This is a genomic window from Bacillus sp. FJAT-22090, assembly GCF_007676755.1.
Classification (GTDB): domain Bacteria; phylum Bacillota; class Bacilli; order Bacillales_A; family Planococcaceae; genus Psychrobacillus.
Genome location: NZ_VEBK01000002.1, coordinates 57,672 through 115,342, shown reverse-complemented (window position 1 = coordinate 115,342; position 57,671 = coordinate 57,672). Strand labels below are relative to the sequence as shown.

The window sequence follows — 57,671 nt, the reverse complement described above, 5'->3', positions numbered from 1 at the left end:
AGAGATTTTCATCATACGAACTAAACGTAATAAGCGCATTAAACGAGCAACTTTGAAAAATGCATCGAAAGGAATAAGTGCAATTAGGTCAAAAATATTCTCTTTTATAAACTTCCATTTATCAGCAGCAAAAGAAAGTCTAACTAAGTATTCAATGAAAAAATAAACTATAAAACTATAATCTATCCACTTAATTTGTTTAGCTTCTAAAATTTCACTTCCTGTATATCCTGCGATAATTATAGTTAAATACAATAAAATTAATAGAAAGACAAAAACCTCATAAATAATACTGAACGCTTTGTTCTTCATCAGATCACTCTCCACGTAAACTAAGGCACTTGGTTTCTTAAATTCTGTTATACCCTATAGACAAAAAAAGAAAACAGACATAAACTGTTTCCCTTAGCTGTAAATGATTAGATTCATTGGAAATGTTTTCGTGTAAAATTTCGATAAAATTATTGTCCTCAGTGGATGCTTTGTCAGTGAAAAGATCCATTTGCCCATTTTGAATCAATTGAATCAGTTTTTGAATATCAGCCTTTGTGGCAGGTTGTTTTTCAGATTTTAATGTATACCCCAATTGTCCACTAGATTCTAATGTTGCGTATTGGACATCATTAATTGTAGTAATTCCGACTTGTCGAAGGCGGGCTTCCAATTTATCCACAGATAAACGTAATTTCTTTAAGGATTTTTCATTTACAATCCCGTTTTCAATGACTATAACTGCTTTACCTGAAATAGCAGACTCCGCTTTATCGAATTTCAATTGAATATATTCGGTAATCAGTAGAGCTAGGATTAATATGGTGGAAACACCAAATGTCACCCATAGACCACGTCCGGTTACCGGCTCTATAAGCAAAGTTCCTATTGCAATCATAATGACGGTTTCAGGAATAGTCATTTGAGAAATTGACTTTCTTCCACTAATTCTTAATAATAATGTCCCAAAGAAAAAAATTAAAAGTGTATGCCAAACTAGTTGTAAATCCATCATCATTCTCCTATTCATCTACCATGCACCAAATAACTTGATTTAGTTTACCCGATAGATACAGTTGTATTCATTTTTTCTTTAATTATAGTAGCGCTGTCGTTGCCAAATATAAAAATGAAAAACCGATTTTTCCAATTAGAAGGAAAAATCGGTTTATATTATTATTAAAGAGTAAATATGTTGGTAGTTCACTTCAAAAACTTATATTCATGTCATGTTCTATCCCAAAAGCGTTGCTGAGCGATTGCAGCGACAAAATCATTACTAAAGTTAGAATTATTTGTAGCAAAAACAACACCTGCTAAGTTATTTTTATCGGTCCCTTTTATAAAAGACTGTCCTGTTGAGGCAACACCAATTGGTTTATAATGTTTATATGCGTTACTTACGAAATACTTCATATCTTGTTTAAACTTTGCTTGATTTTCGCTACTTCCTCCAACGACATAAACGCAATCTATAAAATAAGGGCTTGAAGTAAGGAAAGTCTTATTGGCATTGACTGTTGTTCCGTCTGCTCCAGTGACTGTTCCCAGCCTTTCACTGATAATCTCAATAATAACTCCATTTTGCTGTAAGAAATTAAGTACACTTGTTACTTCTTGCCCGTCAAATCCATTACCAATCAAGACACCTACTTTTTGCGTAACTGCATAGCTAGGTGTACTATATTGACTAAGAGAAGGATAACTAGTAGATACAGGTACATGTGAACCACTAGGACGTGCAACTCCAATATTATCAGCAACAATATAAGCCAAGTCTTGATCTACATTGACCAACAAGTCGACATTTTGCTGGCGGACTGATTCACTTTTTACTTTACCGAGCTGATAGCTGAATGCTTCTATCGTGTGTTGTTTTTCAATAGGCGTCAAACTATTCCAAAAAATTCTAGTTTGTGAAAAGAAATCATTAAAGGATTTGCTTAGGGCTCTTACTACGTACCCTTCCACTTTTTTTGGATAATGCTCATACCCTCCTTCTTCAGGAGGTGTTTCGTAAGGAGTATTATTCGCTAATGAATTTAAATGATAGTTCACCTCATCTACATCAATTCGAAATCTCATAGGACCACGTCGCTGATTATTATGAAATGGGCAAATTGGTTTGTTGATCGGTAATTCTTGAAAATTCGTTCCAATTCGATGCACTTGTGCCATATGATAGGCAACTAATCTTCCTTGTAACACGGGATCATTAGAAAAATCAATTCCCGGTACGACATTTGCAGGGTTAAATGCAACCTGTTCTGATTCGGTATGGTAATTATCAATATTTCTATTTAATGTCATCTTCCCTACTAATTGAACAGGGATTAGTTCTTCTGGCCAAAACTTAGCAGGATCAAGAATATCAAAGTCGTATTTAAATTCATCCTCAAGCGGAATTAACTGCACACCTAGCTCATATTCTGGATAAAACCCCGTGTCAATTGCTTCTCTTAAATCTTTCCTGTGAAAGTCCGGATCCAGCCCGCCAATTTTCAGTGCTTCATCCTGCAGGAAGGAATGGACACCTAGAACAGGTTTCCAAACAAAACGCACAAAGGTTGCTACACCTTCTTCATTGACAAATAAATACGTATTTATAGACCATGATTCCATCATTCGATAACTTCTTATAATTCCACGGTCAGACATGATCCATGTCACCATATGAATCGATTCCTGATTGTTTGCTACATAGTCCCAAAAACGGTCATGTGCACCGGTAGCAGTTGGTATATCATCATCCGACTTCGCTTGATACGCATGCATTACATCCGGAAACTTCATTGGATCTTGATTTATTAATACAGGCATTGCGATTGTTGTCAGGTCATAATTTCCTTGCTCTGTATAAAACTTTACGCCCTGACATCGTAAATCCCTAGCCGTATCATAGGAACCCCTTGGCCCTTGCACGGTTGAAAAACGGATAGTTAGCGGCGTCTTTTTCCCAGGTTCCTCTAAAAAGCAGGCTCTAGTCACATGTTTCATCGACTGATAACATTCAAACTCCCCGTAGGCACTATAACCTCTTGCATGGACAGTTCTTTCGGGGGCTTCTTCCTGTACAAAGTGTGTCATCTTTTCAAAGTAGTGCCAATCTTGATGTAATGTTGGTCCACGTACACCGGCTTTTAATATTTCCCGATCATTTGATATTGTTCTTCCTTGATTCGTCGTTAGTGGTTTTCCTTTATTTTGTACACGGAATCGGTTTAACTGTTCATTTTTACTATTTCCACCTTTTGGTGATGATTTATCATCCACAATTATCACCTACCCAATCCTTTATTCTCTACACTTTTTAAGCATATGCTTATTGCCCTAAATTATGCATTGCGTATGGGCTGCTCCTTTTATAGAAAAAAGTTTCTTACATATAACGAAATATAAAAGGCAATACTTTGAATATGAATTGGAAGTGGAGGAAAAATAATTTGACTACAAAAGATCAGACGTTATCGATTTTCGCACTTGGTGGTGTAAACGAAATCGGAAAAAATATGTATGTATTACAGTCTGCAGATGATATTGTGGTAATTGACTGCGGCTCAAAATTTCCAGATGAAACACTATTAGGAATAGACTTGATCATCCAAGATATCTCTTATTTACAAGAAAACAAGGAAAAGCTTCGAGCAATGATTGTAACGCATGGACATGAAGATCATATTGGAGGTATCCCTTACTTCCTAAAACAATTAGATATACCTATTTATGCTACAAATTTAACGTTGGGGCTTATTGAGATTAAGCTAAAAGAGCATGGTCTTCTTAGACAAACGCAGCTAGTGATGATAAATGCAGATTCAAAACTGAGCTTTGGTACAATCGAGACTACATTTTTTAAAACGAGTCACAGTATCCCCGACTGTTTAGGGATAGCATTCCATACACCACTGGGTACAGTCGTACATACGGGTGACTTTAAGTTTGATTGGACACCTGTTGATGAACAAGCACCAGACATTCATAAAATGGCAGAGCTCGGTGAAAAAGGGGTGTTACTGCTCTTATCTGAAAGTACAAATGCAGAAAGGCCAGGTTCCACCCCTTCCGAACTAAAAGTAGCAGATCATATTGAAGAATCATTTAGACGTGCTACCCGTAAAGTTTTCATCACAACATTTGCCTCCAATGTCCATCGAGTTCAACAAATTATAAATGCTGCGATTAAAACAAATCGAAAGATTGCCTTACTAGGACGTAGTATGATCAATGTCGTCGCTGTAGCAATAGAAAGAGGTTATTTAGAAGCTCCAGAAGGATTATTCATAGAAGCTAGTGAAGTAAGTTTAATGGAACCTGAGAACGTCGTTATTCTTTGTACAGGAAGCCAAGGAGAACCAATGGCTGCACTAGCACGTTTAGCAAGCTCTAATTTTCGAGGAGTAGACGTTCTTCCAGACGATACGGTTATTTTTGCTGCGAGCCCTATACCTGGGAACGAGCGAGGTGTTTCTCGCATCATCGATAATTTATTTCTTCTTGGCGCAAAGGTAATCTATGGTTCTGGTAATGTAACAGGCCTTCATGTATCGGGACATGCCTGCCAGGAAGAGTTAAAGCTTATGCTTACTTTGATGAAGCCTAAATACTTTGTACCAATCCATGGGGAGTATCGAATGCTTCACCAGCACCGGTTATTAGCACAATCGGTTGGAGTGAAAGAAGAGAATATTTTTATAGTAAATAATGGAGATGTCGTAGATATAATGGATAGCACAGCTATTCAAACACGCAGCGTGGAAGCAGGTAACGTTTTCGTAGATGGATTTGGAATTGGGGACGTTGGAGAAATTATTTTACGTGATCGGAAATTACTGTCGGAAGATGGAATGTTAGTCATTGTCACAACCCTTAGTAAATCACAAGGCAAAATCATTTCTGGTCCAGATACTATTTCACGCGGATTTGTGTATGGACCAGAATCTGGCGAGCTTATAAGTGAGGTAAATCAAACCGTACGTGCAACCATTAGTAAAATGAAAGACAAGAATAGGAATCAGCGTGTATTAAAACAAAATATAAAAAAGTCGGTTGAACAACTTTTATATTCTCGTACAAAACGCAAACCGATGATCCTACCTATAATGATAGAAGTCTAACATCCGCTGGAGGACGATTATGGATGACTTTGAGACAGCTTTAATGGATGCAGGATACAAAAAATATTATGGGAAAGAAGTAGATGTCTTTTTTCACCCTCTAAAATGTACACATGCAGCCAATTGCATAAAATATTTACCTTCATCCTTTAATGTAAATAGAAAACCGTGGATATTTCCTGATGCAGCACTTAAAGAAGATGTTAAAAGAGTCATTACTACCTGTCCTAGTGGTGCATTGTTATTTAGCGAGAAAAAACGCCCCATTACTATAAGGTAAAATGCGACTGCTCCGGTGGCAGTCGCATTTTTAATCGATAGCTCCCCGACTCCTTTCTCGTTTTTAAGTTCCCAATAATTGCGCTAATCTTGCTGAAAATTCATGACATAAGTATAGATATTTCTTTTAAAGCCTATTCTATAAAATGAATCTCCTGTCTAGGAAGATTTTATTCCATTAGTTGAATTGATCCATGATTTAAAGCCATTCAACATAGGAAAACTAAGCAACAAATGAGAGGAGCCTACTATTCAAGATGAAATTTAAACTACCTTTCAATAAAAAACAAACTCCAGTAAAAATAGAAACAACTAAAGAACATGTAGGCATGATTTCTCCTTTAAAAAGTAATTTTATTCAGTCAATAAAAAATGCCACACATGATCCATCTGATTTAATCGTTAAATCTATTCCGCCAAACATTACCCTTATCTATATAGATAATTTAGTAAATGGGCAGACTTTGAATGATCATATCATATCTAATTTACAGGACAAATTAATAGAATCACCAGAAACCATTATGAGCTTTCTTACCGTACCCCAGGTAAGTAGCTCTAATCAATTAGATGAAATAATAGAATCAATCGTAATTGGGTGTGTCCTTATCCATTTGGATGGGTTTTCACAAATCATTTTAGCAAATATCGCCACCCGAGAGTCGAGAAGTTTGTCGGCTCCGGAAAATGAATCACAAGTAATTGGAGCACAGGTCGGTTTTAATGAAAGTCTTTCAACAAATATTTCGTTAGTCCGTCGTTATATAGTGAGTCCTGATCTTTGTAATGAGGAAATTAAAGTTGGAAAGCGTACAAATACCTCTATCTCGCTTCTATATATGAACGGCATTGCCTCAGATCAAATGGTTAATACGCTACGTCAAAGAGTCAAAGATCTAGATATAGATGCATTAATTGATAGTGCAGTACTAGCAGAAATGATTGACGATAACTCGATGTCCGTTTTCCCGCAAATGCTACTAACTGAAAGACCTGACAGGTTTTGCGATAGTCTTTTGAACGGGAAATTGGGTCTCCTAGTAGATGGCAGTTCAATGGCAATTGTTTGCCCTCAATCGTTTACGCAATTTTTTCAAAGTCGAGAAGATCAAAACCTGCGATGGCAAATTGCTACGTTTGTAAGATTATTACGATTTGCTGCATTCTTTATTTCCATCTATTTAACACCGTTTTATGTAGGAGCATTAACCTTTCATTACGAAGTAATTCCTCAGGCCTTCTTGGTGCCTTTAAGTGAGTCTAGGGCTCTAGTACCTTTTCCACCCGTATTTGAAGCATTACTTCTTGAATTTATCATTGAGTTGCTTAGAGAGGCTGGGGCACGATTACCAACAAAGATTGGACAAACCATTGGTATCGTAGGTGGTATCGTAATAGGTACTGCTGCTGTTCAAGCTGGAATTACAAGTAATATATTACTTATCATTATTGCCTTAAGTGCCTTGGCCTCCTTTACTTCACCAAGTTATATGATGGGAAATGTGATACGACTTATTCGGTTCCCAATTATTATATTAGCTGGATATTGGGGCTTTTATGGAATTATGCTCGCCTTTTGTTTTATACTCATTCATCTCTTACGTCAATCTAGCTTGGGTGCTCCTTATATGGCCCCTTTTTATCCCCCTAGGTTGAAAAATATGCGAGATAGCATTATTAGAATGCCTTTACCACTTACAGCAAAAAGACCTATCATTACAAGACCTGCTGATGAAGATAAGCATCAACCAGAACCTATAAATCCTGAAAAAAGTTGAACTGAAGGTGAAATGAATGAACAATCCTATACGACTTAGCCCTAAAGAGATGATTAATGCTTATTTGCTATTTTTTGTAATTCACAGTGCTCAAGTTGGAGTAGGAATACAGGGTTTTCAACGTATTGTGTATCAAGATGCAAGACATGACGCCTGGATCTCAGTTCTCCTAGCGGGTCTTGCTTCTCATGTCGTCGCTTTTTGTATGATTAAAACACTAGAAATATACGGTTCTAATGATCTGTATGGAATCCATCAAGATATTTACGGAAAATGGTTAGGAAATTTTTTAAACGCCATTTATGTAGTCTATTGTTTCGTTGGATTCTTCTCTGTTTTAAGAAATTACATTGAAGTTATTCAAGCATGGATTTTTCCAGGTCTAAGCACATGGTTTCTTTCGGCTACATTACTAATTATTATTATGTATGCGTTTACAGGGGGACTTCGCGTTATTGTAGGTGTTTCCTTTTTTAGCGTCATCCTCGCTTTATGGATTTTTCCTATGCTCGTATTTCCAATGAAGTTTACGACTGCAGAAAGTCTATTCCCTATTTTAGATACAAATTTTGTCTCCATTTTAAAAGGAGCCCAATCTATGACTTTTACCATTATTGGCTTCGAAATTCTAAATGTGATTTATCCATTCATAAAAGACAAAAAAAATGTAAAAAGGCATGTTCATCTAGGATTATTAGCATCAACAATAATCTATTTATCTGTGATGATGGTTTCGATTACTTATTACAGCGAGGGAAAACTACTTAGAACAATCTGGGCGACCTTAACATTATTCAGTTTTATTAGTTTTCCTTTTATGGAGCGATTTGAGTTTGTTGCTGTTTGTTTTTGGATGTTGATTATATTACCAAATCTTTGTCTTTATTTATGGTCTGCTTACCGTGGGGTAAAACGATTAGTTAAAATAAGCGAAATGAAATTCGTTTGGATTTTCTCTGTTCTGATGCTCATTGCCACACTACTAGTTCAAACTCGTACCCAGATAAATACGATTAACACTCAATTTGGACAGGTAGCTTTTTATATCGTATTCGTGTATCCAATTTTCCTATTTATCATCACCTCGCTAAAAAAGAAACTCACATCACAGAAGGAGAAAAAAAATGAGAAAGTTTAGTTCCTATTTCATTCTTCTTTTTTTATTTGGTTTGTTAGCTGGTTGTACGGAAACTAATATTCTCGACAGGATCGGGTTAACTACCTTGGTTGGCTACGATAAAGGGACAGAGGAAAAAGTATCGACTACCGCGGTTATTCGCGAAGTAAACCCTGAATTTCAAAGCAATGTGGAAGTCATTACCACAGAGAACGAAACTAGTAAAGGTAATCGAATGAAAACAAATCGAAAGTTATCAAAAAAAGTAACGGTAGGTCAAATGAGGGTCATTTTGTTTGGCGACGAGTTGGCTAAAGATAATCTCCAATCTTACATTGATATGCAGTTAGAAAATGCTGATGTTAGTAATAGCCTCTTTATGGGCGTGGTAGAAGGAGAAACAACTCCCTTACTTACATACGACTACAAGAATATTGATGATATAGGCCAACATATCTATAAGTTAATAGAACAAAACGTGAAACAAGAATATATGATTTCCCCTACCCTTCATGAAATTGCACATGATTATTATTCAGTTGGAAAAGATTTTGCAATGCCAATTTTAAAAAGGGATGAAGAACTTGTCGCATTAAGTGGAATCGCCCTATTTAAAGAAGGCAAAATGGTAGGTACTCTTCCTGTTCAAGATAGCTTTTACGTAAAGGTTGTTAGAGATAGTTTCAAGGCAGGAATATTCGAAGCTATCCTAAAGGAAGAGGATTTCTCCTCTGAATTAGTTGAAAACGCCCCTAGCAAGATCCCTATAGCATTAGATGCTATACATTCAAAAAGGGAATTGAAATTAGTCAATGCTTCCACACCAGAATTTGATTTGAGTCTAAAATTGAAAGGCAGATTATTAGAAATTAATCCGGATGTTAATTTAGGTGATCCCAAAATAGTTGCCAAGCTTGAAAAAGCGATTAGTAAAAACCTCTCTAGGGAAATATCCAGGGTGATTGCTCATACCCAAGAAGTCGATTCAGATATATTTGGGTTTGGAATGAAATATAGAAGCTCAGTTAGAAACTCAAATCTAACAAAAGAAAAATGGCATACAAAGTATAACAATATGAAAGTAAACGTTAAGGTAGATTTTGTTATATTAAGAAATGGAGTTTTTGAGTAGGGACGAGTGTAAGGCAACTAGTAATTCCCTATCCAGTTCAATTAACATTATTTAATGGTTGACCTGTCATAACAGATAAGAAATTATGAAAGAACCTCCCATAATTGATATCAAATGCAATTCGGTGGGTCTTTTCGCCGTTTTGTTTCTCATATTGACGAGTTTCTGCAATACTTTGACCTCTTGCAGGCCCATCTAGTTCATCAACAACTGTAACTGGATATTTTTCATAGCTGAACATCTCAGGAAGAATCGTTGCCATGAGGGTTAGCGCATCATGCACAGGACTTCCCTCTAAAGATGGGTCTCTTTCTTTATAAAAACGTGTATAGTATTCCATTAATGGCTTGAGGATTTTTGTTTTCCCAAATTGATCTATATAGTCAACCATTCCAGGTGTTACAATTGCTTTTTGGGTAGCATTTAAAGGGATAATCGTGACATTATTTGCATACGTCAAGACAATATTTACGGCAAAAGGATCCCCATGAAAGTTAGCTTCAGCTACCGTTGTGACATTTCCAGGTATCCAAAAGGCCCCACCCATAATATAAAATTCTTTCACACTCTTCATTAACTCCTTGTAAAGGATAAACATTGTGGCAAGAGATGTTAGTCGACCGATATTAACAATTACTAGCTCATCCTTATATTGTTCAATTATATTCACGATTTCTAAAAAGTTTTCTATTTTTATTTCATGATTATCATCTGGTATGATTGGTCCAAGTCCGTGCTCTCCATGAATCTCGGGATAAAAAGTAGGCTGTTCACCGGTTAATGGCACCTCTGCCCCTCGTATTACAGGGATTACCTTAGGGAAATTAAACAATCTGATTAAATAATGGATATTTGACACGGCATCTTCCCTTGATACATTCCCGTAATCTGCAACTATACCAACAATTTCTACTTCCTCATTTAAGCTTGCGTATATTAATGCAACGGTATCATCAATCCCGATGTCCCCGAATAAAAGCACTTTTTTTACCAAGGAAATCCCCCTTTTCATTTCCAATCAATATCCTTATATTATGGTTGCAAGGCTCGATACGACACTTCGGTAAATAATCCACTATGTTTTGATGAGTGACTAATGTAAACTAAAAAGGAAGTTATTTTTACAAATCAGCTATCAGCAAAGGGGAAAAACATGTTAACAAGCAAAGAATTGGAAGATATTGAAAGGCTTCAAAAGGAATGTGAAGCATATGACCATATTCAATTGAAATTGAATTGGGAAATGTTAAGAAATCGAGGAGCGTCTAGGCTTGATCTACTCCATTATGAACAAGAAGAGCTTGTCGCTTTTTTAGGTTTGTATCCTTTTGGATCCACAGTCGAAGTATGTGGAATGGTGAAACCCCAAGAACGACGAAAAAAACATTTCACTAGATTATTTCAGGAAGGTATGGCTCTTGCAAAAGAAAAATCATTTAGCAAAATCTTATTAAATACTCCATCAAGTTCTATAGCTGCCAAAGCTTTTTTGGGTGAACAAGGGGCTATTTACGGATTCACCGAACATCAAATGCAGTGGCAAGAACAAATGTTGAAAGAAGTAGAAGGCTTTAAATTGCGTCCTGCTACAACAACGGATTCAGATATGCGTGTCCGCTTATCTATGGAAGCATTCGGTTTATCAGAGGAAGATGCAAAAGCTACCGAAAGTAGAATAAACGGGGATGCCAACAACGCTATGTTTATGATAGAGGTAAATGATGAAACAGTAGGAAACATTCGGATAAAGAGCGAAAATGGCGAGGCTTGGATTTATGGATTTGCAATCCTACCTGAGTACCAAGGTAAGGGCATTGGTCGAAAAGTATTGCAAAAGGTAGTCAAGAAACAATCTGGAATGGGATATTCTGTTCATTTAGAAGTAGAAACTAAAAATGCTCATGCACTTGGCCTGTACGAATCGATCGGTTTTAAAGTAGTTCATGCCCAAGATTACTATACATACAACTTCCATTGAGCATCTATGCAAATATAACCTTGATAAATTTTTCTAATCGAATAATTTATCAAGGTTATTCATCTCTTATTTTTAGATTTTTTGGGAGTTCCAATCCCCTCTTAGCATTCCGTAAACGATATGATCAACATAATGGTCGTATAGCCATTCTGCCTGACGTACACACCCTTCTTCTGTGAAACCAAGCCTTTCAGGTATTGCCCTACTTTTTTTATTATCAACTGCTGCACGTATTTCCACTCTATTTAAATTCAAATCATTCAGTGCATAATTGACAAAGGCTTGGACAGATTTTGTCATTAACCCTGCTCCAACATAGTCATTCCCGAGCCAATAACCAATACTCGTGGATTTATTATTCCAATCAATTTTATGGAAACCAATGACCCCTGCAATTTTGTCCCCATACCAGATACCTGCTTGAAATCCATTGTTTTCACTATATTGTTTCATCGTTGATTGGATAAAACTTTTTGTATCATTCACTTCCCTCGTATAATCGATGAATGGTAACCATTCCCTAAGTGTATCTTTTGACTTCACTGTTAAATCGAACAAATGTTCACTGTCCCGTAAATCGAGCATTTTTAACTTTAACTTATCGTCAATATTATATGTAAACATGAAATCTACCTCTTTCTTCTATGTTTTAGTTATTATAACAAATCTTCTGATAGATGACATCTAATAGTTAGTTTACATAATAATATTATTGTAAAGTTCATTGAATATCTCTTACATTTGATTTTTCTCTTTTTGATTCTTATGTAATGTGTGATTAGTTCCCCATTCATGCATCGCATTCAGAATTGGTTCTAGGCTCCTTCCATATTCCGTAATAGAGTATTCGACTTTGGGTGGGACCTGAGGGTATACTACACGCTTAATTATATCTTCTTCCTCCAAGTCTCTTAACTGATTGGTTAACATCTTTTGTGTGATTCCAGGAATACTTCTTTTTAGCTCATTAAATCTCTGTGTACCATGCTTTAATAAGTGTAATAATATGACTGGTTTCCACTTACCAACTAATATACCTAAAGCATCTTCCACACGACATAATTCGGGTTCTATTTCCATAATCATCTCTCCTTAGTATCCTTTTGTATATTATACCACTTAAAAGTGCGTACTTATTAATAGGAGAATTATAGGTATAATAGTATAGGGACATGAAACGGAACAACTTTATATATAGAAAGGCTGATTAATGTGGAGAAATATAGAATCGACGAAAGCAAAGGACTAGAATTTGGTCTTTATACATTGGGAGATCATATCCCAAATCCCAGTACAGGAAAGTCTATAACAGCAAAACAACGGATTCACGAAATTATAGAGTTGTCTAAACTGGCTGAACAAGCAGGGATTGATGTTTTTAGTGTGGGAGAAAGTCATCAAGAATACTTTGCCACTCAGGCACATTCAGTTGTTTTATCAGCCATTGCCCAAGCGACAGAAAAGATAAAAATCTCCAGTTCATCTACCATTATTAGTACGTCGGACCCTGTTCGAGTGTTTGAAGACTTTGCAACAATCGATTTGATTTCAGACGGTCGTGCTGAAATCGTTGCTGGTCGTGCGTCTCGTATAGGACTTTTCGACTTATTGGGCTATAAAGTTCGTGATTATGAAGCGTTATTTGAAGAAAAATTTGAATTGTTACTAAAACTTAACGAAGATGAAGTTATCAACTGGAGCGGAGAATTTCGGGAGCCATTAAGAAATGCTAAGATTTTGCCAAGACCTAAGAATGGGCAACTCCCAATTTGGCGTGCTGTAGGTGGTACTCCTGCTAGCGCCATAAAAGCAGGTTTTGCAGGAGTTCCTATGATGCTCGCTGCTTTAGGTGGACCTGCAAGTATCTTTAAAAATACAATCGATGCATACAGGGAAGCTGCTCAGAGTGCTGGTTACGATCCAGCAACATTACCAGTTGGAACGACAGGCTTTTTCTATGTAGCTGAAACAACGCAAGAAGCAATGAGAGAAATGTACCCCTATATTAATGAAGGAATGAAATTAACAAACGGACAAGGCTTCCCAAAACAAGCATTCGCCCAAGCAATAGATAAACGTAGCGTTTTAAATGTCGGAAGCCCTCAAGAAGTTATTGAAAAAATATTGTATCAGCATGAGTTATTTGGTCATCATCGTTATTTAGCACAAATGGATTTCGGGGGGATGCCCTTTGATAAATTAGCGAAGAACATCGAGTTAATCGGCTCAGAAATCCTACCAGCAATTAGAAAATACACGAAGAAAAGATAGGAGGATTAAACGTGAAAATTGTCGGCATATCTGGGTCCATCATTGGTTCAAAAACAAGAACGGCAATGGATTATCTATCCAAAGAGATTTCGGAAAAACATCCAGAAGCAACTTATACGCTTATCGACTTAGCCGAATATAATGTTCAGTTTAGTGATGGGCGCAATTACTTAGAATACGAAGGTGATACTGGATTTGTAACAAAACAGATTATGGAAGCTGATGCTATCGTGATTGGAACACCCATTTTTCAAGCATCTGTTCCAGGCACCCTAAAAAACATTTTCGATTTACTGCCAGTTCATGCTTTGCGCGACAAAGTGGTTAGTATCTTAGTCACTGCAGGATCACCTAAGCATTTTTTGGTAGCAGAGCAACATCTAAAACCAATTTTGGCATATATGAAGGGTCAAATTGTTCAGACGATTGTCTTTATTGAAGAAAAGGATTTTAATCGTAAGGAAATTATTAATGATGATATATTTTTCAGAATAGAACGCTTAGTAGAAGATACTGTTCTACTAACGGAAACTTTTACAAAGCTGCGAGAGCTAAAGGAAGCTAAATATGATTTCTAATAAGGAAAACGCAAGCGCCTTTTAAGACCAAGAACTGTATCTATCGTTTTCTTTTAGATAGACTTATGCTATATGATAACCGATTGTATTTAAAGAGATGTTATTCATGTCTGAAGTCATGAATAACATCTCTTTTTTCCGTAGTTCTCAGTTGTTTGTCCGTCATCAACTACAACTTTAGGCAGGGCTTTGGCGTCTATCATTAAACAATGAGAATAGAATAGTGAGTATTTAGTTTACATAATAATAATATATTAACCTATTTGATTGAATGGATTGTTTTCTATTACACGTGCAATTTCTTTATCTTCCACATGCGTATAAATTTGAGTAGTAGAAACACTAGTGTGCCCTAATATATGCTGAAGACTTCTAATATCTGCCCCACTTTTATACATGATGGTTGCCGATGTATGTCTTAGCTTATGGGGGGTTAGTTTTTCTTTGTTTAAGCCTGAGTCATGGTTAATTTGTTTAATAATTTTTGCAACTGTTTGCCGTGTTAGCCTCGTCCCTTTTTGTGATAAGAATAGCGCATCATTTGTCGTTGCACCTTGTATGTATGGTCGTTCCTTTTGCATATATTGTTGGAGTGAGTGCACACAAGCATTGTTTAAAAAAACGGTACGCTCTTTGTCCCCTTTTCCTATTACATGTAATACATTATCTTGGATGGATGTAAGGTTTAAACTACATAGCTCTGAAACCCGTAGACCTAAGTTTAAAAAGAACATAATCATACTATAGTTCCGATAGTAGTGATTACTTTTTTTAATTCCAGCTATAAATATTTCTGCTTCCTTTTGATCCATATAAATTGGCTTTTTCTTCCCGATTTTTGGTGTTTCTAATTCTTCTGCTGGATTATAGTTCAACATTCTCCTTTTCACCTTTAAATACTTAAAGAAGGATTTGAGAGTTGCCGCTTTCCTTGCTCGAGAAGATGCACTATTATTACGCTGTGTTTCGCAGTACTCTAAAAACAAATACATATCTTCCAAAGAAATCTCTTTAATAAAGTCAATCGTTACCTCTTTAATGATAATATCGTTGATTTTAGCAACATCCACATTCTCTTCTACTGCTTTTAAAAATCTAAAAAATAAAGTTATATCGTATTCATATTCTTTTCGTGTCCGTAATGATTTTCCTTTTATCGTTGTTAAATAGACGAGAAAATCTCTTACTATTTTCGGTATTTCTCTTTGCATCGCAACCACCTCTTCTTTTCCTATTTTATCATAAAATAAGGTTCCCAAATATGTATTTGGGAACCTTATTAAAAAAAATGCTATTTACAACTAAATAGTTAGAAATTCATCTCTGAATATGGATAAAAATAGGATGCTTCAAATTAGCATTGAGAGCCTTCTAACTTTCAAGTTATGTGTAATTGTACATTAAAGTCTCTAAAATTGATTTTAAGTTTTATAGCATGATGGATAGAATATTGGCTCTTTGATACTAGTAGGTTAAGAAGAGATAAAAAGATTGGAAAAAGTCAAAACGAAAGCCGAATTCCACAGCCATCGGAATTCGGCATTTCACATTGACTTTCATCAATTGTTTATATCTAATGATCCAATAGCTATATTAATCTACAAAAATCTCATCTCATAGATTTTTTGTAAGGTATTAAGGTGGATTGATTTATCTTCGGGCGACTTAGCGAATTTATACCACTCCACAAGCCTGTATCCAAACATAACAAGGATTAGTTCATAGATACAATAATCAGAGATATGGGACACATCCGCATATTCTGAAAAACCCCTGTAATATGCCGGAATGCATTTTTGGTAGTATTCAATCATATGACAGACGTCCGCTTCATCCGTTATTAAACTAGCGATATCCTCACCCATGTACCCCCATCCGGAGGTATCCCAATCGATAAGTATTATTTTACTGTCCGAATAGAATATGTTTGCCACCCAAAAATCTCTATGGCAAAGGACTATTGGTAGCTTCTCAATCCGGCTGAATATTTCGTCCTCATCGTTATCTAAGTCAATGAGCATTTTACATAGGTGCTTTGGAATTTCGCAGTCATCGGAACGTATATAATCATACAAAACATTCCATGACCGATAATGCAGATAGTTGTTTTTCGTAAACTCTACCTTGCTTAAATTGGACAAATTTTTCAATACACTTGGTCGTTCAGTATACAATTTCCCTTGAAATCGTCCCAATTCCTCGGCTATACGTTCATACATTTCCGTGGTTAAGTTTAAGCCTGACACGCCATCGATATATTCCATCCACAGTTGAATCTCATCATCATTTATTTCGGCGTGATAACACTTCGGACTTCGGAACGAATGGAAGAAAACCTGTTTGAAATCGGATGCATAGAGATCGTATTCTCTACGCCATGAATCTGAATCACTATAACGCCCAAATTTTTTCTGTATTTTCCAAACCACCTTATACGGCAGTTTTTCACCATCAGAAGATTCAGCCGTGCCTGATACAAGACGAACAACCCCTAATGTCCCGCCCTGCATATCTTTTAGTTGATAATCTAAGCGAACTATCGTCTTATCTAGCATTTTACTCAAAACTAGCTCCAGTATTTCAGGCTTTACATACTTTTCATCGTTATTGTTCATTGCCTGTATCCTCCCTTTTTACCCTTATGTCGCATGGCAATCGACTTTTGCTTCGACCTTTTGTCCATGAGATACTTTGATTTATCATCCACAAACTTGTTTTCCCTCTTCTGTGCAAGGTAATGCTCCCAACGTTCCAGTGCCAATGATCCCTCAGCAAGACTAGCATGAACTGCACAGCCAGGTTCCGATTGATGGCGACAGTCATTGAACCGACACTGTGTGAATAATTCCTCCACATCTTTAAATCCCGTACTAATCCCGTCGTCCGCACCAAACAACCCTAGTTCACGCATACCTGGCGTATCAATAACCATCGCACCAGAAGGAAGCATAAAGAGCTGGCGATGCGTTGTTGTGTGACGGCCCCGGCTGTCGGTCTCGCGGATAGCCTTGACAGTCATCACTTCCTGATTCATCAAGGCGTTTAGCAGTGAGGATTTTCCCACACCAGACATGCCGAGGAATACCACGGTTTTCCCTGGCTGCAAATATTCACTCAACCCGTCTAAACCTCTCCCAGTGTGACTGGAAACTGCGTGTACCGGCACATCTGGAGCTGCTTTTTGAACCTCAGCTAACTGCGCGCTGAAATTCTGAATCAAGTCAGCTTTTGTTAAGATTACGACAGGCTTTCCGCGGCTCTGCCGTATCTGTGTCAGGTAGCGAATGATGCGTCTGACATTGAAATCCCAATTTAGAGATGACACGATAAATACGTAATCGAAATTTGTTGCTACTACTTGCTCCAGTACGGTTTTGACATACCCTACCGCGTGTCCCGAATAATCAGCGCGGGAAAACTTCGTACATCGAGGTAGCAATTTGGCAATGTGCGAAGCACCGTTTTCGTTGTATTGTAGAAATACAAAATCGCCAACGCACGGAAAGTCCTCCCGAGTGACCACAGAGTGATAAAAAGCGCCCTTCAATACAGCAGTCACTTCTCCTTGTTCGGTGATGACCGTATATTGCTCTCGCTGTAGTTCAGTAACCCTTCCAGGTATGAAACCCTTCGGCGGCGTTTCGGCTTCGATATAGCCGTATTGTTTCAAATCAATCATTGGACCAATCCTTTCCAAAAAATTCAAGTGTTTTTTGGGCATAAAAATACCGCGAACAAGCAGCCTCTTAAGAAGCTGCTGTTCCGCGGTGATAAGCCAAAAGTTGACTTATAATCAACAAGGGATACGATTTCTATCGTATCCCGCTAACAGCAGTATTCACGAAAGGTTACTGTTTACGGCACAGCAAAAAAAACACGGGTGGTCTTCCCGGTTGCTCCCATTCCAAACTATAATAAAAGATTGGAATCTACTATGCCTAAAATTCGGTTAAGTTAAAACCACCAATACCATATAAGCAGTCATTAAAAACATCCCCTTTCGCAGGAAAAAGTTGAAATATAATTTCACATCTATAGTGTGACATAACCACTCGTGAGAATCAACAGAAAATTTTGATTATAATCGCATTTAATCTTTTTCTTACCACTCCAACTCACTCTCCGCAACTGTCGCATATAACATAAGAAAAGCCACTTTCGATGGACACACTAATTTAAAGAAAAAAGACCAATAAACAACTTGCGCTGAAGAGCGGATATACAATACCTAAATCAACATTGTGGAGGTTTTTTTCTATGGAAACAAGAGTCAGTTAACTAGTAGAAGTGTAAATTAAGACCTTTGAAATGCGGTTGGCTAAGGTGCCAATAAAAGAAGTAATGGAAGCATTGGATATTCAAAACTATACGCAACTGAAGAAATGGATGCTCTCGAAACGGAGAAATCCACCGTCACCATCAATGGATGGTAAACTATTTAACTTTGGCAAGGGTACAAGATGCCGTATATGTATAATCATCTTCCCGAACAGCAACTTTATAAATAACGACATCGTTTTGAGCAATTCGTAAATTGGCTTATTACAAATGATAAGTAATAACAGAAACAACCAATCCCTAAATTGAACAGCATACATCTCAAATTAGTTGTCAAATCATAGTTTCAAACGTATAATTAAGTCAAAGTTGAAATATAATAAAAGACCGAACGATGTTGGTGCATCGAACGGTCACTACGTAATAGCTATTTCCCTCAAGGGGAATGGCTGATCGGTTCGGAATAACCCATCGAGCGCTAACTCAAGGATGGGTTATTTTTGTTTTTGGTTAAATGAAAGCATCAATACAATCAATGTTGCAAAAGCAATCGCAAACATTAATGATTCGAAAACTGACATTGGCATCACTCCCCTCACTAGAAGAGTAAGCCTTCCACCCTTGAGCTACCTATACTATTACCTACTAATTATACCACACATACGTTCTGTTTTAAAACATATTACTAATCCAACATTTCTGCAAACCATTGAGCACATTGGTATGCAGTCTCCCAATCCGTGTCATTATCCTCTATCCCCCAACAAGCTGATAAAGTCGACATTGCGACTGCTGCTTTCAAAAGTCTTCCTTTTTCCAATTGCATTTCATTACACAATGATGTTACTCTTTTCTCCAACAGCTGTTTTGGATTTGGTTTATGAAATAATTGATTGATTAAAAACGAAATAATATCAAAATAAGGATCGCCAATAACCCCTTTCGGGTCAATCGCAAGCCAACCTCGAGTAGCAGAGAATAAAATATTTTGGTGATGTAAATCACCATGCAACAGCTCACTTCTTTTTGAAGAATTCGTTACATCAATAAAACAAGTTTGTGCGAGACGAATAAAAGCATCTGAAATAAGACCTTCTTTTGACGATTCCCCTGCTAGATAACGATCTAGCGACTTCATCCAATATTCGATAGATGGATGATCCTCATTTTCTTCCATCGGTCTCCTAAGAGTAGTCCAAACCTTCGCAAAGTGTTTAACCGCCATTTCTTCTTCTATTTCTGAAAGCATCTTTCCTGGCTGTAAATGTTCGAGTAGCATTGCTCCGTTTTCTGCATCTGCTCTAATGATCTGAGCACATCCTTTACCATCATACGCTTTAAGTGTTCTTATTTCATTGTTAAAATCATAATTTGGAATGCCTATTTTCAGAATGACAGGCTTGCCTACTGCATCTTTTACTTTTAAGACGTAATTATATGAGAGGTTACCTACAGCTCCCACTAAAGTTAAATTCCATTTCTCTAATAAAAATGGAACTATTGCATTCAAATCTTCCAACCACTTTTTCCCTGTATCACTAAATGCACCGATTATTTTACGTTCAAACAAATCTGGGTATTCCATCAAATCACCACCTTAGCTATCTATATATGCTTTGCTTCCTTTCATTTTACATGAATTAATACACACGGGAGAAAAGAAAAGTATTTAGTTACGCAAAAATAAATGGTAAACTGTTCAAATGCATAGACACAAAACGTATGTAATAAGAGTAGAGGTGTAAATTTTAGTGTTAGAAAAGATAAAGAAAGAATGGTTTACAAATGTACGAGCGGATATTCTTGCTGGAGCTGTCGTTGCACTAGCTTTAATACCAGAAGCAATTGCTTTTTCGATTATTGCTGGGGTCGATCCAATGGTTGGCTTATATGCTTCCTTTATTATTGCGGTAACAATATCTTTCGTTGGCGGAAGACCAGGTATGATTTCCGCGGCAACAGGAGCAATGGCATTACTAATGGGGCCTTTGGTGAAAAATTATGGGTTAGATTATTTGTTTGCGGCCACTGTCCTGACGGGTATTATTCAACTATTATTTGGTATCTTTAAAATAGCAAAATTGATGAAGTTTATACCGAGAGCAGTCATGATTGGGTTTGTAAATGCACTTGCAATCCTAGTTTTTATGGCGCAGGTACCACATATTCTAGGTGAATCAGCAATGACTTATATTTTTGTAGGAGTCTCACTTATAATTGTTTATGTGCTACCTCGATTTGTGAAGTCAATTCCTGCTCCTCTTATTGCAATCGTTGTATTGACTGCAATTACTATTTACGCTGGAATAGATTTGAAGGTAGTTGGCGATTTAGGTGCTATTACAAGATCATTTCCTGAATTTTTCATCCCACATATACCGTTTAACTGGGAAACTTTTGTAATTATTTTTCCTTACTCTATCGCATTGGCAATCGTAGGCTTATTAGAGTCATTATTAACCTCCTCTATTGTCGATGACATGACAGGTACTGAAAGTAATAAAAATAGAGAAGCCAAAGGACAAGGAATTGCGAACATTATTACAGGATTCTTTGGAGGAATGGCTGGTTGTGCGATGATTGGGCAATCGGTTATAAACGTCAAATCCGGTGGACGTGGCAGACTATCAACATTCGTTGCAGGTGTTTTATTAATGTTTCTTATCATTGTATTAGGTGATTTAGTCGTAAAAATCCCTATGCCCGTTCTTGTAGGTATTATGATTATGGTATGTATCGGTACGTTTGATTGGAGTTCCTTTACATATTTAAAGAAAGCCCCTAGAACAGATGCTACTGTAATGTTGGTTACAGTTATTATTGTAGTCGCAACACATGACCTTTCAAAGGGTGTTATTGCAGGGGTAATTTTAAGTGCTGTTTTCTTTGTAACTAAAATTGCTAAAATCCGCGTGACTGAAAGAACAACTACAGATGTGATTTTCTTTGATATTGAAGGACAACTCTTTTTCGCTTCTGTAGAAGAATTTATAGACTCATTTGATTTTCAAGTTAAAGAAAAAAATATTATTATCGATTTTACGAACTCCCATGTTTGGGATGATTCCGCCGTGGGTGCTATTGACAAAGTAGTTATGAAATACCGAGAAAATGATAATAGGATAACTATCCAAGGATTAGACGCAACTAGTAAGAAACTGGTTGAGAAGTTAACGATAATTGAAAAGTCAAATCTTCTATCCAATTAACCTTTTTGTGGAGGTGTATGAATTTGTACGAAAAGATTTTATTAGCAGCTGACGGGTCTACCAACTCGTTGAGAGCAGCTACGGAGGCAGTTAAGATTGCAGCTTTTAGTCCAACTTGCAATGTGGAAATAGTATTTGTTGCGGATTTTTCTAAGTCGAAGAATGATATATTGCATGCGCAAGGAAAAGAAGAATTGGAGTTATCTCGCCGAAAAAAAGTATTACCTATAGAAAAGCAGTTTCAACAGCAATGCATCCAGTATTCGGTAACAATCTTACGAGGTGATCCTGGACCAATTATTATCGAATATGCCAATAGCAATTCCTTTGATCTTGTGATTATTGGATCTAGAGGACTAAATACTTTGCAAGAGATGGTATTAGGCAGTGTGAGTCATAAAGTGGTTAAACGTGTGAATTGTCCTGTTTTAATCGTTAAATAACAAAATCTGCTATCCAATTCTTCTTGGATAGCAGCTTTATTATTAACTTCGGGCAAAGTTACCATCGACTTCAACCGTTTCAAAAATATTTATAAAAGCTTTATCATCGTGTTTTCGCACAATTTGTTTGATTTGAATAGTTTCATAACGGGTTACAACCATCATTAATATTTGCTTTTTCTCTAGCGTGTAGCCGCCGTACCCATCTGTTATCGTAACTCCCCTATAAATGGAGGCTAGTAAATCATTGCGTATTAAGTCACCTTTAGTCGTTACTATTTGCATCGTCAATTTTTCATGATTTGTATAAATTGTATCCACCATTTTCCCGGTTAAATAGATTGATAATAGTGTGTATAAAGCAATTTCCCAATTAAAAACCGCACCAGATACTAAAACGATGACTCCATTCATTCCTGTTAGCAGTAAGCCCACACTAACATTACTCATTCTAGAAACTATAATTGCGATAATATCCAAGCCTCCTGAAGTCCCAGAATACTTTAATATCAATCCCACTCCGAGACCACCAATGATTCCCCCGAATATAGACGAAAGCAAGATATTATCCGTAATCGGATTCGCTGGTATAAAATATAAAAAGACTGAGAGCGATATTACACAAATAAGCGTATTTAACGTAATCCTTTTTCCTAATTTAAAATAGCCCAGAACAAGCAGTGGCAAATTCAAGATAAAGTTTAATATTCCAGTATCAAATGGAGTGATTAGCCCAAGCAAAATGGCGATCCCACTAATTCCACTACTTAATATCCCATGTGGTACTAAAAAACAGTTAAAACCAAATGCAATAATAAGTGAACCTATAACAATAATTATATTTTTCATAAAAAATTCCCTTCTAGCTATTTAAAAAAACTCGCCCCGAAGTAGGACGAGTTATACCTGTACCGTATACATACAAGTTTCTTCTCTTCACAGATTATTTATACTAGGAACAATTTATCAGAATTGACGTGCCAAGTCAATTTAAATAAAAAAACCGATTGAATTACTCCTCAATCGGTTTTCGAGTTTTATTTTGTTTTCACAGTCACTTTACCATTATCGGTTTTAAGGAAAATTAAGTTATCTCCTTTACCGAAAATCGACTGGCTATTTTCCGTTCCGAAAACATCAATTTTACCGTTATCTACCTTCACTTTAATCGTGGCATTTGTAGGCTCTTTGTCAGTTTGGACCTCGATTGCTCCATTGTCTGTTTCTAAACTGATTGAGCGATTTAAATTGGGAGAAGCAAAAATAATTCTGCCATTATCTGTTTCCACATTTATCGTACCATCTACATCTTCCATACGGATTTGTCCGTTATCCGAATTAGCTTGAACATTTTTTGCAGCTATATTCTTTAAGTCAATCATTCCATTATCAGTCTCTAAATCGATCTCCTGGACTTTAATGTTTTGTATCTTAATTTGCCCATTGTCTAGCTCTGTTTTAATTATATTATATTCTTTTTCTGGTACATATACGATCAGCTTCATATTGTGAGAGTTAAAACCAAAACTGATAAAGCTCCATCTTTTTTCTTTTAACTCGACGTAAAGGGTGTCCCCTTTTATGTTTGCTTGGAAATTGTACTTGAACTTTTTCTTCATCTTGCCTGAAAACTCAACTTTCGTCTTTGCCTCTTTTGTCGGTAGTATATCTACAGAAGCATTATCTGTTATCACTTCAATATTTGAATAATTTTTATCATTAAGAACAATTTCATCTGATTTATCGACCATTTTGTCTTTAATGTTGAAGAAAACACTAATAGCTGCTCCGGCAAGTAACACAAACAAACAAATTATCGCGATTTTCTTGGGACCCATTTTTTCAACCTCCATTTGATATATAACTTCTTAAATCTTATTATATAGCACATATAACATATTCAAATGGTCTGGAGCAGTGATTCCATCTAAGCCTCAAGTCGTATAATACCATTTCATATTATATATCTACCTTTGTACAAGCTGTCTTTCAAGTAAATTTGTTTTCTCATTCAATATCTCTGTATAGCTTGCTAATTCTTCTTTACTGCTCGACGTTATGTAAAATGGTTCTCCAAATATGACGGTAGCCTTTTTCATTTTTCTTAGCTCTTTTAATGTTCTTGGACCGATGTATAAGGCAGGAACAATTGGTGCTTTCGATAAATTCCCAATTGTTACAGCACCCCTTTTTAACGGAGCTTCTTCAGATGTTCTAGTACCACTTGGGAATATTCCCACTACTTCTCCCCTTCTTAAAAGCTTTACGGGCTGTTTTATACTACTCGGTGATGGATTATCTCGATCAACCGGAAAGGCATTAATTTTTTTTAGGAACCATCCAATCATTTTGTTTTCAAAAAGCTCTTTCTTTGCCATGAAATGAATCGGTTTTGGGACACACATTCCTAAGATGACGATTTCTAACCATCCTCTGTGCGTACAAGTCACGATATATCCCTCCCTTTCAGGCAGTAAATGCTCATTTCTCTTCTCTATTTTTCCAAATGAACGCACTACTAATTTCGCAACAAATAACGTAAAATTATACATCTGTATCACCTTCTAACAGTAAGTTTTAGAACCTAGTACTAATTATATTGTTTTAAACTCGAAAATACCAGACCTTAAATGGCCTGGTATGAATTCTATAATAACATTTCTGTCCCTTATTAGATAAATCGATTTTTAGCAGCCCCTAGCCCAAAGATAAAGAGCATTACTGATGCACCAACCAATAATAGAAAAGGAATAGTCCAGCTACTAGTTACATCGTGTAGATACCCGAAAAGCGTTGGGCCAATAGCCGCTAGCAAATATCCGAATGATTGAGCCATTCCCGATAATTCTGCTGCTTGCTGTGGAGTCTTTGTCCGTAAGCCAAAAAACATCATAGACAATCCAAAAGCAAAACCACCCCCGACTCCAATAATAATGATCCACAAGACTAGTAAATTAGGATTTCCATAAAGTAATCCAAGCGTTCCGCTCAAAAGTAAAGTAGACATTACGCAAACTAAAGTACGTTGACTTTGCATTCGTCCTGCGATTATTGGAACAATAAAAGTAAATGGTAGCAGTGATAGCTGCATGGTGGAGAGTAATAAGCCTGATTGATCCGAACTTATTCCTTGTTCTTTTAGAATTTCGGGTAGCCATGCAATAAGGACATAAAACACCATTGATTGCAACCCCATAAACATAGTTACCTGCCACGCCAAAGGAGAACGCCATAAGCTCATTTTCTGATCGTCTGTTTTATTTGTAATAGTAAGCGTTCCTATTTGGCGGTGTTTCATTTGCGGCAACCAAAGCAAGATAGAAACGAAACTCAGAATTCCCCAAACACCTAATGCCCCTTGCCATCCAAATCCTAAATGTATTGCAATTGGAACACTGATGCCAGAAGCCATGGCTCCAAATAAGTTCATCGATATAGAATATACACCCGTCATCAATCCAATGCGTTTGGGAAATTCCCGCTTAATAAGACTAGGTATTAATACATTACAAACGGAAATTGCAAGTCCTAAGACGACAGTACCGATATATAAATTAGAAATACCTGAGAAAGACCTTAAAATAATTCCAAGAGTAAGAAAAATGATAGAAATCAGTATGATTAATTCAAATCCAAACTTCCGCACTAACTTAGGTACAAAAGGGGAAAAAATTGCAAAAGCAAGTAATGGTAACGTCGTAATCATTCCAGCTAATGTATTGGATAAGTTCATATCATCCCGAATATAACCTACTAGAGGACCTACTGAAGTTAGAGGTGCGCGTAAATTAGCAGCTATAAAAATAATGCCAATAATAATCAACCAAGACGGCGATTGGTTTCGAATGGTTGATTTAATTTTATTATGTTCGTCTTTATAAAAATGACTTTTTGACTTCATGTCGCTTCCTCCTTCTATAACACTCTACGATTAGTAGTATTGCCAATTTATCGTGTGATCTATTGTACTGCATTTTATAACCACAAAATACTTACACTATAATATAATATATCTTTGAATTTGTATACTATAATATACTAAAAAGAATAATCCCTTATCAATCGTAAGATTGATAAGGGATTATTCTTTAATGAGGAAACGAGGTACTAAACTCCGTATTTCAATAAAATATGGAGTACAGCAACATCATTCGTGTTATTTATGTAAGCATGTGTACCATCTGCACGAAAACTAATAGAATCATATTGATTTAACAAATATGTTTCTTCATTCACCTTAATAGTAACTGCTCCTGTCATTACGGTAACAATTTCTGTTGTATTATGATGATGTTCTTCCGGTTGGTATGTACAATTTGGTTGCAAATAGGCTCTGCACATTTCAGTATCATTACTTGCATGTTGAAAAATTGGTTCAACAGACCACGTCTTTTGATCTCCAGTAATCCTTAGCCCTTCTCCAGCTCGTGACAGACTCACATTACTTTCCTCCGAAAATAAAGCTAGAAGTGGTATAGACAATCCTTTCGATATTTTCCATAGCATACCAAGCGTCGGGTTTGTTTCTCCACGCTCTATATTGCCGAGTGTTAGCTTGCTTACACCAGTTATGCCTGCTAAATCTTCCAGGCTTAGCTGCTTTTCTTTACGAACTTTTTTTAACGCAGTCCCAACTTGTAAAACAACTTGTTTTGAATCATCCATTGCCATTTCTCGTCAAGCCTCCTTCAGTATTTTGCAATTAATAAAAATTAGATGTTTTAGTTTATAATATCACACAGTCTGTATAAGACAGATCACTAGTTAATGATTAATCCGGGACTATTCATACCATTTGGGAACAAGCAACTTAAAATTCTCGAACTGTTCCAACGTAAATCGAGAATACCGTTGAAATTTTTCCCGTTGGTTGACGGCAACCTCATTACCCCAAACTTCAGCAGAGACAATATGAATCGCTGCATATAACCGATGCAATTGCCAAAAAGAAAGAGGTATTGGCATATTATTATGATAACCATCTAAGACCCCTTTGGAATAGGCTCGACTAATTGGCACGTTAAAATACTCCATTTTATAAAATTCATTAATCGGATCTGCATATGTAATTTTTTGCATATCAATCAAACCAGAAAAACAATCTTCCTCTATCAATATATTTCCAGGATGAAAATCATAATGCTGAACGCAGCTAGGTCGATTTTTTAATAAATGTAAATTATTTTGGATAAATGAAAGGATGCTATCATAGTTGGGGTTTACTTCAACTATTTTTCTAAAACGGGGTATTTGTCTTTCCACTCGCTCACGCCAAGTTTCTTCCCAACTATACGATAATCGGCAGGTGCTTGGACGCTATGCATATGCTTGAGAGTTTTCCCTACTTCAGTCCCAATTTTATATTGTACTACTTTACTTTTTGTTGGTAGGACCGTTTCCCCATTCTCTCCATTTATATAGTCTAAAATCATATAGGCCTTCTCATCGACCACTCCTACATCATGCACAAAAGGTATATGGTTGTCCAAGGCATGAACCTTATTAATTAAATTCGCTTGTTTTTTTAGTTTTTGCAAATCTCTATGTGGGGAAATACGTAGTAAATAGATATTGTCGACCCGCCATTTCTCATCGTTTGAATATCCCTCATTAATTCGTTTTAACGTTGAACTGTTAGATAAAAAGTTGATTTTTGAAATGTCCATATACATGCCCCATTCGTATGTATTTCTTAACTATAGAAGTCTTCCCTCCCTATTGCCTTAGTATAAATATCCTGATTACTGAATATACTTCATGTAGACGAAGGGATTATAGATGCGCTATTTTATTATTCTACTACCGATTCTATGTCTATGTGGTTGCAGTCAGCGTGACTTGGATGCTCAAAAAGGGGAAACGGATAAAACCAAATAATAAAGTATTTGAGATGGCCACTTACATACCAGGATGATTTCAGTCTAACAGGTGCACCTAATGATAGATGGTACTTACTGAATTCTGGTTACCATGATCATGGAAGGCTTCACCATTATTTAACCGAGCAAGTAAGTAGTTCTTCTGGAACTCTAAAACTACAAGTGGATAAAAATCCATATAAAAGCTCCCCTTATCGTTCAAAAACAGTCATACTCAAGGGAAAGAATTAATTGCCTATTATACTTATATATAATTCTATAGACGTATCTACTATCCCTCTTATTATAGAGATAAATAGATACGTCTATTTGTTGATACACCCTTCTTATTTACTAGATCTAACATTCACCAGTACATTTAAAGCGAACATAATGACACTAAAAACTACTAGCACGCCGCCAATCGCGGTGAAGATTGCCGCCGATTCTACCCCATTCAAAATAAGTATGGCTAGGGAAACCATCATCACCGGAAGTCCGATATTTCCGCTCCAAAAATGTAACTTCGCGTACATATTGCTACTGGAACTTGGAAATAAGTGATATACAACCCCTGCTAGTGCAAACGAAGCCCATCCTAACAGATTGATGTGTACATGGACTCCTGTTAGTACATAATCATGCGCCATCGACATGTACAGTCCTAAAAGAACACCGATGACAAAATAGATAGCCGCAATCTTGATAAATCGGACACCCATATCAACCATTCCCCTCTCCTATAATCGAATAATAAGTACTTATATATTCTATTTTTAGGAAAGGGGTAATATTCTAATTATTGTAACTGTTAAATCGTTCTCTTTTACTGCCAGATTTCATCGAGTTTATCGGCATAGAAATGGATTGCTTTTTGATAGTTCAATATTTCTTTATCAGTAGTTGTATTTGTTAAACATGTTAATAATAATTCCATGGCATCCTGATGTTCCTTTAAATTATAAAGTGTCATGGAAAGGAATACTTGTATTGCTCTATTATTTGGGAACAGATTCATTCCGTGGAGCAATACTCTTTTGGATTGTTCATAGTCCCCTAATGTTCGATATGTACTTCCCAAACCTAATAATGCTCCTTGTAGCTCCTCGTCAAGGAGACCTAGTGCAAGTGCTTTTTCATAATAAGGGACAGCTTTCGATTCTTCTCCTAATACGTCAAAACTCCAAGCACATTGATAGTTAAGAAAAGCTTCGTTTGGGTGTACATCTATCATTTTTAATAGTAATGTATTAGACTCTAATAGCTTGCCTTCAGTACGTAAAAGTATCGCTTGATCTAATTGGTTATTCATTTAATTTCTCCTCTCTTATTTTTTGTAAAAGACCACTTTATTAAAAGGTAATCCATCCTTTTGCATAGAATGATACGAAAAGGAGTGGGGTGGCCTTATAGAACTTATGACTAGTATCTTTGCATTTATTTATCTATCTATTCCTACTTCTCCTCTTCTTTTTTCCATATGTAATGTATTAACTCATGCATTACCACAAAACCAGCAGCATTATAAAGCTTAATCGCTTTCTCATTGTCTATATTTACACTAATTGTAATTTCTTTTATCGATTTGTAACGAGAGAGATGAGCTAAAGCAGCTCTGAGTAATTTTGTCCCAATGCCTTGTTTTCGATGGTCATCCGATACGGCAATATATTCAATCGCCCCTTCTTTATGTGCGGGGTCTGCTTCAACATACACATACCCTTTGATCACGCTTTCAGTATCAACTGTTATAAATAATTGATTATCTTCACCTAATCGCTTAAGTATTTCAGTAGCACTAAAATATGTATTTGGAAATGCGTTTTCATGAAGTCTTGTAAAGGAATCTTGATATGAAGGATTATAGGCTCTAACTTGACGTAAATCGATTTCAACTAAATCTTTACATAATGCTTTTAAAATTAGGTGATTTCCTTTACGAGCAGCCTTTTTGGCTAGTGCAAATTGCTGGGCATGTATGTTTTTTTTATTTATAAAAAATGAGAACTCATTGAACTCGAAAGTAGACAAGGAATTTATTTTTTTCCATAGCGCATCAGAGAGATCTGGATATTGACTTGAGCTCTTTATAAATGGTCCCCATACTTCTGCACTCTTGTTTTCTATATCTAAATCGAAACCAAGTGCTCCAATTATTTCCTCGTTTTTATATGCCACTACAAATGATTTAGATAAAGGTAAATCAGAGAAATTGTGAAGTATTGTATGAAAAATTTCGGTTTTAGATGCTCCACAATACCCGATATGATTTTCTTCATTAAGATTCATTTCTTCTAAGAACAACGAAAGAGATTCAACGTCATTAGGGGTATCTATTATAATGCTCATTTTCCTATACCTCCACTTCTATCATAATTTGTGTGACATAATTATCCTTACCGCTAACAGATATTCCATCTAGCACATATTCCTCATAAGAAAAATTGCCGAGCTTTATATGTTGTGTATCGATGAATCTCATTATTTCTTTATAAGTTTTCGAAATGTCTTTATCATTCCCTACATGATAAGCGACGACATATAATCCTTTTGGTTTCGTATAGAAAGAAACGGCCTCCATATTATCCTCTGTTTTTGTATATAAATATGAATAATTATCATAATCTTCCTCTAAAATCTTTTCTTTGCTGACAATTGCACCGATAGGATATCCGATATCTAACTCGTTTTTATATAGAAAATCAATGAATTGTGATACAGATTTTAAAAAGGACCGATCCGAACAATCTAAAATCGAGTCACTTAAAAATAATAACTCCTCCTCTTGTTCCTCTAATCTAATTTGAGTAAAGTCCATCATTAGTGCATTTTCCGTTAGAGCTATCTTTGTATCGATTATCTTTTGTATTTGGTTCAGATTGTTTATCTTTTTTTGAATTTCTAAAGACTTCCCTTTTAAAAGTTCAATCAATTCAGCAGGAGTCTTGTTTTTCAAAAACAATTTAATTTCTTTTAAAGGCATATCCACCTCTTTTAAAAGTTCAATAACGTTAAAAACATCAAATTGATGATAGGAGTAATATCGATATCCTTTTTCATTTTTGATTTCTGGCGAAAGCAGACCAATTTCATCGTAGTGAAATAAGGTCTGTTTTTTTACATTGCACAGCTTAGCAAACTCACCTGTCGTAAAATATTTACGTAAATTATCGCTCATCGCTATTATTCCTCCTTGACTATATGGTTACCGGATACTTTAGGATGTAAATATACCATGTTAGTACATTAATTTGCACGAAAAAGAAAGGATTTGATAGTCATGGATATATCCATTCATGACGTAACACAAGAAAATGTTCAAGAGATATTAAAGTTAAGTGTGGGCAATTCACAAGCTTCTTTTATTGAAACGACTGAACAATGCATTGCGGAGGCAAAAATATGTAATCTCTACAAACCAGTTGGTCTTTATTTTGACGGGTGTTTAGTTGGATTTGCAATGTATGGCTATTTCCCTGAAGAAACGGAGAATGGTAGAGTATGGCTCGATCGTTTTTTAATAGACTCTAAGTATCAGGGCTTTGGTTACGGGACAATTATGTTGAATGCGTTGATTCAAAAACTAGTCATTGAATTTTCATGTACTCAAATATATTTGAGTGTATTTGAAGAGAATAGAGCTGCGATTCACTTATATCAAAAATTTGGCTTTCGTTTCAATGGTGAAATTGATCTAAAAAATGAAAAAATCATGGTAAAAAATATAACAAGTTTAAACGGACAGCAAGAATAATCTACTCTAAAATAACAGGAGAATAAAATGAACGAAACATTAAGAAACACACCAACAAAAAAATTATTTCTTTCGTATTTAATCCCTTCTTTACTCGGTATGCTACTAATGTCTGTCAATATATTAGTCGATGGTATTTTTGTTAGTAACGGAATTGGTTCAGAAGCTCTAGTAGGTATAAATATAGCTCTGCCTATTTTCTCTATTTTACTATCCATTTCACTTTGGATCGGGATGGGAGGAGCAACGCTTTATTCCATTTCAATAGGAGAAAATAATAAGCAAAAAGCACGATCTACCTTTACTCAATCCTTTTTCTTAGCCATTATTGTTGTTGGAATACTAGTCATTCTAAGTTTATGGAAGCAAAAAGAAATCGCATATTTGTTTGGTGCAAGCGATGAAATTTTCCCTTATGTAAAAGACTATCTTCATATTATCTTACTATTTGGTGTTATTTATGTGATGGAAAATATTTTAAGTATCTTTATACGGAATGATGGAAATCCAAAACTTGCGATGCTTGGACTAGCTATTACCTCTCTTCTCAATATTGTATTAAACTATCTATTTATTTTTGTAATGGAACTTGGTGTTGAAGGAGCCGCTTATGCAACCGTTCTATCAACCGCTATTGGATTACTCGTTTTACTACTACATTTCACTCGAAAAACGAGTATGTTGAAATTTACTAAATTTAAATTTGAGTTAGAGACAGTAATTGAAATATTAAAGATCGGTTTACCAAGCTTTATAGTAGAAGCTTCTGCAGCAATGACGATTATTGCGTATAATGTGACGTTTATGCAATTTGTTGGGGCAGTTGGGGTTACTTCGTATGCTATTGTAAATTATTTACACGCGGTTTTCATCATGCTTTTTATCGGCGTCGGTGTGGCACTCCAACCTATTGTAAGCTTTCATTATGGGGCGAAATTATATAATCGCCTACAGCAATTCTTGAAATTAGGTATTAGTACAGGGATATTATTCGGAGCTTGTATCTTATTAGTCGGCTTGTTTTTTGGAGATACAATTGTTTCGCTATTCGGAGTTACTTCAGAAGAAGTTTTTGAATATACGAAGCAAGGTATTTCCATGTTTTTCATCGGCTATTTATTTTTGGGATTTAATTTAGTGTATGCCGAATATTACCAAGCAATTAAGAAGATTAAACTTTCTTCTATTATAATAGTAGCAAGAAGCATCGTGCTTTTCTTACCGCTTTTGTGGTTATTACCCACATATGTTGGAAGTGATTACATTTGGCTTGCGTTCCCAATAGCAGAAGGAATTACAGCAATTGGTTTGGTAATCGCAAGATATACATTAAATGCATTAGCACCCTTCAAAGATACATCAGCAAATGGCATACATGTAGTAAAATCATAACAAACAGAGCTGCTCATTTGAAGGAGCAGCTTTTTTCGTTTTATAAATGCATACAAGACGCCAAATATAGCTTAATGAAGCACTTTCTTAGACGCTACAATTAACTCTTTTATATTGTCTAATTCCTCTCGATGAAATGCCTCGACAATCGCGCTTCCAACAATCACACCATCTGCTATAGAACCTACCGATCGAACTTGTTCAGGAGTCGAAATTCCGAATCCAGCAAGGACTGGAACCGGACTCATATCTTTCAAATGTTTCAAATGCTTTTCTAATTGAACATCAAATCCATCCCTTACTCCCGTAATCCCATTAACTGTTACCGCATAAATGAAGCCTTCACTAGCAGCTGCAATCATTTTAATACGGGCAGGAGAGCTCGTTAACGAAACAAGTTGAATAAGTGCCACTTCTGTTCCTATAAATATTTTCTTCAATAACTCACTTTCCTCCAGCGGTACATCTGGGACGATTAAGCCATAAACTCCACTATTCTTACACGCTTTTGCAAACGCCTCGATGCCATAGCTTAAAATCGGGTTTATATAAGACATGATAATAAGCGGTACAGTCAATTCATCGCGAATTGCACTTAACTCATCTAATATATCTCGTAATGTTACTCCACTTTGAAGCGCTCTCTCTCCTGCACGTTGAATCGTAGGGCCATCTGCAACTGGTTCAGAGAATGGGATGCCGACTTCGATTGCGGTAGCCCCTGCTTTTTGAAGGAAAATTATTTGTTCTCTTAACTCTCCATCTCCTCCCATAATATATGGAATGAATGCTTTTTCACTCTTCTCTAAACGTTGTTTTATTGCATCAGTCAATGTTGTTTTAGTCATTTTGATTACCTCCCAGCGCATCTCGAACTGTATGAACATCTTTATCACCACGACCAGATAAACAAATGACAACGATTTCCTCTTCACTCATTCCTTTTGCTAGCCCCGCGGCATAATAAATGGCATGAGCACTTTCCAAAGCCGGAATAATTCCTTCTGTTTTTGCGAGCAATTGTAATCCTTCCAACGCCTCGGTATCCGTTACGGATGTAAATATTACTCGACCTATATCATGTAAGTAAGAATGCTCTGGCCCAACTGCTGGATAATCCAGTCCAGCAGAAATGGAATGTGCTTCCTGTATTAACCCGTCCTTATCTTGCAGTACATACATATATGCACCATGCAAGACACCTTCTCTTCCACCCGAAATTGCTGAAGCATGCTTCCCTGTTTTAATCCCACTTCCTGCTGCTTCGATACCGAATAAGCCAACTTGCTCGTCTTCAATGAAGGGGTGAAACATCCCAATTGCATTACTGCCACCTCCTACACAGGCAACTATTGCATCAGGCAAACGTCCTTCTTTTTCTACTATTTGTCTTTTTGTCTCCACCCCAATAACTCGTTGGAAGTCACGCACAATTTTAGGAAATGGATGTGGTCCAAGTGCAGAACCTAGTATATAATGTGTATCTTCCACATTTGATACCCAGTATCGAAGTGCTTCATTCACTGCATCTTTTAATGTGCCAGAACCTTGGTCAACCGAAACTACCTTTGCTCCTAAAAGCTCCATACGAAATACGTTTAACTCTTGTCTGCGAATATCTTCTTTCCCCATAAAGACGACACAATCCATGTCAAATAATGCACAAACAGTCGCTGTTGCCACTCCGTGCTGTCCAGCACCAGTTTCAGCAACTATTTTCTTTTTCCCCATCCGTTTTGCAAGCAACGCCTGCCCAATTGTGTTATTAATTTTATGGGCACCAGTGTGATTCAAATCTTCTCGCTTCAAATATATTTTGGCTCCTCCAATATGACGAGTCAAACGTTCTGCAAAATAGAGTGGGTTCTCACGGCCGACATAATCCTTTAAGTAATATTTGACTTCTTCTATAAAAGACGGATCAGCTATCGCATTCTCGTAAGCTGTTTCTAACTCTATCAATGCTGTCATTAGTGTTTCTGGAACGAATTGACCTCCAAAACGACCATATCTACCAGTCTTTGTCTGTACCATTTGCTCATCTCTCCTCATCTTTAACCGCATGTATAAACGTACGAATCAATTGCTCGTCTTTTCTACCCTGTCTTTCCACCCCACTAGACACATCTACCATATAAGGTTTGACACGATTAATAGCTTCCTTAACATTTTCTAGGTTTAGACCACCCGCTAAAATAACTTTTTCTCGTGGTACGTTCAACCCCTCCATTAGCTTCCAATCAAATGTGTGGCCGCTACCAGCCTGTGGTGCGTCAAACAAAAGAAAATCTGTATCATATTGGTTTGCATGTTCTATATCTTTTTCACTTAGTAAAGCAAATGCTTTAATCGAAGGAAGATTTGCCGAATGAATGAAATCACTAGTTTCTCCACCATGATATTGAATTATATCTAATGGTACTTTATGGAATGCCGTTTTAATTTCTTCTTGCGTTGGATTCACAAAAACACCAACCTTCAACACGGAAGTTGGTATGCTTTTTGCTAACTCATGTGCTTTTTCCACTGTTATTTTTCGCTTACTCGATGCAAAAACAAAGCCAATAGCGTCTGCTCCCGCTTCTATAGCGGCGGTAACATGCTCTTTTTCCATTAATCCACAAATTTTCACTTTCATCATTTTAAAATGCCTCCCAACACTACCTGTAAGTCTTGGAGGACGTTATTAATGTTTTCGCTTCTCATAAGTGATTCGCCAACAAGCACTCCACTCGCACCTACTCTTGCCACTCGCTCTGCGTCTTCTCTTTTCCAAATACCACTTTCACTGATGAGAACTCGCTCTTCTTGAAACGGAAAGATAGCAGCAATTTCATCCGTACGAGCTAAGTCAACGTCAAAAGTTCGTAAGTCTCGGTTATTAACACCTATAATCTTGGCACCTACTTTTAAAGCACTATTTAACTCAGTTTCGTCGTGTACTTCCACTAATACTTCTAAACCTATAGTTGATGCATATTCAAAAAGGACTTTTAGTTCTTCTTCTTTAAGTGCAGCAACTATTAACAGAATTACAGAGGCTCCTGCATTTTTAGCGTGATCTATTTGCACTGGATGGATAATGAAATCTTTACATAGTACAGGAATAGGAACCGTGCGTGCAACCGTGGCTAAATCCTCAAAAGAACCTTTGAAAAAAGGGGTATCAGTTAAAACTGAAATACAAGTAGCACCTGCCTCATAATAGACTTTCGCCTGTAGTGCCGGGTCTACTTCTTTCGCAATAATTCCTTTCGAAGGAGAAGCACGCTTTATCTCTGAAATGACTTGCAAATTTTCACTGTAATATAGTCGATCAAATAAAGAGGGACGTTCTACATTTCTTTCTATCTTAGAAGCGGATTCCACTAGAAGGATTTCGATTTGTTTCTTTTTCTCAGTTAAAATCTCATCTAAAATGGTTGACATTACACTACCTCCCGTTTACGCAAATTGTTGCTGAATGCAATAACTGCTTCTAACTTTTCGAGTGCCTTGCCTGACAAAATACTATCCGTTGCTAGTTTGACTCCTTCTTGAATACTACTCACCATCGCATTTGCATAAAAACCAACACCTGCATTAAAGAGAACTGTATCAAAAAAAGGACTACGCTCCCCTGAAAGTACCCGCAGCATAATATTTGCGTTCTCTTCTGCATTTCCTCCTCGTATTGCTGATATAGGGGCAGATTTAAGACCGACATCATCCGGAGTTAATGAAAAAGGTATCAAATCACCTTTATCCACTAATACAAAAGAGTTTTGTCCTGCTAGAGACGCCTCATCCAACCCTTCTGCACCACTCACAACAATCGCTCGTTTTCGACCAAGCATCTGTAATACGGTTGCATATTCCATCGTAAAATCTGTTCTACTAATACCTGTATACTGGCTAGTTAGCTCTACTGGGTTTGTTAATGGTCCAATAAGATTAAAAATTGTTGGCTTACCGATCATGCTTCGAATTAATCCAATCCGTTTTAATCTTGGATGAACAGAAGGGGCATAAAGAAAAGTGATACCTTCTCGCGCAAGTAAATCCATCGATGCATCTGCATCAATTTGGGTATGTACCCCAATTGCCTCTAATACATCAGAACTACCAGCTGCACTTGAAATTTTCCTATTACCGTGCTTTGCAATAGATGCTCCCCCTCCAGCCAAAACAAAAGCAGATGTTGTGCTAATATTGAAACTGTTTAAACCATCTCCACCAGTCCCACAGTTATCAATATAATTGCCTTTTGGCTCATTCAGCTTTAAAGCAAACGACTTCATAACGGTTGCAAGAGCCGCTACTTCACTAACAGTTTCTTCTTTTTTAGATAATGCAATTAGAAAATCAGCTATTTCCTGAGCATCTGTCATTTCATTGAACATCAATCGCGAAGCCTCCACCATCTCTTCGTACAGTAAATCCTCGTTCTTCTCTACTTTCTCTATAAAACTTCTCATCTCTATCTCTCCTCTGCTCTGCTCTACTTTTTAGAAATAAAAAAAGCCCTCTTCAAAGGAATTCAAAAAATCCCTTTGAAGAGGACGGTATTGACCGCGTTGCCACCTCTAATTGGAGCGTACCTACTCCCACTTCATATCCTGTAACGTAGGAAACACGTCTACTTCTAAAACCAACTACACGTTCTCAAAGCAGCTCTCATAAGTCCATTCACATTTGCTACAAATCAGTTTTCACCAACCACTGACTCTCTTCATTGCACACAAATGTTACTCTTCTTATTCAAACAATTTCTCAGCTATGCTCAACTAATCTCAGCTCAACTGTTCATTAGGCGATCTCGCTCCCGAGATCTTCTGCCCATACCCGAACATTTAAGTTATTGTCTACTATAGTAGCAATACTTCTAATTGTCAAATTATTTTTTCTGTTAGTTATCGCAATTATTTTTAATCATATAGAAAAAACATAAAAATTACGCTTAGTTTTTAGTAAAGCTACGGCTACATCGAGTTAATAGAAACAATTAGTATTATCAATCATTTGTATTCTTATTTTTAAAATATTCACAGGTTAATTTTATAAAAGATTCGAGAGGCGGAGTCATCCACTTATCCTTATGCCATGCTATTTGAGTAAAAACAGGTGATAAGTTGTTTGCCCAAGCCAATTCCTTCATTTTACCCGATTCAAGTTCCGATTCGACTGCCATTTCTGGCAGCGCGGCTATTCCCAATCCAGCGATTACACATTGTTTAATCGCTTCTATACTACCAAACTCGAACTTATTTTTTGGGTATACTTCTACTGAGCGAAAAGAGTCTTCTAACAGAGTACGGTAGGAACATCCTGTTTCAGTAAGTAAAAAAGTTTCATGTTCAAGATCTTTAGATACTACTTCGTTTTTTGAAAGTAATGGATGATCTGATGCGGCAACCAGCTTTATTTTTTCTTGTGTAAGATATTCTATTTTTAAAATATCGTCCGACTTAGAGGTATCCATGAAGAATGCAATATCCAACAGACCCTCCTGCAGATTCCTTCTAGCCATTTCATCGGAATGTGCAGGTTTAAAGATTAATTTAACATCTGGGTAAAGTTTTTTAAACTCCATTAGAATATTTGGAAGTCGGTAGGTGCATTGACTTTCCTGTGCCCCAATCACAAGGGTTCCCGAAAATTTTTCACCACCTCCTACAATCATCTTTGCTTCATCGTTCAGTTTAATCATTTTATCAGCGTATAATTGAAACTTTTGCCCCGCTTCAGTCAAAATTAGACGCTTTCCTAGACGTTCAAACAACGGTGTTCCAAGTTCCACTTCAAGCGATTTAATCTGAGCAGTGACACTAGATTGCGCAAAATTTAACATTTTAGCCGTTTCAGTAAAATTCAGGTTTTCTGCAGCTATCTTAAAAGTAATGAGCTGTTTAATTTCCAACTTTCTCTTCTCCTTTCAATCGCTTTTATCGATTGATTCAATCAAAATAATCTGTTTTAATGATTTTCAATTTCATTATATAATTTAAACTATAGGAATACAAATAACTAAAAATGGAGGAATTGTTTATTATGAGTATTGCAGTACTTTATGGTGGTAACCGTTCGAATGGGAATACAGAGACGCTGACAAAGAAGGTCACGCAAGGGTTAATAGTAGAAGAAATATATCTAAAGGATTATTTGATTGAACCTATAATCGATAAACGTCACACAGATGAAGGGTTTTCAGAAGTCAATGATGATTATAACTCTATTATTGATTGTATTCTCCAGCATGATATTCTTATTTTTTCTACACCGATTTATTGGTATAGCATGACAGGGGTAATGAAAAACTTTATTGATCGGTGGTCCCAAACATTAAGAGATGATAAGTATCCCGATTTTAAAGATCAAATGGCTCAAAAAAGTGCATATGTAATTGCAGTGGGTGGAGATGAGCCAAACATGAAAGGTTTACCATTGATCCAGCAATTCCGATATATTTTTGATTTTATAGGGATAAACTTCGACGGGTATATTATTGGGATGGGAAACAAACCTGGCGAGATTTTTCAAGATAAGCAAGCGTTATATGCGGCTAATCAACTTCGAGATAAACTAAAATAATAATTTAGGCATTTCTTGGTAACACGAGGAATGCCTTTAAGATTGGGATTCAGTAATGAAAAATTAGTATGAGATAATATTTAAACAGTTTGCAGTTCCTCTTACTTTCGTTGATAATAGATTACATATCAAATAGAGAGAAGCGAAATAAATGAATAGAACCCTTGTAATAAGTGATATACACGGCGAAATTGAAAAGTTTGAACAATTGCTTAGCGATGCAAAATACACTCCAGAAGATGATCAATTAATTTTATTAGGTGATTATGTCGATCGCGGTCCAAATGCAAAAGCTGTTATTGAAAAAGTGATGAGCCTACAAAAAGCTGGAGCTAAGGTGCTAAAAGGAAATCATGAAGACATGATGATAAAAGCGCTAACAACAGATGTAGAAAGGTCTTGGAATCATTGGGTCAAGTTGTGCGGCGGGGATAAAACCTTATTTAGCTATGGTTTTTCCGAGAATGATATTGCAGTATGTGCAGAAGATTTTCAAAAACCGATACTAAATTCAGATACTCTGCAACAACATTTAAAATTTGTACAAGGGTTAGAAACTTACATAGAAACTACTAACTATATTTTTGTTCACGCTGGCGTACATCCAATGACACCTATTTCTGAGACAGATCCACATATCTTACTGTGGATTCGGGATGAGTTTCATAAGGGTTATACTGGTGATAAGACTGTCATCTTTGGACATACAGAAACAAGTTCCCTTCATGGAGAAACAGAAAATTATAAAGTCTTTTTTGGAAGCAATCGAATAATCGGTATTGACGGAGGGGCTGTCTACGGTGGTCAATTGAACTGTCTAGAGTTACCTAGTCAAAAAGTGTATTCGGTAAAATAAAACAAAGGTAAGCTTAAATTAATACATTTAGCTTACCTTTGTTCTCGTGTCTAATCTGCTATTACGTTATAAGATGAACTTTAATTTACGGAAGATAGTTGCAATAAAAGAGTATGCTGTGAGATTTTGATTTCTTTTCCTTCACGAATATCCTCGTTAATCTGTAAATGGCGCATTAATAAATTTTGTTGTAGCATTTGCTCATACTTTTCAAGGATTGTGTGAATTTCTTCATCTGCTTTTACTGTAATATCTATCCGCATATCGATTGGCAGATTTAATTGTTTTCTATACGATTGTATAGCACGGATTAATTCGCGAGCCATTCCTTCTTGTATTAATTCGTCAGTCAAATTAATATCTAACGTAACGGAATATTCCCCATTTGTCGCTGAGGCATATCCTTCCTTCGCTATTTGTTCCATTTGAACATCTTCGGCCTTTATTTTTAGCTGTGTATCTTCCATCATTTCTACAAAACCTGCTTGTAATAATTGTCTTACCTCTTCTTCTTCGAGATTTTGAAGGAAATGATGAACGGTATTGGAATGCTTCCCAAACTTTGCACCTGATTTCTTAAAATCAAGTTTAACCTTAGTTGTTACAAACTTGGCTTCATTCTCCGTTTGTTCAAATTTCTTCACATTCAGTTCATCCTTAATGATATCCTCATATAAATCCCAATTAATTTGTTTAGTTGAATCCATAAGCGATAATTTTCCCAGTGGTTGTTTTATTTTTAAGGAAACTGTATTCCGAATACTCCTCCCTAACTCTACTACATCTAAAACTGCTTCCATTTCTTTTTCCAGTTTCTCATCAATTAGTTGTTCATCTGCTAATGGAAAATCGGATAAATGAACACTTTTTCCTGTTAAGTTCATAAATACATCTTCAGCTATAAAAGGAGTGAGAGGTGCTAGTAGTTGGCTAATTTTCGTTAATACTTCATAAAGCGTGTTGTAAGCAGCTACTTTTTCAGGGTTCATACCATTTGACCAAAAGCGTTCTCTCGATCTTCTTACATACCAGTTACTTACTTGGTCTAACAGCTTAGCAATTTCCCTAGCTGCGTTTGTAAAATGATAATCATCTAAATTTTCTCGAACAGTTTTAATCGTGCTATGCAAACGTGAAACTATCCAATCATCCAATTTATTTTTCTTTTCATCGTATTCAGCTTTTGGGTTATAGTCATCTAAACTAGCATAAAGAGAATAAAAGCTATGCACATTGTCTAGGGTATCAACTAATTTCGATTTAGCCTCCTGTACAATTCGTTCCGAAAAACGCTTTGTATTCCATGGTGCACTATCGATTAATAAGGACCATCTTAACGCATCTGCTCCATATTTTTGGATCAACTCAACTGGATCTAGAGCATTGCCTTTGCTTTTGGACATTTTTTGTCCATTCTCATCTAAAATGTGGCCAGTCGATAATACTCGTTTATAAGGGGCTCTACCTGTAAATAAGGTGGAGACAGCAAGCAAGCTATAAAACCATCCACGAGTTTGGTCAATTCCTTCGATGACTACATCTGCTGGAAATTGCTTTTCAAAAAGTTCTTTATTCTCGAATGGATAATGGTATTGAGCAAATGGCATGGATCCACTGTCGAACCAGACATCAATTACTTCGGGTGTTCTAGTCATTGTTCCGTTGCAATTAGAACACTGCAGCTTTACTTGATCCACGTAAGGCTTATGCAATTCAATGTCCTCTATAGGCAGAATCGAATGTTGTTTTAATTGTTCGATGCTTTTTGGAGCGAACTCGTGATCACATTCTGAGCATTCCCATACATTGAGAGGTGTCCCCCAATAACGATTACGACTAATATTCCAGTCCACCATTTGTTCTAAAAAGTTGCCGAATCGGCCGTGTTTAATATGTTCGGGATGCCAAGTGACCCCTTCGTTATTTTGTATAAATTGTTCTTTTAATGCAGTTGTTTGGATGAACCAGCTTTCGTTTGCATAATACAAAAGAGGAGAATCACATCGCCAACAATAAGGATAGCTATGTTCATATTTTTCTTTACTATAAAGGAAATTCTTTTCTGCAAGGTAACGAACTATATCTACGTCACAATCTTTTACAAATCTGCCTTCAAAGCCTATAACTTCTGCAGTATACCTGCCTTTCTCATCTACCACATTAACGAACGATAAACCATTCTTCTTTACAACTTTATAATCTTCTTCCCCGTAAGCTGGTGCAATATGAACTATTCCTGTACCACTTTCTGCAGAGACATAATCCGCCAATATGACTCGATGCCCATCTTTTACTTCTACAAAATTAAATAAAGGGGTATAAGGAATATTCTTGAAATCAGCTCCAAGATGGACGGAAAGTATTTCATAATCATTTTTTAATACCGTATCTACTAGAGCTTCAGCTACTATAAAGATGTTCGCCCCTTGTTTTGCGCGAACGTATTGTAATGATGGATTAACCGCTAGCGCTACATTTGCTGGCAAAGTCCAAGGAGTTGTCGTCCATCCAAGAAAATATTCATTGTCACGATCCTTTATTTTGAATTTAGCTGTAGCCGATAAATCCTTTACTGTTTTATAACCTTGGGACACCTCATGTGAGCTAAGCGAGGTTTGGCAGCTAGAACAATATGGTGAGACACGATGACCTTTTTGCAATAGCCCTTTTTCGTGGATTGTCCCAAGTATATTCCATTCACTTTCAATATAATCATTGCTCAAAGTCAAGTAGGAATCATCCATTTCCACCCAGTAACCTAGTTGTTCAGTAAATTCTCTCCATTGCTTTTCATATACAAAAACACTCTCTTTACACTTCTCAATAAAAGCTTCTACTCCATATTTTTCGACGTCACTTTTACCTGAAATCCCTAGTTGCTTTTCCACGCCGAGCTCAACCGGTAATCCGTGCGTATCCCATCCTGCTTTTCGAATGACTTGATGACCAGTCATTGTTTTATATCTCGCCACGACGTCTTTAATTGTACGTCCTAAAGCATGCCCGACATGTGGCAATCCATTTGCAGTCGGTGGTCCTTCATAAAACACAAATGGGGGACTATCTTCTCTGTAGTCCACCGTCTTTTTGAATGTCTCCTCTTTCTCCCATTGTGCTCGAATTCGTATTTCTCGCTCTAAGACCGTTTCTTTTTCACTTGCTTTAACCATTTGATATCACCTCAATATTTTTTTAATAAAACATACAAAAAACCCGTCCCTGTATAAAGGGACGGGTTTAACCGTGATACCACCCTAATTCTACTTACAAACTTTCGTTCATAAATAGCACTTAGCCACGTACAATTATACGCGTTCCTTTTAACGGTAGACACCCGGTCTCACTTACTACGCTTCAGCTCGACTTCTCAGAGAGGATTTTCATAAATGAGCTGAACACCGGCTTTCAGCAACTACCGGCTCTCTTTGGAACAGCTTCACAAATTACTTTTTCTCATCAACGAATTTGTATGGTTTTATTACGTTGAATTTACCATAGGACAAAATAGCTTGTCAACTTAGTATATGCGTTATATATTATTTTGATAATAAATAAGAAAATCCGTCCATTCATCGTTTTCTAATGAAAAACGCTCACGTTTACATTCAAATGCAAAACCAGCTCTCTTTGCTAAATTTATAGACGGCATATTATCCGTATTAATATGCAATTCAATTCGGTGAAAATGTAACTCATGAAAGAATAATTGTTTAGCAACATTTACACTTTCAATTCCGTAACCATTTTTCCAAAACTGATTATGTATCGAATACCCCATCATCGCCCATTGATAATCCATCCTTAGAATAGTAATCAATTCCACTTTCCCTACATTGACACCATCTTCTTTTCGAAAAACTCCCAATATATACATTTCGTCTTTGTCCGCTGCTTTTTCAAACCCCTCAATCCATTGGACAAACCACTCTTTTGTAGAACTCGACATATCAGAATGGCCATCATCGTATTTGTACTGTGACGGCAATCGATCATCAAAGCTCTTATACCAATGTTCATAATCATCTTTTTGAAAAGGTCTGATAATCAGTCTTTTTGTTTCTTTGTATAAAATTGCTTTTTTCAACTGCGCTCCCCCTCGATTAATTGTTCATTAATTCAAAAATATCATACTAATGAATTAAAAACTTGATTCTAACGTAACGGTAGGTTTTATAATGATAAGAGGAATATTTCAGTATGCGCAAGTTGAGAATAATATTAGCCTAGTGATATGATAATAGTTGTAGATAAAGTACATATACGTAATGAGCCAGTGAATATAAAAGATTCCTACTTAATTGTTGGAAAGAAAAAATTCTAATATAGGATTGGAGAGATTTAAATGAAAGCTGCAAGAATTTATGCTGAAAAGGACCTACGTGTTGAGGAAGTTGAAGTAAAAAAAGTTGGAGCAAAAGATGTAAAAGTGGAAGTTGCTTGGACTGGTATCTGTGGTTCTGATTTACATGCCTATTCTCATTTTATTGGTATTCCAACTGAAGAACATCCAATATCAAAAAGACAAGCCCCCTTAACATTGGGACATGAATTTAGCGGAACAGTAACAGAAGTAGGCAGTGATGTTACATCGTTAAAACCTGGTGACCGTGTTTGTATAGAGCCTAATCTTCGTTGCGGAACATGTAAGGAATGCCGTGAAGGAAATTATCATCTATGTAGAAACAGCAATGCAGCATTTATCGGACTTGCTGATGACGGCGGTTTTGCAGAATACTGCGTGATAGATGAAAAATACTGCCATCATATACCAGATAATATGACATTAGAGCAGGCTGCTCTAGTAGAACCAACTGCAGTAACCTATCATGGGGTTGAACTTGCGGGCGTCAAGGCTGGCGATGCAGTACTGGTAACTGGGGCTGGCCCAATCGGTCTATTGACTGTTTTATGTGCACGTGCAGCTGGTGCTACTAAAATTTTTGTGACGGATGTTTCCAAAGAACGGTTAGCGTTAGCAGAGAGTTTTGAATTTGTAAAAGCACTAAATCCGGTTGAAGATGATGTAATTGGCACGATTATGGAAGATACGAATGGTGACGGTGTTGATGTAGCATTAGAATGTGCAGGCGTTCAAGCTACTTTTAATACCTGTTTAGGAGCAATTAAACGCAAAGGAACGGTTTGTATTATAGCGATCTTTGGTAAAAATCCTGAAATTGATGCTTTTTCATCTACTATTAAAGAAGCAAACATTAAATTTTCACTAGGATATGCAAATATCTATGACCGTGTTATTAATCTTGTTGCAAGTGGGCAAATTCCTGCTGAAAAAGTAGTAACGAATAAAATTACTCTCGATAGTATTGTAGAAGAAGGATTTGAATTATTGCTTAAAGACAAGAGCCAATCTAAAATTCTTGTCAGTGCAAGATAAATATAGATAATATTTTTAAAAAGCCTGCTGAGAGTTTCTGCAGGCTTTTTAACATTCCATAAATATTTATGACCTATAGTCTAAAAAGCTACTTCAAAGATTTCTATCTTTGAAGTAGCACTTAGAATTATAATTTTCTATACTTGTCTGGTACTCTGGACTCAAAAATAGGAACTTCTTTTCTTATTTGTGGTACTTTTTCTAAATCCAATGTTGCTTTTATTTGACCAACTTCTTGATCCAATTTCTGAACGACGACTCCCCAAGGATCCACAATTTGTGAACAACCAGCGAATTCCACTCCTAAAGTTGTACCGGTTATATTTGACGCAACAACATACATTTGGTTTTCAATTGCACGTGCACGTATTAACGTATTCCAATGCGCTTCCCTTGCAATTGGCCATTCTGCTACAATATGAAGTACTTGAATACCCTGTAATGCTAAGTCACGAATGATTTCTGGGAAACGTAGATCATAACAAATAATAATTCCCATTTTCACACCTTCAAGTTCAAATACTTCAACTTGTTTATGACCGCCCGTTAAAAACTTCGGTTCGTTTAACATAGGAACGAGGTGCAACTTGTCATATGTATAAACCACTTCACCCATTCTATTTATAATCATGGCACGATTAAAAATATCTTCCCCATCTAAAATAGCAATCGAACCACCTACTAGGTTTACATTAAACTGTTTAGCTAGTAATTGTAAGAATTCAATTGTTTGATTTCCATCAGCTTGAACAATTTCTTTCAATTCTTCTAATGCATACCCTGTAGACCACATTTCAGGAAGTACCACAATATCTAAATCATCACTATGGTTTGCCTCCAACCAACGTTCAATAATTTTCCTATTTCCTTCTGGACTTCCGATTTCTAACTCCATTTGAAATACTAAATAATTCACAAAGTTCACTCCTTAACATGCCCTCATCTAACTTTTCGTGGTTACTTAAATTTTCACTAAGATTGACTATCGTATTTCTATCCTTTAGCAATCGGTTAGGCGTTCTCTCATTTATTGTAACATTTTTCAACTACCCCTCCCCTATTTAAGTATTTTTAAAAATTGACTATTTCTGAAAACTAATTTCTAACTAACCAGCTAATAGGAAGTAGCTATTTTTCTTTAAAATTATTATTACTCCTATGTTATACTTTTTTGTGCGTGACAATAAGTCCGCATGAAGAACTGCTCAGGCCACTGATAGATTTAATCAGGTAGTGCAAAACTATATGTTCCTCTTTTAGACATAGCATTGTAAATGTAAAAGCAACAAGTTGACTAAAAGAAATGGCTGGACATGTGGGAAGATTAATGATTTTACAAGAAATGGAGAATTCGATATGTGGGATTTACTAGCACAAATGCTATCAAGAATGACACTCATCGTCACGATTGCTTTCCTCATTACTCGTCTGCGCACTTTTAGACAGATAATTTATCGAGATTTAAATATAAAAGACAGCTTGATAATGATTATGCTCTTTGGTTTATTTGGTATTATCGGAAATTATACAGCCATAGTCGTCAATCCAGAAGCTCATGTAATTTCCAACTTGTGGAATCCAGCTCTTCAAATGGACAATGCTATTGCCGATACTCGCAATATCGGTATCATCATAGGCGGATTGGTCGGCGGTCCACTTGTTGGACTTGGATCAGCTTTGATTGCAGGTGGACATCGTTTTATTATGGGTGGATTTATTAGCGATGCCACTTTCATCGCTTCACTTATTGGTGGTGGTTTGGCAGGTCTGTTTGGACGTAAATTGCGTGGCTTTGGCTTAATCCGTCCTTTGCAAATGTTTTTAAGTGGCCTTTTGATCCTTATCATCCAAATTCTACTTATCCCTTTGATTGCTTCCCAGCACAGTACCGCTTTTCATTTGATCAGTTATACTGGGATACCTATTATTGTTATTAATAGTTTGGGGATCTGGATTTGTGCGATTGTTTTTAATAGCATTATTCAGGATGAGGAGCATACACGTGCGAGCCAAACGGCAACGGCGCTCTCGATTGCAAATCAGACGCTAACACTTTTTCGCCAAGGATTAAACGCATCCTCTGCAACAAAGGCCACCAAGATTATCCAGCAGTTAACAAACGTTGACGATGTAGCAATCACAAGGGGCATTAGGGAGCTTGCACATACTGGAGGAACTAGCAGCCAATATGAAATAGAATGTAGAGAGCACGTGTTTAAAACTGGGAAAATGGAGAGCGATCACTCCACAGAGTATGAGTTTATTGTTTTTCCGTTGATTGTAAAAAGTAAAACAATTGGGACATTAACATTTTACTTTAACCATCCCTATCAAGTCACATCCGTAGATCGGGAAATGGCAGAAGGGCTCAGCAATTTATTTTCTAGTCAATTGGAGTTGGGCGAGGTTGAACGTTATAATCAATTGTTGCAAGATGCCGAAGTAAAAGCGCTCCATGCACAAATTCACCCGCACTTTTTATTCAACGCCTTAAATACGATTGTGGCACTATGTCGCATGGATCCTTTGCTAGCTCGTCAATTGCTACTTCATTTATCGACTTTTTTAAGAAACAATTTAAGAGGACTTACAGATCGCCTTGTACGTGTTGAAAAGGAGTTGGAAAATGTCCATGCTTATTTTGCATTAGAAAAAGCCAGGTTCCCTAATAAGTTTGAGCTTACAATTGAAATGGATTCCCATCTGAATCAGGCACTCATACCACCTTTCATACTACAGCCGCTTGTAGAAAATGCAATAACACATGGAGAATTAAAAGACCTGGGAGGTATCGGAAAAATACATATCGATATTAAACAGCAAGAATCGGAACTGCAATTAATCGTCACCGATAACGGGATTGGTGTGCCGCTGGAAAGGCTTGCTGATTTAGGACAGCGAGTTGTCAATTCAACGAAAAACGGCAGCGGTTCAGCGCTATTCAATATTAAAGAGCGCTTAACGGCACTGTTTAGCCAAGACGCCACTTTTAAAATAGAAAGTAAGCAAGGACATGGGACAAAAATATTCATAACATTACCGATACACTTTTAATAGGAGATAGATAGGTATGCTACAAGCTTTTATCGTTGAAGACGAACAGTTTGCAAGAGAGGAATTAAAATATTTATTAACCGAAACTGGCGATATAGAAATCATCGGTGATTCTGAAACGATGCACGAGGCGTTGTGGGATATTAATGATCTTCAACCGGATGTTGTCTTTTTGGACATCGAGCTCGCCAAAGGAAATGGATTGGATCTAGCGAAACAATTTATGCATATGAAAAAACAGCCGATGATCGTATTTGCAACAGCTTACGATGAATATGCGCTTGAGGCTTTTAATCTTGATGCCGTTGATTACATTGTCAAACCAATCGATGAAGCAAGACTCCGAAAAACCGTAGACAAATTACTAACACTCGCTCAGTTCCATCTTGATAGGCAAAAGCAAAAAAGTAACCAGCCGCAAGGAACAAAAACAATTCCTGCAAAAGACGGAGATAGAATGATTATTGTCCAAGCAGATGAGATTTACTACATCGGAACGGAGAACCGCCAAACTTTTATTAGGACCGCTCATCACCAATATGAATCGGATTTGTTGCTTTATCAATTGATAGAAAAACTAGGTGAAGACTTTTTACAAGTTCATCGAGGGTACATTGTCAATGTCAAGCATGTTTCTGCAATAGAACCATGGTTTAACCGCGCATATAATTTATTTTTAAAAGACGGTTCTAAAGTACCTGTCAGCCGCTCATTTGCAAAAAACGTTATGCAAAAATTAGGATTTAAATGAGCATCTATTGCTTTGCCTTACTGGAAACATAATAAAAATAGCACCCATTTGCATGGATGCTATTTTTATTATTAGGACCAACCAATTAATTGGGCGATGACAAGTACTACAATAGATATTCCAGCCCATATTAGAAATAGTGGATAGAAGAAACGAATCCACGTTTGCCATTTCACACCTGCAATTGCTAATGCTGCCATGAAGTACCCGCTTGTCGGGTAGAAAATATGTGTAAACCCATCTCCAAGCTGATAAGCAAGAACAGCAGTTTGTCTTGTCACTCCAACCATGTCTGCTAGAGGTGCCATAATTGGCATTGTAACGAGTGCTTGCCCACTGCCAGACGAAATAACAAAGTTAATAAGAACTTGTACAACATACATACCAACCGCTGCTAATGCTGGCGGCAAATCACCGACAACCGCACCAAGTGCATGTACAATCGTATCCATGATGTTACCGTCCTCTAGTACAACTGCGACCGCTCGGGCAAGTCCAACGATGAACGCCCCCATTAAGACGTCTTTAAAACCTTGATTAAATGCTTCGCAAATATCGCCGACTTTTAGACCAGCAATCATCCCCACGACGATTCCCATAATGATAAAGAGACCCGCCATTTCAACCATAAACCAGCCCTTTGAAATGACACCGTATACAAGAATGGCGAAGAATACAAGCGCTACTATTGCTGCCAACTTTTGTCGTCCTGTTGCGGGAATGGCCTCTGCTTTTCCTACATTGTTATACAATGCACGTTTTTCCATATCATCTTCAAACACAAGACTGTGTTTTGGATTTTTTTTGACTTTCTTTGCATAACGGGTAATGAATAAAACCGCTGCCGTAACCGCTATAATAAATACGATTAAACGTAATCCAAGGCCAGAGAATACCGGCAGTCCCGATAATTTCTGTCCAAGCCCTGTGTTAATGGGATTTAATACTCCTGCAGTAAATCCAACAACGGTCCCACAAAGTGCAATAGCAGCTGCTGTTATTGAATCGTAGCCAAGCGCAATAATCAGCGGCATGATTACCGGAATATAAACAAGTGATAGTTCAGCTGTTCCAATCAATGTCGCTATCAATGCGAAGGCTGCTGTTAAAACAGGGATGAGCATAATACTTTTATGCGCAAATTTCCTTGCGAGTTTATCAACAGCTATTTCAATGATCCCAGTACGTCTAAGCACCATAAACATTCCACCAATGATAAAGGTGAAAAATACAACTTCTCCCGCATCAATCAACCCTCGGGGAATAACCGTTAAGAAATCTTTAATACCAACTGGGGTCTGATCAACATAATGAAAGGAATTTGGATCGATGGTCGTTCTGCCATCTGGTCCAGGCACACGTTCAAACTCTCCCGCCGGAATAAAATATGTGGTCAAAGCCGCGAACGCACTAAAAACAAATAAAATAACATAAATATGCGGCATCTCAAATTTCTTCTTTTTCTTTTCTTGCTGCTGTGTATGTTGCACGATGACCCCTCCGAAATGTAAATTATAAGACCAAATAAATACAATCAATTTGGAATATAAACACATTATAATCGGGTAATTATTGCCTCGGCTGTTTTTATAACCAAGCGTCCATATTTAAAACAAAAGGTACGTGATCCATAACGAAAAGTACAATTTTTGAGGTTGCATTTACTTAAGTTATTTGATATCGGACAAATAATCTTATAGTCTATTAATGATGTTTCAGTAACAAATATACTTGTAATGTCAAGTTGATTAGATGTTCTAAACTAATATTAATAGATAAAATAATGTTAATACTATTTCAAACACATTATTAATTTGCATTTTAACTCATTAAAAATAGTGAAATTATAATGAAAATTGAAAAGGGGATAACAAAGAAAGCTTTCAATAATTTTAATTTCTAAGCCGTCCTCGGAACTCTTATTTAGCAAGTTGTTTTGTAGGAGTATGCATGTTGTTTCTTAAAAGAATAAAAACCAAGCTTAATACTAACGATAATATTCCCACCAATACAACGTACTGTGTACCAAATTGTGATATAAATAATCCACCTACAGCTGTTCCAATGGTTGTCCCTAAATTAACGGATGATAAAAATAAACCATTAGCAAAATCAGGAGCCTCTGGAGCTGCAGACGTAATCCAATATTGATTGATATTAGCTCCTATACCAGCTAATATTCCCCACCCTAAAGTCATAACAGCCATAGGTATGGTGAACTGACCTATGAAGAGTAAAATGATGTAAACTGCTCCTAAGGCAAAAGGAAAAGATACTACAGTTTTGATCACATTTTTTGTAAGTAACTTCCCTGCAACTATATTTCCAATAATATTGGCCCCTCCAAATACGACTAACATTAAACTAATAGATTTTCCAGACATATTAGTAACGGTTTTAAGATACTCGGCAAGAAAACTGTAAACTCCAAATATAGCTGAGTTTAGTAAAATAACTGCAAAAATGGACAGCCAAGTAATTCGTTTTGTTAATACCGATAATTGAGCTCCGTAAGAAAGTCTTTCTTTAACCGGCATTGAAGGGAAAAATACTAATGTAGCAATCAAGACAAATGCGTTCACAACAGCAAAAAATGTCATGGATATTTGAATTGAAACTGTACTAGCTAGAAAACTTGCAATTGGTACACCAAGTACCATCCCTGCTGACACTCCAATAAAAACTTTTGAAACGGCTTTTGGAGCCTCTTCCTTTCTAACCGAGTCTGCAGCTATAGTAAAAGCTGCTGTAAAATAGATTGGCTGTAATATCGCTGGAATTACACGCGCAATTATTGCAATGGTAAAATTCGATGTAAATATAGATACAATATTACCTAGAACAAAAATACCAAGTACAAATAACATGGCTTTCTTTCGATTTATCCCCGAAAATAATAATGGCATGGTTGGTCCAGCTACAGCAACAGTAAGAGCAAAAAGGCTCACCAATAACCCTGCTTTTGATACACTGATATGAAAGTGATCCGCAATGTAGGGTAATATTCCTATAACTCCCATTTCAGTATTTATGATACCAAAAGCACCTACGGTTAATATCAATATAAGTAACTTTTTTTGTTTAGCCATAAAAGATTTCCTTCTTTCAGAAAAGTGAAGTCTTAGATGAATAATGACACTACGTTTATTCCATTTTTTCAATGCAATTACATCTTAAACTGATTTACTTCCATTCCAGTTGCTTATACATCCCTATATCCTTTCGCTATTAATTCTAACTATGCTTTATGACAATGCCAAATACTTATATTGTATATATAGATATGCTTGATAGGTATGCTCAAAATGTTTATAATCAAACGTTATAAAGGAGGAGTGTTTTATGGAATTAAGAGTTCTGCGATATTTTCTTGCTGTTGCAAGAGTAGGAAGCATTACAGGTGCTGCTAATTTTTTGAATCTTACACAGCCAACTTTGTCTAGACAATTAAAAGATCTTGAACAAGAATTAGGGAAAATTCTATTTATACGCAGTAGCCACAGTATCATTCTTACGGATGAAGGAATGTTGCTCCGTAAAAGAGCAGAAGAAATCGTTGATTTGGTCGATAAATTAGAAGCAGAATTTAGGTCCATGGAAGAAACTATAAGTGGTGATGTTTATATTGGTGGTGGGGAAACAGACGCCATGAAACAGATTGCACGGGTAGGTAAGGGTTTACATTTACAATCTCCCCAAATACGGTATCACCTCTACAGTGGAAACGAAGACGATGTGACTGAACGGCTTGACAAGGGTTTGCTTGACTTTGGTATTTTAATACAGCCAGCTGATCTATCAAAATACAATTATATCAATATACCAGCCAAAGACATTTGGGGGGTTGTTTTGAGAAAAGATAGTGCCTTGGCTTCTAAAGATGCCATTCAAGCAGATGATTTATTAAATGCACCACTAATTTGTTCGCGACAGGCAATGAAACAGACGTTTTCTAAAAATGAATTTGCCGACTGGTTTGGCGAGGATTTTGATAAACTAAACATCGTAACTACATACAATCTAGCCTACAATGCTGCTATTATGGTTGAAGAGGGAATCGGTTATGCGGTAACCATTGATAAAATAGTGAATACGTCTAGTGATAGTAACCTTTGTTTTAGACCATTAGAGCCAAGACTTGAATCTGGCTTAAATATTGTTTGGAAAAAGCATCATGTTTTTTCCGCTGCTGCTGATATGTTTTTAAAAGAAATTCGGGAAAAGTTTTCGAATTTTTAATCGGATGTACAAGAAAAGGGGCATTAGTTGAACTGACCTCTGTAAAAAGCAGGGTTCTTAGCGTATAGGAGTTCGTCTTTTCATGTTTAGATTACTTGTATTGCTGCAACTTACGTAAGGTAAATGGTAATGAAGTATTATATCCTCTTTGCTTTCTGTCGGAACAACTAGATATTTCACAAAAAGATACTCATCAGTTCTTTAAGCTGATGAGTATCTTTTTCTTCTATTTACACACACTCAAAAACAATCAACAATTTATATTAAGGATGAGTATTCGATCGATGTAGGTCTAGGTATTTCTTCTTCGGCAATATTATTTGTGCTAGTTGTAAAACTTAAAGCCAAAATCATAGATAAAGTTAACCATATAAATATGCTTTTCCTTTTCACTTTACAAATCCTCCCACTTAGTAATTAAATTTTGTTTATATAGAAGTTGTATTGCTTTTTGGTAATATAAATCGGCAGCTTTAAACTTGCTTTCCTTAAAGTAGTAATTTGCTAATAGAATGGAATACTTTTGTACATGTCGATCGTCATGGATTATCTGAAAGTAATTGATTCCTTTCTTTAGCACTATTTCAAGTTTCTCTGTTGAAGAATGGAGAGCTTTATATATTTCTAAATGACAGCTATAAGATTGGTGTTCTGTAAAATCCCTATTCTTTACCTCTTCAATTGCTTTAAAACCCTTTTCACACCATTTAAGAACCTCTATATGATTGTCTTGTTTAGAAAACTCTTTAATGATGGAAAGAATTGTTACCAAGTATCCTTCCACATTGTCATTTTCTTCTTTGCTTTTTAAACTAAGCTCGTAATATTCAATGGCCTTCTCATGACTCTCTTGGACCGCATATAATGAACCAATATTTTGATAAATCATCCCTTCATAATGGATTACTTTATAATCTATCACTAGCTTTTTTGCTAGATTATAATTTTTTTCTGCTTCTACATAATTTCTCATTTTTTTATGCGAGGCACCGATAACGATATAGTTATCGATAGCTCTTTCAAATAGAAGATTGTCTTTATAGTACATCAACGATTTTGAAGCATGATTAATCGTGTTAAAAAATTCATTACATTTAAAGTAAATAGAGCTAAGCACATTATGAAAGTCTGCTACTTCCCATTCTTCATTCGAAGCACTATTAACAAATTTCAAGGATTTTTCTAATCTGCTGAGAGCTTTGTAATAATCGCCATTTAAATAAAAATAAAGACCTATATTTAGATTAGCTAAAAATCTCTGCTTTTCATCAAAGTTCTCTTCTGTTTGTATTATCATCTCATATGCAGATTGTAAAATGTCAATCCTTTCATTCAGTATTAGCTGTAATCGGAACATATAAAGATTATAGGTATAAAAATTATTAAGTTGCAAAAAGTAGCTTTTCCGTACGGAAAATTCTTTTAATGCGGCTCTTATCCATTCTTTATCCCGCTGAAGAAGTGCATTTTTATATAGTACGAAAAAAGATTTTAGAAATTTATTTTCATCTTCGGTTGATAATTTATCTATCTTTAAATTAAGCCTTTTCAGTAAAAAATTTATTAATTCTTCGCTTGGAACTGTTGAATTATTTTCGATTTTGCTGAGATAGGAAGTAGAACAAATCCCTTTTGCCAAGACGGACTGTTTGATTTTTTGGTTTAATCTCTCCTGTTTGATGATATGACCTATACTACTCATTTTCTCCCACCTCTATGAACGTAGTACATATATTAATTCTTTAAAAATTGTAAAATACCTTTTTCATTCGCTCGACATTTTACGACAAGAATTATAGACCAGCGTATGATTCACAAGCTATATATATAGATATGTCCAACATCCAAAAAGTAGTATGAATTATTAAAATTTCCTTCTTTCAGGAAATAAGATGCATTTACATATAAATAATAATAAACATAAAACGATATTTCCCAACTTATTTTAGTACTAAAAATGTTTGTTTTTTAGTAATATTTAGGAAAGAACGATTACTTTTTTCATTTATTCATTTTATTTAATTATACCCTAGGACTTAAAATGGCTCCCCTACTACTTATAGTTCCTCATCCACTTCAATATTTGCACATCTGATACAACAATAAAATATTTTATTAAGACTGGTTGTTATTGATCTAAGGTGATCCCCTTTATAGGACAAGATATATCTTATAACTTGGGAAATAACACATTATTTTTCACAGACCAAATCAGAACGAGTATTCTAATTTGTGAAGGAGTGACAAAATGAGTGCTGAAAAACAGGTAATAATTCAAGAATTTTTAAAATGCCCTTCTAACAAGAAACTTTTCGAGGAGTTCAACGCAACTAAGTCAGATGAAATAAAACTGCAAATTGACTCTAAATTCAAACAGCACTACCAAAACTACAGAATTATCTCCTATCTTCTAAAAGTCTTGCAATATGAAAGTAAACATTATGATAAGAAGATGCGAACTTATAGAAAAAGAAACCAATTAATTCTTGCAAATAATACAGATTTTTCTCCAATTTACCTGGAAAAATCTTTTTCCGATTCAGTTGTTTTTTCTGACAATATTGTTGACCATATTTCAAGTGATGACTTATTTAATTGTTTAAGAAAGCTTTCAGATAGACAAAAGAATATACTATCACTTGCTTATGTTAGACAAATGACAGATAAAGAAATAGCAACTTATTTAGGAATTACTCAACAAGCTGTATCTAAGACAAGAAGAAATGTAATAAAAACTATTAGAAAGGAGATTGCTCATGATTGATGCAGGTAATATCGTACAATTAATCGGTAACTTTGGCTTTCCTATAGTAGTTAGTATCTATTTGTTACATCGCTTTGAAAATAAATTAGAATCTCTTGAAAATGCCGTGCACAGTATAGAGAATGTTGTTAATAGTAGAATTGAAAAAAGAAAAGGAGAAAAATAAAATGGACGAAATTGATATACTGTCAATTTTGAAACAGTTAGAACCAAAACTGCAATGTGTATTATTTCAAACAACGATTGACTGCCGAGAGGACCTAGAACAAGATTTAATAGAGCGAATTATTAAAGTCATACAAAATAATATTAACCTTGAGGTTCCAGGATTTTTCGACTTCATAGGAGAAGAATTATTGCTAGACTATTTTGGAGGATTAAAGAGGTGCTGAAACAATTTTTCATTCAAAATTTCTTACGTTGACTATGTCACTAGTAATACGATCCATCTTTGAAACTATCGAAATCCTTAAATAAACTGCACCATATTTGCTAGTACTAACAAACACTTTTGGTGCAGTTTTTTATTCATCTTACTAGAATTCCATATTTGTATAAATAGATTTTTCGATGCCTGGCAAGAGTCTATAAATACTCATCCCTATAAAAGATTCTATCTCTTTTTTTATCTCGTAAAAACCTCTCCATCGAATTGCGGTGTATGTATCTGTACCGTATCTTAAGCCAACTGATATAAACCGTTTCTCAAGCGTTGTAAAACCATTTTCATCGGCTAACGCATCGCATAACGTAATAACCTTATTGTACATATCATAATTGAAATTCCGATTTAAGACTTCTTCTATTTTTTTCTTCATATAAAGCGGAACAACTTTCCAATCGGCTGCTACTTCAATATCCCTATTTTCG

At 36.2% G+C, this 57,671-nt stretch carries 55 protein-coding genes, 1 pseudogene and 2 other annotated features (2 of these 58 cut by a window edge); of the genes and pseudogenes, 21 read left to right on the top strand and 35 right to left on the bottom strand.

Going from position 1 to position 57,671, the window contains the following annotated elements; genetic code table 11:
* From FS486_RS03100 to FS486_RS03090, 3 genes are all read right to left on the bottom strand, one after another.
* Positions 1–312, bottom strand: partial view of a potassium channel family protein gene (locus FS486_RS03100; protein ID WP_144509799.1) — the beginning only. The gene continues 540 nt to the left of window position 1, outside the view; only the first 312 of its 852 coding nucleotides appear in the window; the start codon lies at positions 310–312; the stop codon falls past the left edge of the window.
* A 37-nt stretch (positions 313–349) separates the two neighbouring features.
* Positions 350–1,003 (bottom strand): DUF421 domain-containing protein, encoded by a 654-nt coding sequence (locus FS486_RS03095; protein WP_144509798.1) that lies wholly within the window; start codon positions 1,001–1,003, stop codon positions 350–352.
* 215 nt (positions 1,004–1,218) lie between these two features.
* Positions 1,219–3,264 (bottom strand): catalase, encoded by a 2,046-nt coding sequence (locus FS486_RS03090; protein ID WP_260858003.1) that lies wholly within the window; start codon positions 3,262–3,264, stop codon positions 1,219–1,221.
* Between the two features lie 170 nt (positions 3,265–3,434).
* Between FS486_RS03090 and FS486_RS03085 the strand changes: the two genes are divergently transcribed.
* The 5 genes from FS486_RS03085 to FS486_RS03065 all read left to right on the top strand — a co-directional run bounded on the left by FS486_RS03085 (position 3,435) and on the right by FS486_RS03065 (position 9,411).
* Positions 3,435–5,105 (top strand): ribonuclease J, encoded by a 1,671-nt coding sequence (locus FS486_RS03085; RefSeq protein WP_260858002.1) that lies wholly within the window; start codon positions 3,435–3,437, stop codon positions 5,103–5,105.
* A gap of 19 nt (positions 5,106–5,124) precedes the next feature.
* Positions 5,125–5,385, top strand: coding sequence for a (4Fe-4S)-binding protein (locus FS486_RS03080; RefSeq protein WP_144509796.1), 261 nt, complete (start codon positions 5,125–5,127; stop codon positions 5,383–5,385).
* A 256-nt stretch (positions 5,386–5,641) separates the two neighbouring features.
* Complete coding sequence (locus FS486_RS03075) at positions 5,642–7,162, top strand: spore germination protein (RefSeq protein ID WP_144509795.1); 1,521 nt, start codon at positions 5,642–5,644, stop codon at positions 7,160–7,162.
* Positions 7,163–7,178: 16 nt separating this feature from the next.
* On the top strand, positions 7,179–8,300 hold the full coding sequence (locus FS486_RS03070; RefSeq protein ID WP_144509794.1) for a GerAB/ArcD/ProY family transporter: 1,122 nt from the start codon (positions 7,179–7,181) through the stop codon (positions 8,298–8,300).
* Positions 8,287–9,411 carry a Ger(x)C family spore germination protein gene (locus FS486_RS03065; RefSeq protein WP_144509793.1) on the top strand — a complete coding sequence of 375 codons (1,125 nt, stop codon included), beginning with the start codon at positions 8,287–8,289 and terminating at the stop codon, positions 9,409–9,411. The genes FS486_RS03070 and FS486_RS03065 overlap by 14 nt, the downstream gene beginning before the upstream one ends.
* A 37-nt stretch (positions 9,412–9,448) precedes the next feature.
* Here the strand turns inward: FS486_RS03065 and FS486_RS03060 are convergent, their stop codons facing one another.
* The gene (locus tag FS486_RS03060; protein ID WP_144509792.1) at positions 9,449–10,405 is read right to left on the bottom strand and encodes a nucleoside hydrolase; all 957 of its coding nucleotides are present in this window, start codon (positions 10,403–10,405) and stop codon (positions 9,449–9,451) included.
* A 159-nt stretch (positions 10,406–10,564) separates the two neighbouring features.
* Here FS486_RS03060 and FS486_RS03055 point away from each other — a divergent pair, with 159 nt between their 5' ends.
* Complete coding sequence (locus FS486_RS03055) at positions 10,565–11,389, top strand: GNAT family N-acetyltransferase (protein ID WP_144509791.1); 825 nt, start codon at positions 10,565–10,567, stop codon at positions 11,387–11,389.
* A gap of 72 nt (positions 11,390–11,461) precedes the next feature.
* On the opposite strand, the gene FS486_RS03050 is transcribed toward FS486_RS03055, so the two are convergent.
* Together FS486_RS03050 and FS486_RS03045 are read right to left on the bottom strand one after the other, a co-directional pair.
* Positions 11,462–12,013: a GNAT family N-acetyltransferase gene (locus FS486_RS03050; RefSeq protein ID WP_144509790.1), complete on the bottom strand. Its 552-nt coding sequence runs from the start codon at positions 12,011–12,013 to the stop codon at positions 11,462–11,464.
* 111 nt (positions 12,014–12,124) lie between these two features.
* On the bottom strand, positions 12,125–12,469 hold the full coding sequence (locus tag FS486_RS03045; RefSeq protein ID WP_144509789.1) for a winged helix-turn-helix transcriptional regulator: 345 nt from the start codon (positions 12,467–12,469) through the stop codon (positions 12,125–12,127).
* 132 nt (positions 12,470–12,601) lie between these two features.
* On the opposite strand from FS486_RS03045, the gene FS486_RS03040 reads away from it, so the two are divergent.
* Both FS486_RS03040 and FS486_RS03035 read left to right on the top strand, forming a co-directional pair.
* Positions 12,602–13,660, top strand: a complete 1,059-nt coding sequence (locus tag FS486_RS03040; protein WP_144509788.1) for an LLM class flavin-dependent oxidoreductase — start codon at positions 12,602–12,604, stop codon at positions 13,658–13,660.
* 11 nt (positions 13,661–13,671) lie between these two features.
* Complete coding sequence (locus FS486_RS03035; RefSeq protein ID WP_144509787.1) at positions 13,672–14,238, top strand: NADPH-dependent FMN reductase; 567 nt, start codon at positions 13,672–13,674, stop codon at positions 14,236–14,238.
* Positions 14,239–14,492: 254 nt separating this feature from the next.
* Here FS486_RS03035 and FS486_RS03030 read toward each other — a convergent pair whose 3' ends face one another.
* From FS486_RS03030 to FS486_RS03015, 4 genes are all read right to left on the bottom strand, one after another.
* A complete protein-coding gene (locus FS486_RS03030; RefSeq protein WP_144509786.1) occupies positions 14,493–15,449 on the bottom strand; it encodes a tyrosine recombinase XerC in 957 nt (318 codons plus the stop codon).
* A 387-nt stretch (positions 15,450–15,836) separates the two neighbouring features.
* Positions 15,837–16,853: an aminoglycoside phosphotransferase family protein gene (locus FS486_RS03025; protein ID WP_144509785.1), complete on the bottom strand. Its 1,017-nt coding sequence runs from the start codon at positions 16,851–16,853 to the stop codon at positions 15,837–15,839.
* Positions 16,850–17,917, bottom strand: a complete 1,068-nt coding sequence (gene rsgA / locus FS486_RS03020) for a ribosome small subunit-dependent GTPase A (protein ID WP_144509784.1) — start codon at positions 17,915–17,917, stop codon at positions 16,850–16,852. The genes FS486_RS03025 and rsgA overlap by 4 nt, the downstream gene beginning before the upstream one ends.
* Before the next feature lie 1,284 nt (positions 17,918–19,201).
* Positions 19,202–20,101: an aminoglycoside phosphotransferase family protein gene (locus tag FS486_RS03015; protein WP_144509783.1), complete on the bottom strand. Its 900-nt coding sequence runs from the start codon at positions 20,099–20,101 to the stop codon at positions 19,202–19,204.
* A 166-nt stretch (positions 20,102–20,267) separates the two neighbouring features.
* Here FS486_RS03015 and FS486_RS03010 point away from each other — a divergent pair, with 166 nt between their 5' ends.
* A complete protein-coding gene (locus FS486_RS03010) occupies positions 20,268–21,725 on the top strand; it encodes a SulP family inorganic anion transporter (protein WP_144509782.1) in 1,458 nt (485 codons plus the stop codon).
* A 23-nt stretch (positions 21,726–21,748) separates the two neighbouring features.
* Positions 21,749–22,168, top strand: a complete 420-nt coding sequence (locus FS486_RS03005) for a universal stress protein (RefSeq protein WP_144509781.1) — start codon at positions 21,749–21,751, stop codon at positions 22,166–22,168.
* A gap of 42 nt (positions 22,169–22,210) precedes the next feature.
* Here the strand turns inward: FS486_RS03005 and FS486_RS03000 are convergent, their stop codons facing one another.
* From FS486_RS03000 to FS486_RS02950, 11 genes are all read right to left on the bottom strand, one after another.
* Positions 22,211–23,017: a YitT family protein gene (locus FS486_RS03000; protein ID WP_144509780.1), complete on the bottom strand. Its 807-nt coding sequence runs from the start codon at positions 23,015–23,017 to the stop codon at positions 22,211–22,213.
* 188 nt (positions 23,018–23,205) lie between these two features.
* Positions 23,206–24,006, bottom strand: coding sequence for a DUF4097 family beta strand repeat-containing protein (locus tag FS486_RS02995; RefSeq protein ID WP_186321313.1), 801 nt, complete (start codon positions 24,004–24,006; stop codon positions 23,206–23,208).
* 129 nt (positions 24,007–24,135) lie between these two features.
* Positions 24,136–24,720 carry a lysophospholipid acyltransferase family protein gene (locus FS486_RS02990; protein ID WP_144509778.1) on the bottom strand — a complete coding sequence of 195 codons (585 nt, stop codon included), beginning with the start codon at positions 24,718–24,720 and terminating at the stop codon, positions 24,136–24,138.
* 119 nt (positions 24,721–24,839) lie between these two features.
* The gene (locus FS486_RS02985; RefSeq protein WP_144509777.1) at positions 24,840–26,069 is read right to left on the bottom strand and encodes a CynX/NimT family MFS transporter; all 1,230 of its coding nucleotides are present in this window, start codon (positions 26,067–26,069) and stop codon (positions 24,840–24,842) included.
* A 206-nt stretch (positions 26,070–26,275) separates the two neighbouring features.
* Positions 26,276–26,839, bottom strand: a complete 564-nt coding sequence (locus tag FS486_RS02980) for a helix-turn-helix domain-containing protein (protein ID WP_395940826.1) — start codon at positions 26,837–26,839, stop codon at positions 26,276–26,278.
* 111 nt (positions 26,840–26,950) lie between these two features.
* Positions 26,951–27,430 (bottom strand): phosphotransferase, encoded by a 480-nt coding sequence (locus tag FS486_RS02975; protein WP_144509776.1) that lies wholly within the window; start codon positions 27,428–27,430, stop codon positions 26,951–26,953.
* Positions 27,397–27,834, bottom strand: coding sequence for a phosphotransferase (locus FS486_RS02970; protein ID WP_186321312.1), 438 nt, complete (start codon positions 27,832–27,834; stop codon positions 27,397–27,399). The genes FS486_RS02975 and FS486_RS02970 overlap by 34 nt, the downstream gene beginning before the upstream one ends.
* A gap of 539 nt (positions 27,835–28,373) precedes the next feature.
* Positions 28,374–28,748, bottom strand: coding sequence for a cytochrome-c oxidase (locus FS486_RS02965; protein ID WP_144510210.1), 375 nt, complete (start codon positions 28,746–28,748; stop codon positions 28,374–28,376).
* Between the two features lie 104 nt (positions 28,749–28,852).
* Entirely contained in the window at positions 28,853–29,338 is a 486-nt protein-coding gene (locus FS486_RS02960; protein ID WP_144509774.1) for a tetratricopeptide repeat protein, read from the bottom strand.
* 143 nt (positions 29,339–29,481) lie between these two features.
* Complete coding sequence (locus FS486_RS02955; RefSeq protein WP_144509773.1) at positions 29,482–30,375, bottom strand: GNAT family N-acetyltransferase; 894 nt, start codon at positions 30,373–30,375, stop codon at positions 29,482–29,484.
* A gap of 4 nt (positions 30,376–30,379) precedes the next feature.
* A complete protein-coding gene (locus FS486_RS02950; protein WP_144509772.1) occupies positions 30,380–31,204 on the bottom strand; it encodes a MerR family transcriptional regulator in 825 nt (274 codons plus the stop codon).
* Between the two features lie 102 nt (positions 31,205–31,306).
* Between FS486_RS02950 and FS486_RS02945 the strand changes: the two genes are divergently transcribed.
* Both FS486_RS02945 and FS486_RS02940 read left to right on the top strand, forming a co-directional pair.
* Positions 31,307–31,780 (top strand): GNAT family N-acetyltransferase, encoded by a 474-nt coding sequence (locus FS486_RS02945; protein WP_144509771.1) that lies wholly within the window; start codon positions 31,307–31,309, stop codon positions 31,778–31,780.
* 27 nt (positions 31,781–31,807) lie between these two features.
* On the top strand, positions 31,808–33,172 hold the full coding sequence (locus FS486_RS02940; RefSeq protein ID WP_144509770.1) for an MATE family efflux transporter: 1,365 nt from the start codon (positions 31,808–31,810) through the stop codon (positions 33,170–33,172).
* A 71-nt stretch (positions 33,173–33,243) separates the two neighbouring features.
* On the opposite strand, the gene trpA is transcribed toward FS486_RS02940, so the two are convergent.
* The 6 genes from trpA to FS486_RS02910 form a co-directional block, all read right to left on the bottom strand.
* Complete coding sequence (gene trpA / locus FS486_RS02935; protein ID WP_144509769.1) at positions 33,244–34,020, bottom strand: tryptophan synthase subunit alpha; 777 nt, start codon at positions 34,018–34,020, stop codon at positions 33,244–33,246.
* A complete protein-coding gene (gene trpB / locus FS486_RS02930) occupies positions 34,013–35,206 on the bottom strand; it encodes a tryptophan synthase subunit beta (RefSeq protein WP_260858001.1) in 1,194 nt (397 codons plus the stop codon). Before trpB ends, trpA begins: the two co-directional genes overlap by 8 nt.
* 4 nt (positions 35,207–35,210) lie before the next feature.
* Positions 35,211–35,813 (bottom strand): phosphoribosylanthranilate isomerase, encoded by a 603-nt coding sequence (locus FS486_RS02925; RefSeq protein WP_144509767.1) that lies wholly within the window; start codon positions 35,811–35,813, stop codon positions 35,211–35,213.
* The gene (gene trpC / locus FS486_RS02920) at positions 35,810–36,601 is read right to left on the bottom strand and encodes an indole-3-glycerol phosphate synthase TrpC (protein WP_144509766.1); all 792 of its coding nucleotides are present in this window, start codon (positions 36,599–36,601) and stop codon (positions 35,810–35,812) included. The genes FS486_RS02925 and trpC overlap by 4 nt, the downstream gene beginning before the upstream one ends.
* On the bottom strand, positions 36,601–37,629 hold the full coding sequence (gene trpD / locus FS486_RS02915) for an anthranilate phosphoribosyltransferase (protein WP_186321311.1): 1,029 nt from the start codon (positions 37,627–37,629) through the stop codon (positions 36,601–36,603). The genes trpC and trpD overlap by 1 nt, the downstream gene beginning before the upstream one ends.
* A 77-nt stretch (positions 37,630–37,706) precedes the next feature.
* Positions 37,707–37,925: a binding site (T-box leader), on the bottom strand.
* A 240-nt stretch (positions 37,926–38,165) separates the two neighbouring features.
* Positions 38,166–39,071 carry a LysR family transcriptional regulator gene (locus FS486_RS02910; protein ID WP_144509764.1) on the bottom strand — a complete coding sequence of 302 codons (906 nt, stop codon included), beginning with the start codon at positions 39,069–39,071 and terminating at the stop codon, positions 38,166–38,168.
* A gap of 131 nt (positions 39,072–39,202) precedes the next feature.
* Between FS486_RS02910 and FS486_RS02905 the strand changes: the two genes are divergently transcribed.
* Positions 39,203–39,742 carry a flavodoxin family protein gene (locus tag FS486_RS02905; RefSeq protein WP_144509763.1) on the top strand — a complete coding sequence of 180 codons (540 nt, stop codon included), beginning with the start codon at positions 39,203–39,205 and terminating at the stop codon, positions 39,740–39,742.
* 151 nt (positions 39,743–39,893) lie between these two features.
* Positions 39,894–40,598, top strand: a complete 705-nt coding sequence (locus FS486_RS02900; protein ID WP_144509762.1) for a metallophosphoesterase family protein — start codon at positions 39,894–39,896, stop codon at positions 40,596–40,598.
* Between the two features lie 80 nt (positions 40,599–40,678).
* Here the strand turns inward: FS486_RS02900 and ileS are convergent, their stop codons facing one another.
* Positions 40,679–43,768 (bottom strand): isoleucine--tRNA ligase, encoded by a 3,090-nt coding sequence (gene ileS / locus FS486_RS02895; protein WP_144509761.1) that lies wholly within the window; start codon positions 43,766–43,768, stop codon positions 40,679–40,681.
* A 54-nt stretch (positions 43,769–43,822) separates the two neighbouring features.
* Positions 43,823–44,067: a binding site (T-box leader), on the bottom strand.
* A 60-nt stretch (positions 44,068–44,127) separates the two neighbouring features.
* Positions 44,128–44,682 (bottom strand): GNAT family N-acetyltransferase, encoded by a 555-nt coding sequence (locus FS486_RS02890; protein WP_144509760.1) that lies wholly within the window; start codon positions 44,680–44,682, stop codon positions 44,128–44,130.
* A 258-nt stretch (positions 44,683–44,940) separates the two neighbouring features.
* Here FS486_RS02890 and FS486_RS02885 point away from each other — a divergent pair, with 258 nt between their 5' ends.
* A complete protein-coding gene (locus FS486_RS02885) occupies positions 44,941–45,993 on the top strand; it encodes a 2,3-butanediol dehydrogenase (protein WP_144509759.1) in 1,053 nt (350 codons plus the stop codon).
* 127 nt (positions 45,994–46,120) lie between these two features.
* Here FS486_RS02885 and FS486_RS02880 read toward each other — a convergent pair whose 3' ends face one another.
* Positions 46,121–46,909, bottom strand: coding sequence for a carbon-nitrogen family hydrolase (locus FS486_RS02880; RefSeq protein WP_144509758.1), 789 nt, complete (start codon positions 46,907–46,909; stop codon positions 46,121–46,123).
* 440 nt (positions 46,910–47,349) lie between these two features.
* Between FS486_RS02880 and FS486_RS02875 the strand changes: the two genes are divergently transcribed.
* Both FS486_RS02875 and FS486_RS02870 read left to right on the top strand, forming a co-directional pair.
* Positions 47,350–49,047 (top strand): LytS/YhcK type 5TM receptor domain-containing protein, encoded by a 1,698-nt coding sequence (locus FS486_RS02875; protein ID WP_186321310.1) that lies wholly within the window; start codon positions 47,350–47,352, stop codon positions 49,045–49,047.
* Positions 49,048–49,063: 16 nt separating this feature from the next.
* Complete coding sequence (locus FS486_RS02870) at positions 49,064–49,798, top strand: LytR/AlgR family response regulator transcription factor (protein ID WP_144509756.1); 735 nt, start codon at positions 49,064–49,066, stop codon at positions 49,796–49,798.
* 71 nt (positions 49,799–49,869) lie between these two features.
* On the opposite strand, the gene FS486_RS02865 is transcribed toward FS486_RS02870, so the two are convergent.
* Together FS486_RS02865 and FS486_RS02860 are read right to left on the bottom strand one after the other, a co-directional pair.
* Positions 49,870–51,243, bottom strand: coding sequence for a YfcC family protein (locus FS486_RS02865; RefSeq protein WP_144510209.1), 1,374 nt, complete (start codon positions 51,241–51,243; stop codon positions 49,870–49,872).
* A gap of 474 nt (positions 51,244–51,717) precedes the next feature.
* Positions 51,718–52,887 (bottom strand): MFS transporter, encoded by a 1,170-nt coding sequence (locus tag FS486_RS02860; protein WP_144509755.1) that lies wholly within the window; start codon positions 52,885–52,887, stop codon positions 51,718–51,720.
* A 253-nt stretch (positions 52,888–53,140) separates the two neighbouring features.
* On the opposite strand from FS486_RS02860, the gene FS486_RS02855 reads away from it, so the two are divergent.
* Entirely contained in the window at positions 53,141–54,037 is an 897-nt protein-coding gene (locus FS486_RS02855) for a LysR family transcriptional regulator (RefSeq protein ID WP_144509754.1), read from the top strand.
* Between the two features lie 258 nt (positions 54,038–54,295).
* Here the strand turns inward: FS486_RS02855 and FS486_RS20365 are convergent, their stop codons facing one another.
* Positions 54,296–54,430, bottom strand: coding sequence for a hypothetical protein (locus FS486_RS20365; protein ID WP_260858000.1), 135 nt, complete (start codon positions 54,428–54,430; stop codon positions 54,296–54,298).
* Position 54,431: 1 nt separating this feature from the next.
* Positions 54,432–55,739, bottom strand: a complete 1,308-nt coding sequence (locus FS486_RS02850; protein ID WP_144509753.1) for a helix-turn-helix domain-containing protein — start codon at positions 55,737–55,739, stop codon at positions 54,432–54,434.
* A gap of 546 nt (positions 55,740–56,285) precedes the next feature.
* On the opposite strand from FS486_RS02850, the gene FS486_RS02845 reads away from it, so the two are divergent.
* Genes FS486_RS02845 through FS486_RS02835 form a run of 3 tightly spaced genes read left to right on the top strand, consistent with a single transcriptional unit; the run spans position 56,286 to position 57,193 of the window.
* Positions 56,286–56,801 (top strand): sigma-70 family RNA polymerase sigma factor, encoded by a 516-nt coding sequence (locus FS486_RS02845; protein WP_144509752.1) that lies wholly within the window; start codon positions 56,286–56,288, stop codon positions 56,799–56,801.
* The gene (locus FS486_RS02840) at positions 56,794–56,967 is read left to right on the top strand and encodes a YvrJ family protein (protein ID WP_144509751.1); all 174 of its coding nucleotides are present in this window, start codon (positions 56,794–56,796) and stop codon (positions 56,965–56,967) included. Before FS486_RS02845 ends, FS486_RS02840 begins: the two co-directional genes overlap by 8 nt.
* A 1-nt stretch (position 56,968) precedes the next feature.
* On the top strand, positions 56,969–57,193 hold the full coding sequence (locus FS486_RS02835; RefSeq protein WP_144509750.1) for a hypothetical protein: 225 nt from the start codon (positions 56,969–56,971) through the stop codon (positions 57,191–57,193).
* Between the two features lie 144 nt (positions 57,194–57,337).
* Here FS486_RS02835 and FS486_RS02830 read toward each other — a convergent pair.
* Positions 57,338–57,671 (bottom strand): annotated as a pseudogene (locus FS486_RS02830) (HD domain-containing protein) (it continues 307 nt past the right edge of the window).

Excerpts from the sequence above, each read along its gene's own strand:
- FS486_RS02970 (WP_186321312.1), bottom strand. The coding sequence starts at position 27,834 with ATGGACATTTCAAAAATCAACTTTTTATCTAACAGTTCAACGTTAAAA.
- FS486_RS03080 (WP_144509796.1), top strand. The coding sequence starts at position 5,125 with ATGGATGACTTTGAGACAGCTTTAATGGATGCAGGATACAAAAAATAT.
- FS486_RS03025 (WP_144509785.1), bottom strand. The coding sequence starts at position 16,853 with ATGAACAATAACGATGAAAAGTATGTAAAGCCTGAAATACTGGAGCTA.
- FS486_RS02875 (WP_186321310.1), top strand. The coding sequence starts at position 47,350 with ATGTGGGATTTACTAGCACAAATGCTATCAAGAATGACACTCATCGTC.
- FS486_RS03030 (WP_144509786.1), bottom strand. The coding sequence starts at position 15,449 with ATGCAAAGAGAAATACCGAAAATAGTAAGAGATTTTCTCGTCTATTTA.
- FS486_RS03070 (WP_144509794.1), top strand. The coding sequence starts at position 7,179 with ATGAACAATCCTATACGACTTAGCCCTAAAGAGATGATTAATGCTTAT.
- trpC (WP_144509766.1), bottom strand. The coding sequence starts at position 36,601 with ATGTCAACCATTTTAGATGAGATTTTAACTGAGAAAAAGAAACAAATC.
- FS486_RS02980 (WP_395940826.1), bottom strand. The coding sequence starts at position 26,839 with ATGGCAATGGATGATTCAAAACAAGTTGTTTTACAAGTTGGGACTGCG.
- FS486_RS03095 (WP_144509798.1), bottom strand. The coding sequence starts at position 1,003 with ATGGATTTACAACTAGTTTGGCATACACTTTTAATTTTTTTCTTTGGG.
- FS486_RS03075 (WP_144509795.1), top strand. The coding sequence starts at position 5,642 with ATGAAATTTAAACTACCTTTCAATAAAAAACAAACTCCAGTAAAAATA.
- FS486_RS02955 (WP_144509773.1), bottom strand. The coding sequence starts at position 30,375 with ATGAGCATTATAATAGATACCCCTAATGACGTTGAATCTCTTTCGTTG.
- FS486_RS03000 (WP_144509780.1), bottom strand. The coding sequence starts at position 23,017 with ATGAAAAATATAATTATTGTTATAGGTTCACTTATTATTGCATTTGGT.
- FS486_RS03015 (WP_144509783.1), bottom strand. The coding sequence starts at position 20,101 with ATGGAATACCCAGATTTGTTTGAACGTAAAATAATCGGTGCATTTAGT.
- FS486_RS03065 (WP_144509793.1), top strand. The coding sequence starts at position 8,287 with ATGAGAAAGTTTAGTTCCTATTTCATTCTTCTTTTTTTATTTGGTTTG.
- FS486_RS02905 (WP_144509763.1), top strand. The coding sequence starts at position 39,203 with ATGAGTATTGCAGTACTTTATGGTGGTAACCGTTCGAATGGGAATACA.
- FS486_RS02860 (WP_144509755.1), bottom strand. The coding sequence starts at position 52,887 with ATGGCTAAACAAAAAAAGTTACTTATATTGATATTAACCGTAGGTGCT.
- trpD (WP_186321311.1), bottom strand. The coding sequence starts at position 37,629 with ATGAGAAGTTTTATAGAGAAAGTAGAGAAGAACGAGGATTTACTGTAC.
- FS486_RS02965 (WP_144510210.1), bottom strand. The coding sequence starts at position 28,748 with ATGGGTGTCCGATTTATCAAGATTGCGGCTATCTATTTTGTCATCGGT.
- trpA (WP_144509769.1), bottom strand. The coding sequence starts at position 34,020 with ATGACTAAAACAACATTGACTGATGCAATAAAACAACGTTTAGAGAAG.
- rsgA (WP_144509784.1), bottom strand. The coding sequence starts at position 17,917 with ATGATTGATTTGAAACAATACGGCTATATCGAAGCCGAAACGCCGCCG.
- FS486_RS02945 (WP_144509771.1), top strand. The coding sequence starts at position 31,307 with ATGGATATATCCATTCATGACGTAACACAAGAAAATGTTCAAGAGATA.
- FS486_RS02950 (WP_144509772.1), bottom strand. The coding sequence starts at position 31,204 with ATGAGCGATAATTTACGTAAATATTTTACGACAGGTGAGTTTGCTAAG.
- FS486_RS02865 (WP_144510209.1), bottom strand. The coding sequence starts at position 51,243 with ATGCCGCATATTTATGTTATTTTATTTGTTTTTAGTGCGTTCGCGGCT.
- FS486_RS02925 (WP_144509767.1), bottom strand. The coding sequence starts at position 35,813 with ATGATGAAAGTGAAAATTTGTGGATTAATGGAAAAAGAGCATGTTACC.
- FS486_RS03045 (WP_144509789.1), bottom strand. The coding sequence starts at position 12,469 with ATGGAAATAGAACCCGAATTATGTCGTGTGGAAGATGCTTTAGGTATA.
- FS486_RS02850 (WP_144509753.1), bottom strand. The coding sequence starts at position 55,739 with ATGAGTAGTATAGGTCATATCATCAAACAGGAGAGATTAAACCAAAAA.
- FS486_RS02870 (WP_144509756.1), top strand. The coding sequence starts at position 49,064 with ATGCTACAAGCTTTTATCGTTGAAGACGAACAGTTTGCAAGAGAGGAA.
- FS486_RS02990 (WP_144509778.1), bottom strand. The coding sequence starts at position 24,720 with ATGTATAATTTTACGTTATTTGTTGCGAAATTAGTAGTGCGTTCATTT.
- FS486_RS02940 (WP_144509770.1), top strand. The coding sequence starts at position 31,808 with ATGAACGAAACATTAAGAAACACACCAACAAAAAAATTATTTCTTTCG.
- FS486_RS02885 (WP_144509759.1), top strand. The coding sequence starts at position 44,941 with ATGAAAGCTGCAAGAATTTATGCTGAAAAGGACCTACGTGTTGAGGAA.
- ileS (WP_144509761.1), bottom strand. The coding sequence starts at position 43,768 with ATGGTTAAAGCAAGTGAAAAAGAAACGGTCTTAGAGCGAGAAATACGA.
- FS486_RS02840 (WP_144509751.1), top strand. The coding sequence starts at position 56,794 with ATGATTGATGCAGGTAATATCGTACAATTAATCGGTAACTTTGGCTTT.
- FS486_RS02845 (WP_144509752.1), top strand. The coding sequence starts at position 56,286 with ATGAGTGCTGAAAAACAGGTAATAATTCAAGAATTTTTAAAATGCCCT.
- FS486_RS02855 (WP_144509754.1), top strand. The coding sequence starts at position 53,141 with ATGGAATTAAGAGTTCTGCGATATTTTCTTGCTGTTGCAAGAGTAGGA.
- FS486_RS02985 (WP_144509777.1), bottom strand. The coding sequence starts at position 26,069 with ATGAAGTCAAAAAGTCATTTTTATAAAGACGAACATAATAAAATTAAA.
- FS486_RS02995 (WP_186321313.1), bottom strand. The coding sequence starts at position 24,006 with ATGGGTCCCAAGAAAATCGCGATAATTTGTTTGTTTGTGTTACTTGCC.
- FS486_RS03050 (WP_144509790.1), bottom strand. The coding sequence starts at position 12,013 with ATGTTTACATATAATATTGACGATAAGTTAAAGTTAAAAATGCTCGAT.
- FS486_RS03055 (WP_144509791.1), top strand. The coding sequence starts at position 10,565 with ATGTTAACAAGCAAAGAATTGGAAGATATTGAAAGGCTTCAAAAGGAA.
- FS486_RS02900 (WP_144509762.1), top strand. The coding sequence starts at position 39,894 with ATGAATAGAACCCTTGTAATAAGTGATATACACGGCGAAATTGAAAAG.
- FS486_RS02835 (WP_144509750.1), top strand. The coding sequence starts at position 56,969 with ATGGACGAAATTGATATACTGTCAATTTTGAAACAGTTAGAACCAAAA.
- trpB (WP_260858001.1), bottom strand. The coding sequence starts at position 35,206 with ATGGTACAGACAAAGACTGGTAGATATGGTCGTTTTGGAGGTCAATTC.
- FS486_RS02960 (WP_144509774.1), bottom strand. The coding sequence starts at position 29,338 with ATGAATAACCAATTAGATCAAGCGATACTTTTACGTACTGAAGGCAAG.